The sequence below is a fragment of the Chryseobacterium populi genome, from assembly GCF_000282115.1.
GTDB lineage: Bacteria > Bacteroidota > Bacteroidia > Flavobacteriales > Weeksellaceae > Chryseobacterium > Chryseobacterium populi.
On sequence record NZ_AKJY01000044.1, the window covers coordinates 1 to 43,092 of the forward strand.

Consider the following 43,092-nt stretch of genomic DNA (forward strand, 5'->3'; position numbering starts at 1 on the left):
CCCCGGAAGAAATGTCCGGTCAAAAAATCCTTTCATAATGGCGGGCATACCAAGCCACCACAGCGGATGTATCCAGACCTGATGTTCGCTCCAACGTATATCTTCCAATGCCTTCACCAGATCCGGTTCAAGCTCCATCCGCTGTTGATAGCCATATTGTAGATTTGGGTTAAAATCCAATTCGCCGATGGCAATGTATCGTACCTGCGAACCGAAGTTCAGAGCTGAAGTTATATAAGAATGTGCAATAGCACTGTTAAAACTTTCTTTGTACGGATGTCCGTTGATGACAACTATCTTTCTCATTTCTATTGGTTTAAAATATGTTTGAATAATGTTACCTGTTGTTCATAAAAAGTATCTGATAGCCGACAAGAGAAAAAGTCAAAGGCATGTACTGCTCCCTGTATTTCCAATAGGTTGACCGGAATATCCTCTTCTTTTAATTTTTGAGCGTACAATTTTCCTTCATCTTTCAACGGATCAAGTTCAAATACCACAACAGTTACGCTTGGTAAATCCTTAAAATTATTTTCCAACAAGGGAACCACATATTTGAGAGGATTGGTTATTCTATTCTGTAAATAATACTTCCACATCCATTCTGCCGATGTTCGGGTCTGCATAGGAGCATCGGCTAATTCATCCATCGACGGAGTTGCCAAAAGGTGGCTTGTCGTAAGATAAAGCAAATACTGATGTCGAATTACGACTTCTTTTCTGTCTCTCGCTAAATGTGCAATAGATGCTGCAATCGTTGCTCCGGCACTGATGCCACCAATAAGGATGTTGTTTTTGTCTCCATTAATCTGATTGGCATTTTTGGATAACCACAAGAGTACGTTATAACCGTCTTCCATTCCAGCCGGAAATGGATTTTCGGGTGCCAATCGATAATCTACGGAAACAATCAGCATACCAATATCCAGAGCCAACTTGAAAAATATGAAATCGTATTGTTCAGGTGTACCGAATATAAATGCCCCTCCGTGAAAATACAACAATACGGGTAAGTCTTGTTTACCTTTCGGTCGATATGTTCTCAGCCTGATGTTTCTTGACTTTTCAGTAGAGGAAATATGGATATTTCTCACATCAAGCCGTTTGGGAATGGCAAGAGGCTCTTCTTTTAGTGATAAATCCATTTCTTCTCTTCTCTTCTCTTCTGATCTGGATAGGATCATGTACCAATAAGGTATTGTAATCGATCTTATTGAAATTACTTTGGGACAGTACCCTATACAGTTCGCTATCTATTTTATGTTCTATGCCCATACATTTTATTATATAGTGTTCCCAAATGGATGGTCAATGATATAAAACCATGTGCCATCTTGCCGCTGGCGTACTACTTCCGAGGAAGAACCGTTTATAGAAATAGGCTTGCCATCTTTATTGACAGTATCTATATACCAACCAGCCCGCAACAATGCGATATTTTCAAACCTTATGGCAAACTGATTGACGGATGTCATCTTGCTATCCAATCCCAATAGATTGATGTGATCTGTCCGGACTTCTTTTTCACCGGTAAGGGATCGCCCTTCGATGGTCACGGTTATCGCTCCCCGTTCAAACAGATTTGCAATCCGTTCTATGTTGCCGCTGTTGTAGGCTGCCGCAAAACAGGCATTCATTTCTTCGGGAACAGTTGGTCGTGTTTTTTTCATATTCTTATCGTTTTATTTAATCCTTGTCTCCCAAACTAATCCTCAACCTGTTCAATGCATTCATTAACGAAATGCTTGCCGTTAGATCTACGATCTGCTTGTCGTCAAACAATGGCATTAGATCCGCTAAAATCAGATCCGTATCCTCTTTCAACAAGGTCAATGTCTCTGCCCAACGGAGTACGGCGAATTGTTCTCTCGTGAACGATTGTGAATGTCTGTATCCCGGAATTTTGTCAATGAGACGCTGGTCGATACCCATCTCACGGAGTTCATCGGCATGAAAGCTACAGCAGTAGGCACAACCATTTAGCTGTGATGTTTTTAGTTCTGCCAAAGCGATAAGTCCGGTATCTATTCCTGATTGACGGATACTTGCATGAGCCTTGTATAACAAACCTATGTTCTTCTTGGAAAGTTCTTTATAATCCATTTTCTTCTATAATTGAATGACTACTTTACCGACTGTATGTCCCGTTTCAATCTGCATGTGTGCTTTTGCCATTTCGTCAAATCCGAATACATGGGATATGTGGGGTTTCAGCACGCCTTTTGCCAATAGGGATGCGATATGTTGCATATCCTGTCCGCAGGAATAAACCGACATGAAATAACAGGCATGTAGCTGTTTTTCACGTGCTTTTAACTCATCTTCCTCTGTATGTCCCGAGGGCAATGTGACAATGGTTCCAAAAGGTTTAAGCACCTGCACGGATTTCTGGAAATTGGCACCTCCGATGGTTTCCAATACAAAATCAATATCCTGCAACACCTCCTCAAAACGTACGTTCCTGTAATCGATAAACTCGTCCGATCCCAATCCCAACACAAAATCCTTATTTGGGCCTGACGAAGTAGCGATCACAAATGCACCGATATGTTTGGCGACCTGTACGGCAAAATGCCCAACACCTCCCGATGCTGCATGGACAAGTACTTTGTCCGTAGATCTTAACTTGCCGTAGCTATCGAAAGCCTGCCAAGCAGTCAATGCTGCCAAGGTACTTGCGGCAGCTTCCAAGTGACTGATGTTTTTGGGTTTCTGGGCGAGATGCCGGGCAGGGACTGCGACGTACTCGGCATAGGCTCTGCCATGCCCGACAAAATTGACCATGCCGAATACTTCGTCCCCGATATTAAATTGGGTAACCTCATTTCCTATTTCCGTTACTTCGCCCGAAATATCCCAGCCCAATATCAAGGGATCGTATTTTGCCAGATCCTCTGCCAGTGGAGCCTGTCGGCTTCGGACTTTGACATCAACAGGATTGATGCTGATTGCCTTTACTTTGACCAGTACCTCATGTGCTGTTATTGTAGGTTTTTCAATGTCTTTGTAGACAAGGTTTTCGACACCTCCGAAATTTTCCAATACGATTGCTTTCATCTGTTCTTGATTGATCTATGCAAAAATAGACCGATAAAAAACTAAAAAACAGGTACATTTCAAGTCTATTTGGGTATCTTTGTCATTATGGCGAGAGAGAATATGCACAAATCATTGGAAGTTTATTACGAAAAGGTAGATAGTTGTCCTTTACGTGACCGCCAATTCAATTTTTTTGAATTTGTGTATGTATTGTCCGGTCAGGGATATCATTCGATCAATGGTAATTGTCTTCCTTTTAAATCCGGTGATCTTTTCCTGATTACACCAAAGGACAGTCACACATTCGATCTTGAAAACACATGCGAGTTTATAGTCATCCGTTTTGCTCCGTGCTATGTCAAGAGTTATAGCTGGCAAAGTATTGATCACATCGAATGCCTGTTATACTATGCTTCACATCTTTCAGGTTCGATTTTGGTCAATCCTGATGATAGACAGATGGTCGCTTCCATTATGGATGGAATACGGCGTACCCTTGACCACGATAATATATACAGTGAAGATTTGGTACGTCATTTTGTCAATGCCATTATCGTCATCGCTGCCAGAAATATTTCGGTCATAAAACCAGAAAACCTTTCTCCTAATGCCGATGTACGTATCCTGAACATTCTGGATTACATACAGGAAAATATCCGCCAACCCGATCGATTGAAAATTGCAGAAATAGCCGAAGAATTTGGATTGTCCCCCACATATCTTGGTAGCTATTTTCGAAAGCAATGCAATGAACCGATCCAACAGTACATTTCTTCTTATAGGATCCGGCAGATCGAGCATCGACTGCGTTTCAGTGACAAAAGGGTGCATGAGATAGCGGACGAATTTGGATTTGCCGATGAGAGCCATATCAACAAGTTTTTCAAACGCCATAAGGGAATGAGTTTAAAGAAATATAGGCAAATTTATCTCTTGCCTAATTCACTTGTATCATAGCTTCCTTTGTTTCTTTTTCATTCGGTTTGTAAACTGTTCTTCCTCGTAGTCTTCGCCCTGTGCTTGGAGCAATAGGCTGGATAATCCCAAATCAGAACTTTGCGAATGTTCCTTAGTGATAAACTCAAAAAGGTCTTTAGTCGGTTGGTGGCCTATGGTGTTCATATTAGAAACAGGGTTGTCTTGCATTTTCAATTCGGGTTTGTTTCCATTGTTCCACTAATCATTAAACCGATTTGCAGACAGGTTTCTGTCTAATTGTGAAGCGTTCCAGACACTTCGGCTTTCGTGGTCGATGAACATGATACCATAAATCCGTCCGCTCTCGTTCCTGCGGACAACCGCATTGATACCCTGCTCTTTGAGCTGCTTTTTAAATTCCGTTTCGCTGTTTGTGATGTGTATAGCCAATTCAACGGTATTTGTCTTCAAGAACGCTCCGTTCGGATATAGGAAAGAGGGAGAGCGGAAAGAACGTAGATTGGTCATTGAGGAAAGCTAAGATAGTACACTTATCTATGAAGCCTATTTAAGGGGACATCTCTCTATCCGATAAAACAACAGGCTCAAGAGTTAGGCTTCTCGACAAAAGGTAATATGGCTATCGAAAAAGTGTTTAAAAATCCGATCTATGCAGGATTAAGCCTATAAGGATTATGCAGGCGGATTGTTTGACGGCATATACGAAGCCATCGTTGACAAAACCACTTGGATAATGGTACAGGAGAAAATGAAACGCCCGAAAAAACAAGAACGGTTATAGACGATGAAATCCCGTTGCGTGGGGTATTGAAATGCCATTGTGGAAATCCACTGTCTGGTGCACCGCCAAGGGCAAATCGGGCAAGTATTATTACAAGTGCAGGCACTCCAAGCACAATAATATAAGTGCGATAAAAGCCCATAACCAATTTTTGGAAGCCTGTGAGCTGATGTGCCTGCCTGAATGCAGGGGTAAGAAAGATTAGGACGGTAACGAAAAGTTCGCTCGATTCGGAAATGGAAAACAACCGTAAAAAGGCTGTTGAAAAGAGAAGCCGATTACAGGAGGTCGAGGAAAAGCTATTTTCGGTTGAGGAAAAATGGATAAAGAACGAAATCAACAAGGATACCTTATTCAATATATAATAATGAGATACTGAATCCCAAAGGAGCGATTGAAAGGTTAGGAAACAACAAGAGCAAGGCATTTGGTATATTGGAAGACAACCTTAACCTTTTGACAGATATGCGACACGTATATACTACTTCCGACACCCTGCAAAAGAGGGAATTTGTAAATATGGTGTTCGACAGCAATCTGTACTATGAAAATGGTATTTATTGAACACCTACAATGCTCGGCTTGGCGTCGCATAACCATTTGAAAATGAAAGAAAAAGGATTGCTGATATACGAAAAAAAGAGGGTCTTCATCATGAAGACCCTCTCAGCAGAGAGGAAGGGATTCGAACCCTCGATACAGTTACCCGTATACTACCTTTCCAGGGTAGCTCCTTCAACCACTCGGACACCTCTCTATTTGAGATTGCAAAAATAAGGTATTTTATTGAATTACCAAACAATTAAAGCAATTAGTCTGTAATTTCTCCACAAAGACTCTTTGTAAAGTTATCGGCAAAGCTTTCCGGGTATTTCGGGTTGTTGATTAAATGCATAGCTTTTGTGATAGCACTCTCCGCTGTAATATCTTTTCCGCTGATAGCCCCGATTTTTGAGAAAATATTACTGTTTTCATATTTCCCGAATGAGATGCCCCCCGAAATACACTGACTCACCACTACAATCTCAGTTCCGTTATTTCTGATCTCCTGAAGAGTTTGCTGTGTTTTTTCAGTACTAAAAATGGTTCCGGAACCGAAAACCTGAAGGATCAGCACTTTCATTTTCGGGATTTCTTTAAAATGGCTTAAATGCATTCCCGGAAAGATTCTCCAGAATAAAATATCTTCGGAAACATAATCATCCACATGAAACTCCACCTTAGGATCACAGCGGTACAGATTATCCTTAATAATATTCAGATGAACACCGGATTGGCCAAGCATAGGGTAATTCGGACTGGAATAGGCATCAAAATACTCCGCAGAATATTTAAGCGTTCTGTTTCCCCTTAATAATTTATATTCGAAATAAATGGCCACTTCCTGAATTACTGCTTCATCATTTTCATACAGACTTGCATAATATAAGCTGGTCAGAAGGTTCTCTTTGGCATCCGTTCTTAAATCACCGATCGGAAGCTGCGAACCGGTTAAAATAACAGGTTTTCTCAATCCTTTGAGCATGAAACTTAAAGCCGAAGCGGTATAAGACATGGTGTCTGTACCGTGAAGCACCAGGAAGCCGTCATATGCGTTGTAATTCTTATGAATATAGTTAGCAATGATTTTCCATTCTTCAGGTCCCATATCGGAAGAATCCAGTGGTTTTGAGAAAGGATGTACGAATACCTCACATTCCATCAATTTCATTTCGGGCATTTTCTCAAAAATATTTCCAAAATCAAATGCGCGAAGGCTTCCGGTTTCATAATCTTTTTCCATTCCGATGGTTCCACCGGTATATATAAGCAGGACTTTTCGTTTCATGTAATACTTTTTAATAAAGAATCTGAGCCTGTTTGGTTCATAGCTTCAAAATTACGTTAATTTGCAAAGATTTGAAAATGAATGAAAGATTTAGCACAAACTTTTGAGTATTTAAAACAGTTTTTAACGGAAGAACGATTAAAGAAAATTGAACACTTCTCTCCGGAAAGTTCAGATTTTATTCTTCCGGTGATGGAAGATGTATATCAGTTCAGAAATGCTGCGGCGATTGTAAGATCGGTAGAAGCGTGTGGATTTCATAAAGTGGTTGCTCTGGAAGAAGAAAACGTATTCAATCCCAATCTTACCGTTACAAAAGGGGCAGAAACCTGGGTAGAGGTAGAAAAAATGCCGAAAAATATTTCATCACTACAGAAAATTAAAAACCAGGGCTATAAGATCCTGGCAGTTTCTCCCGAAAAAAATGCAGTGATGCTTCCCGATTATCAGATCACGGAACCCATTGCTTTGGTGTTTGGAACTGAGCTGGAAGGAGTTTCAGAGGAAGTGATTGATTTTGCCGATGAAACCTTAGCAATACCAATGTATGGATTCACAAAAAGCTTTAACGTATCTGTAGCGGCAGGAATCTGTATGTATGAATTAAAACAGAAATTGCTCAGATCAGATATTGATTATAAACTGAATGCAGAAAAGCTGATAAAAATGAAGATTCGCTGGGCAGTCAATTCTATGAGAAGCGGACAACAGATCTTTGAAAAATATATCCGGGATAACGGAATCGATTTTTAAGTCAGATAATTCCATGCAGCAACAAATATTCCTGCTGTTTCTGTTCTTAGTCTTTGATTTCCAAGAGAGACTGCTCTTATTTTAAGATCTGTTAAGTATTGAATTTCTTTATCGGAAAAATCACCTTCCGGACCAATAAGAAAAGTATAGGAACCTGTCTTAGAAATATTTTTCAATTCAATTCTTTCCAGGTTTTCATTGCAATGGGCCACGAAAGTGTTTTTTATTTCGGTATTCTTCAGAAAATCGGAAAACTTTACAACGTCATTAATAATCGGGAAATGAAATCTTAAGCTTTGTTTTGAAGCTGCAATAGACTGTTTTCTGATTTTATCAGTATTGATGTTTTTACGTTCCGTTTTTTCAGTCAGTACAAATGTAATTTCAGAAATACCCATTTCAACAGCTTTTTCTACGAAAAACTCAATTCTGTCAATATTTTTTGTCGGTGCAATCGCAATATGAAGTTTAGGCTCAAAATCCGGAAAATCTGTTTTAATGGCCGAAACATCGATACCGGCTTTTTTACCTTCAATCATCAGCGTTCCGGATGCAAGACTCCCTTTCCCGTCTGTAACATGAATTTCTTCTCCATCCTTCATCCTGAGGACTTTCAGAATATGCTGCTGCTCTTCATCATTAATGACTACTTTGTTATCTTCTATGTTGCCGTAAAATAATTTCATTCCTTGTTAACTCGTTAAATTGATGATTTGTAAAACCGTTGACTGCAGATAATAATCTATCTCCAGATTTTTCACTTCCGGAAAAGATCATATTACCAAATAACTTTCTTTGACCAACTTTCTTACATTTTGCTATACTTCGAATTTCTCAAAATAAAATTGATACATTTTCTATTATTTTGCGATTTTACAAATTTGCACTTCAGTAAAACCTACAAATCATACTTCGAAGTTGCACCTGTTCTTAGATCCGTAAATTCCCCTCTTTCAAATTTCAGTTGGGCAACCATGGCAATCATCGCAGCGTTGTCGGTTGTATATTCAAATTTTGGGATATAAATGTTCCATCCTGATTTTTTGTGATTATCTTCCATTGCTTTTCTCAATGCTGAATTGGCAGAAACTCCACCCGCGATGGCCACTTCTTTTATTTCTAAATCTTTTGCAGCTTTTTCAAGCTTGTTCATTAAAATCTCAATAATACATTTCTGAACCGATGCGCATAGATCTTTCAGGTTTTCCTTAATAAAATCAGGATTTTTTCTGACCTCTTTTTGAATGAAGTATAAAACAGATGTTTTTATTCCACTGAAAGAGTAATCATAATTTTCAAGTTTAGGCTTATTAAACCTGAAAGCATCGGGATTGCCTTCTTTGGCCAGTTTGTCGATAATAGGACCGGCAGGGTAATCCAGATCAAAGATCTTTCCTATTTTATCAAATGCCTCACCCGCAGCATCGTCAGTTGTTTTTCCGATAATTTCCATATCGAAATAATCCTTCACCAAAACGATCATTGTGTGGCCTCCGCTTACCGTAAGGCACAAAAAAGGAAATTTCGGCGGCATAGGATTTGCATCCTCAATAAAATGGGCTAAAATGTGGGCCTGAAGGTGGTTTACCTCAATTAAAGGAACGTCTAAACTCATTGCCAATGATTTAGCAAAAGAGGTTCCAACCAAGAGAGAACCTAAAAGTCCGGGTCCGCGTGTAAATCCTATAGCAGAAATTGCATTTTGTTGTATATTTGCTTTAGTCAGAGATTTTTCAACGACAGGGATAATGTTTTGCTGATGGGCCCGTGAAGCCAGTTCAGGAACAACACCTCCGTATTCTTTATGGATTGCTTGATTGGCAGCAATATTAGAAAGAATGGAATTCCCTTTGATGATGGCTGCTGATGTATCGTCACAAGACGATTCAATACCTAAAATTATAGACTCGCTCATAATAATGGCAAAGTTAGAGAATAATAACGAAAATGAGAATAAAAAATCTGTAGCTGACAACTTGGGAGATCAGGTACGAAAAACTGTTGAGAATGTTGAAGATAATGTAAAGGAAACGGTAAAAGAAGCGTCCGAACTGGCTTCAGATGCGATTCACCATCCGGTAGAAACAGCTCAGGAGTTTGGAAAGCAGGCAGCTAAAGATATCGCAAGCTATTCATGGTGGGCAAAACTTTTATTAATTCTTTTTTGGCTTGGAGTTTCTCTGATTGTTGCAGTGATTATTATCATTAACCTTCCTGTCACCAAACAATGGGCGGCAGATCAGGCATTACAAATCGTCAACAGAGACTTTAAAGCAGAAATGTCTACTGAAAGCGTAGAAGTGGATTTTTTCGGGGACGTCACCATAAAAGGCTTAAAAATTAAAGATTATAAAGGCTATGATTTTATTAAAGCCAGGGAATTTATTGCTAATTCTGACTGGTTTTCTTTAGCAACTAATATTGGGAAGAATAATTCTTTAAGTTTTAATTCCCTGACACTTAAAAATGCCGATATAAAAGTAATTACTTATAAAGGAGATAGTATTTCCAATTTTATCCGTTTCACAAAACTATTTGACAGTGGGAAAAAAAGAGATCCCAGTAAGCCGCCGTTTCAGTTAAATTCCAGATTGCAGATTTTTGATTCCAGAGTTTCTATTGTCAATCTGAATTCGCCGGGTGAAGCCGGAAAGTGGCTTACAGCAACTCATTTCAACCTGAAAGCGCCTAATGTGAAAGTGAATGGTGCCAATATCTCTGCACTCATAAACAATTTATCCTTTGTCACAAAAAGATGGGGAAAATCTCATATTGTAGACACTTTCTCCACAGAATTATCTATGACAGATGATTTCCTTTCTCTTAAAGATCTGACATTGAATACAGACCACAGCCTTTTGCAGGGAAATATAAAATTTAATCTTAATAAAGGTTCATGGGCAGATTTTGCCGATAAGGTAAGATGGGATATGAATCTTAATCAGGGAAGTCAGCTTAATGGATATGATATCAGCTATTTTGTAACTAACTGGGACAATTTCGAACCATTTAATGTGGCTGGAAAAATGACAGGTCCATTGAATAATTTCTATCTGGAAAACTTCCTTATCAGGAATCCGAGTGTGAATATTGCCACTCAGACCATGAAGGTTAAAAATATCCTTAAAGGCAATTTTCAGATTGAAACCAGTAACCTTGCAGCCGATTTTACTTATAAGGACCTGAAAGCAATGATGCCTTCATTTATTTCAACAAAGATGAAGAATTTTGCGGATGATTTCGGAAGGCTGAAATATAATGGGGCAGCGAGTGTAAATCCTAAGCAGGTGTATGTGCCCAATGGAAACTTAATTACCGGGATCGGACAGGCAAAAATTACCAAGTTTTTTCTTACAGATTACAGTACGGCTTTACCAAAATATTCAGGATATGCTGAAGTTACGGACCTGAATGCCTCTGTGATCACAAAAAATAAATCGGTAGGTTTAATCTCTGGTAAATTTGATATTAACGGGCAGAGTTTCGATGTCAACACCATGCGCCTGACCACAAAGTCCCAGGTTTCAAAGATTGAGATCATGAATAAAGAAATCAATAACCTTTATCTGGATGGCTTGCTTGATCATAAAAAGTATAATGGAACCATTACTGTAAATGATGAGCAGGCAAAAGCTACAATAAAAGGACTGATTGATTTCAGCACTTCAAGAATTGCAATGGATGTAAACGCCGATGTCAGTTATCTGAATATGAACTATTTTACTGATAAGCCCGGCAATCAGATTGTAAGTGGGCAGGTAGTCGGTAAAATGTCGATGTCATCCATTAATGATCTTATTCTTGATGTAGAGGCAAATAATGTAAATTTTGCTACGGCAACTCAAAAATATATTATTCCGAATGCTAAAGTGAAAACCTTTATAGAAGGAGGCAGCCGTGTCATCGATGTCAGTGCCCCGGGAGCTGTTAACGGAAAAATTTCAGGAAAATATAACCTGGCAGATTTAGCCGGAATGGTAGAAAACGGATTAGGAAAAATCTTAGTAGGCCCACCGCCGAGAAAGCTATACAGGGGGCAGGGTTTTGCTATGAATTTTGATGTTCAGCAAGGTCTGGTAAGTTACTTTATGCCGGATTTAAAGCTGCCTCAGGGAGCTGTGGTAGAAGGGCAGTATGATGGAAATTCAAACAATCTTATTCTGAATCTTGATGCGGCGTCTTTAAAATATGTAATGACAAAAGAAGTCGAAATTACAGAAGCCGATAAAGCCCTTGCAGAAGCCAATCCTGCCTATAAAATCAACCAGAGGGATAATATTACCCGCGATAGTGCTATGGTAGATAGCGTATTGGTCAGAATAAATACGGCTAACCTTAATGAGCAGCTTTATGCAAAAGTAAAAAGGGTAGAATATAATAAAAATGTGATCAAAGATCTGACCCTTAGCGGGAGAAATGAAAATAACAGTATCCTTCATCTTGCGACTGCTTTCAAACACGGAAGCCCTGAAGACGAACTGGATGATAAGCTGAAAGAATATGCAATTAATGTCAACCAGTCGACTAATGCAGCTGGGGATTATGTATTCAGGTTTGAACCGACGGAAGTCAAATTTAATGAGGTAACCTGGGCGATAGATACAAGCCCGGAACTTGACCATTCCATTACTTACAGAAAAAAGACCAGTGATTTTGAAATCAGGAACCTGAGGGTTTTTTCGGATAACAGCGAGCTGTTTATCAAAGAATCTACCTTTAAATCTGCTAAAGATTTCTATGTAGATGCGGATATTAAAGATTTTGCGATTGAAAAGCTCCTGGAAATGCAGTCCGGAGGGAATTCTATGGATCTCAAAGGTCTTGCCAACGGAAGTGTTAAGATCAGGATGGATAAGAGTACATTGCAGCCATTGATCGATTTGACCATTGATGATATTAAGATGAATGGCAATGATATGGGGGATGTTACCATCTCAGCAACCAACGGATTTTCATTGAATGTTTACGATATAGATGTAAAAGTAACTTCGGCAGGAATAATAGGCAATAATAATTTACATTTAACGGGCACCGTTAATAATAACACGGCTTCACCTACCATAGATCTTGTTGCGGAAATGCGTGAATTTGATCTTGCATTTGCCCAGCAGTTTGTACAGTCTATATTCGGGAACTTAAGAGGAAAAGCTACCGGAGACCTTAAAATAAATGGTAAACTGAGCGATCTGGACTACAGCGGGGATATTGCCCTGAAAGAATTCGGGTTAAAACTTTTGTTTACGGGAGTAGATTATTCATTTGATGACACGGTGATCCCTTTATCCAAGGGATTGGCGATTCTCAATAACATCGGAGTTCATGACGGAAGGTCCAACTCAAAAGGAACAATTTCCGGGGCGATACAGTTTGAAACCCTTTCTTCAATGGGAGTCAACCTCGTAATGAGAGCAGATAATCTATTGGTACTGAATACGACGCAGAAAGATTTTGATCTATTCTGGGGAAGGGTTTACGGGCAGGGTGATCTATATGTTGATGGGCCTGTATCGGGTTTAAGTCTTTCAACGCCTAATATGAAAGCGTTGAATGGAAGTACATTCACCTTTAATTCAAGCTCCACATCCAATGTTGAAGAATTTAAGATGCTGAGATTCCTGAAAGAAGGAAAAGACGGTTTAATTACGCTTGAAGAGAAGAAAAAAACCGGAGCCAACATGAATATTGATTTTGACCTTGATGTAGATAAAGGAACTACTGTAAATGTTCTGGTAGGTGATGACGTAGGAAATATTACGGTAAAAGGAACTGCAGATGATTTAAGGTTCCAGATGAGCAGGCAGGGGAATATTGCAATGAATGGGACCTACAAAGTGGATAACGGAACATTTGTATCCAAAGCCATTCTTAATAAAACCTTCCAGATTGAGAGAGGAAGCAGTATCCGCTGGGATGGTGACGCGATGAAGCCGGCATTAAATATTACGGCTAACTATGTGAGAATGGTCTCCAATGCCGGGGAATATCTGAATATGGGAAACATACAGCCTATCAGTATACTTTTACAGGCGAATATCACTCAATCTCTTGTAGACCCCAAGATAGATCTTGATGTGTCTGCTTTAGAAGTTTCAAGCCAGGTGAAGGAGACTTTAGCGGCAAAAATGAGTCAGGATGGGGAGAAAGTTTTACAATTTGGTTCCATATTATTGTTAAATAGTTTTAACGTTTCAAACTCAGGAGGAGTAGATGTAAATGTGGCCGGTGTTGCAGAGTCTTCCGGTTATAATATGCTGTTAAAACAATTAGGATCTGTTTTAAATACGATGAGTAATGAATTCCAGATTGACCTTAATTATGTGAAAGGAGATCAGAACTCAAATACGGGTGACAGGGCAAATGCAGGAGTTACCTTTGCTCTTTCCCCAAGAATAAAAGTGAAGACAGGATTGGGGATTCCTTTGACCAAAACGGAGAGTACAGAAGCTAATTATCTTTCGGGTGAGGGCTCAATAGAATATGATATTTCTAAAAAGAATGACGGAAGTCTGGTTTTAAGGGGGTATTCAAAACCTACCAATATCGGGATGGGAATTACAGGAGCCGGAACAAACGGTTCTGCGAATCAGGCCTATGGAGGGGGAATTGTGTGGAGCAAAAGCTTTAATTCTCTATTTAAAAGAAAGAAAAAAGATAAAAAACAGACTGAAGCTAAAACGGAAATAAAAACAGATTCTGTAAAATCAGACGGTAAATAATTTGAATATTTTAATGATTTTTATCATATGTGTTAATTATTGTTAATATTTAATATAATTTTCTTTGTTAAATTATTTTTTATAAATTTGCAAAAAATACATTGATTTTTTAAGAAAATTGTAATTTAACTAATATGAACTATCAACTTGACGAAATAGACAAGAAAATTCTTGACTTCTTAGTAGAAAACACAAGAATGCCTTTTACTGAAATTGCAAAACAGATGGATGTTTCTGCAGGGACAATTCACGTAAGAGTGAAAAAAATGGAGGATGCTGGTATTATCTTGGGATCTTCCCTTAATATCGATTATGGTAAATTAGATTATCATTTTACAGCTTTCATAGGAATTCTTTTAACCAAATCAAACCGTACACAGGAGGTTTTAAAAGAGTTATCAACTATTCCTAATGTAATCGAAGCGAGTGTAATCTCAGGAAAATATAATATTTTCTGTAAGGTGAGAGCTAAGAATACTGAAGATGCTAAGAGAATTATCTACCAGATAGATGACATTCAGGATGTGATGAGAACAGAAAGTATGATTTCTATGGAGGAGTACTTAAGCGATAAAAACAGACTGATTAACGCTATTTCTGTTTAATCAAATTTTAAACGAATAAATATAGAAGAACTTATGAAATTATTCATAAGTTCTTTATTTTTGTACCTATGGAAGAATACAGTTACTTTGACGAAAGTCCTAAAAAAGGATGGGGTTTTATTCTGGCATTTGCCTCTTTAATGCTGTTTACAATAATGGGCCTGGGAATAGATGTAGATGAATACTTACAGCATGAATATCTTAATATCCCAAGATGGTATTTTTATGTAATTTTCTCAATAGATCTGCTGATGATGATCAGTCTTGTACTGATGTTCTTTTACAGAAAGCCAGGGATCTTTGCCTTCCCGGTATTACTGGTGCTGCATTTTTTTATGCACAATTATTACCTGTCTACATTTTTATATACGGATGTGACCAACCTTTTCCTTTTTACAGGATTTGGAATGCTTGCAATCATCCCAAAATGGAAATTTTTTAAATAATATAAGCAGAGGCTGTCTCAAAAGGTAAATTAATGCTCTGAGAATCTCCTAAATAACAAAAGTTGTCAGACAGGAGTCTGAGAGAGGGGGTACTTTTGAGACAGCCTCTTTTTTGATCACATGATATTTTCAGGATGAAATGGTTTTAAAAAAAATAAAATAGTTGGAATTTGTTTAATAATTACTCGGAAAAGTCATCTGCTATTTTTTCTGATGTTTTAAATTATACATTCCTAGCTCTTTTCTGCTTCTGCTGATTGATGCTGAATCTTTTATTTTACATTCCATAATAACGGATGGCTTTTTGCTTTAAAGGATTAATGCTCCATGCTTCCCATTCTGCTGTGTAAGGATTATATCCACATTTTAATGGTTTGGAAACATCAAGACCATCATCATTTTTATGGATCTGTTCTGTGTAAGCTCGACAATCTGTACATATATATCTAAATTCACAATCTTTACAAACTTCGATATGGTCTTTGGTAAGGTTCCAGTATTTTTTTAAATCATTCTGGAGGAATACTTTTTCTAGAGTTGTATTTTTGATGTTACCAAAACTTTGGGACATTGCTGGGCAATTTTTGATGTTACCGTCTTTGTCTATGCTTATTTTCTGATGAAGACAAGAGTTGTAATTTATAGCTTCTAAAACTTTTGGAAGATTAGTATTAAAATATTGCAGATCAACTTTCCCACAAGAAGAAATTTTTAAATTTTCATCAGTAAAATTTATGGTAAATCTATATTCCTCATCTACTTCAAATAAATATTCTTTGCAATTAAAAAATATTATACTGCTTATTCTTATGGTGTTCTCATTAAGAGTTTGGATGAAGGTTTTATCAACGTTTAAATGGTATTGTGAAAATATTTCTATACTTTCAACAACAGAATCTTTAAAGTAATTTTCTATCTCTAAAAAGTCATTAATGCTCAGGCAGTTGTGGTAATAAATTACAATATACTTTATTTGTAAATTTTCTACTGAATCTTTTATTTTGCTGATGACAGAAAGATCATTTAATTCAATAAAAATATTGGATAAGATATTGTAATTCTTGTATTCATACGATAAAGGAGGAAAGTTCTTATCCTGTTTATTTTGAGACAGAAAACCATATTCTTCTTTTAATAGGAGGTCTATGTATTCTTTAATTATTTCTTTAGAATCGGTATCATAGTTTTTGATTATGTCTTCTATCGGTTTAATTTTTAACTCATCAATTAAATCGTTAAGTTCCAAAGGATATAATTCCGATATATTTCTTTGTAAATCTGAGATCAGGATTCTGCTTGCGCCTTTCGTTATTAAAATATTACTGAATAAATTAAAATAAGTCATAGCATTCTTGTTAGAGGTTTTACAGAAATATTTTTGCCATAAAAATTAGTTTGATATTTTCCACATACAATTATATTATCTTTATAACTCATATGAGCGGTTTTTGGTAAGAATTCTAAATATTTGAATATTAAAGGTAATTTGTGCTGTTCTTTGTTTTTTTTCATATTATTGGTCTTTCTTTGTGAAAAATTGTTTATAAATAATCAGCTATTTCTTTTTCTAAATAATAGTTGCAGTCTGCTGATACATTCCCAAATTGACCTATGGGATTGATTTCTAAAAAATAAAATTGATCATCACTTTTCAGAAGGTCAATTGAACCACAATTTAAATCTAAATCACCCATAAGTCTATGGATTTTTTTTTCAATACTTTGTGGGAGATTATAACGAATATTTCTGTTAGGTTTTCTCAAATTATATCTTCTTAAATCTATTTTAGTTTTGTCATCATTTTGTGAAAAAATAGCCATAGACCAAAATTTTCCGTTAAGATAAAAACTTCTGATTTCAAAATCCTTTTCAATTTTTTCCTGGAAAAATGAAATAAAGAAATTTTCTTTCTCTTGTTTATCCACTATAGCCGTATACATAATACCATTAGAATTTTTGTTTAAAGATTCCAATAGTACATTTCCCGTAATGGATTTTGTAATTGTATTATTTAGAATTAATTCATCAGTATTATCAGCAAGAAAGTGAAAAGGTACATCAAGTCCTACTTTTTGAGCTTGTTCCAATACTAAAAGTTTATTGACATGGCTATTACTTTGTTTGTTAATATGTTTTTTTGATTCTAAGGTTTTGATTACATAATCTTCAAGCCAATGCTGTGCTTCATTCATATGGATGTTTATCGATTTGTTCCCATATTGTAAACGTTTAAATTTTATTCCTCCTCTTCTATACCATACACTCGTAATTTCATCTAAAAAGAATTGATTTCTATAGCTTTTCACGAAGACATTTTTTTTATCAACCTTAATCTCAAATACTTCATCTTCGTGTACACGGATAAATTTTTTTTTCATAACAAAAAGCCATTTTATGACTTCTGTCGTAGTTTTATCATTGTTGTTAGAAATTATCAATATCATTTTTTTAGAGAATTTTTTGTAGCTGATTTTTTATGAAAAACTTCTTTAATTACTCCATAGTGCCTTAAACTTGGAAGCCCAATACTTCTTCTGTTGCGATCAAGCTGTGTAGAATCTAATTTAAAACCGATCGATCTGTAAGCTCCATACACTATATCTTCTTTATGATTGGTAAAATTTAGATTATGCTTATCAATCATGACGGCATAAAAGTAGGGAGGACACTCCCCGGATTTTATATATTCCAATAATTTTGTTTTGAAGTAGGGATAATAGGTTGATTCCGACATATGGTCTATTAAGGACTGCATTGCCAAAAACTCTCCTTCATTCCAAAGTCCTATTTTTTGGAGGGAAGGGAAACCGTAATGATTAAAAGTCCAGATTAATAGCTCGGCATTCTTTTTTAAAATTAAATGATGTTTAATAGAGTCATCTGCTTTGGCTCCTCGGTCCTGGATCATTGCAACTGTAAAAGAATCAACTAGTTGCTTGTTTAGGCTTTTCTTCCATTGTACTATTTCTTTTTCCACTGTTACGCTATCAATGCCATATTTTTTGTAAAGTTTCAGATAATCCTTATATTGCTTGTTATAAGGAGCAATTAGAGGAAGGAGCTTATAAAGGCTTTGTTGTCCTCCGAAATTTTTATGATATTGATCGGACAAAATTATATAGTTAGCATATTCATTAATGCGTTCTTGGTTTTTGGGTTCATACCTTCTGAATAATCTTCTGTATTTCCTGATTGCTTTTTTGGGTTTGTTAGCCATGCGGTAGATACTGTCAATTTTATTCACTTTATTGTAATACGTAATATAATTGACCTCTTTGCTTTTACATGACCAAACAACTAAAAGGATCAAAATTGCAGATGAAAAGATGATATGAATGTTTTTTACTTGCATATGTGAATCAGTTTTTTTAAAAAAAGTCATTTCTTATTTTTTTATAATGTTTCAGACCGGGTAGTCCAATGCTTTTTCGGTTATGATCGATTTGAACAGTGTCTTTAGAATTGCTGAAACTAAATCCATAAACCGTATTTTTTTTATAAATATAGTTGTAGTTATCCACCATCATAGCATAACTTACAGGAGGGCATTCTCCGGTTTTTACATATTCTAATAATTTATCCTGTATCAATAAGCGGTTTTCAGATTCATTCATATGAGTAAGGAAGGTGTGCATCGGTAAGAAAGTGTTGTTATTGCCATACAAACCAATTTTTTGTAAGGAAGGAAATCCATAATTTTTGAAGGTCCAAAGCAAAAGCTTGGCATTTTTCTCAATATTTTTTTTTACAGCTACGGTATCTATAGGTTGAGTTCTTCCTTCCTGATCCCTGATCATTGCTATTGTAAAAGAATCAATAAGTTGTTTATTGAGCTTTTTTTTCCATTCTGCTATACCTTTTTTTACCATTAAACTGTCAATACCATATTTTTGATACAGTTTCAAATAATCCTTGTATGCCTTATTATAAGGAGCAATTAAAGGAAGTAAGGTATAGAGGCTTTTTTGTCCTCCGAATTTTTTTTGGTATTGATCAGATAATATGATATAGGTAGAATACTCTTCGATGCGTTCCTGGTTTTTGGGGTCATAGTTTTTGAACAGTTTTCTGTATTCCTTTATGGCTTTTAAAGGTTTGTTGGAGATTCGATAAATACTATCAATTTTGTTTACTTTGTTATAATAAGTAATGTAATTAGCCTCTTTACTTTTACATGAAGAAATAAAAAGTGAAAACATAAGGATAGAAATTCCGAACGAAAGAGTGATATTTACGGCTTTTATAGTCATATTTATATTATATTTATATCTTTAAAAGTAAAGAGGGCAATGCCCTCCTTATCTTATCCATTGCAACACCATCCTCTGCTGATCCAGTTTCCATTAGCATCATAATAATCTGTATCATGACTTCCATTCTCATTTACCAAATTAGATGGTATAGCTTTCCCACCACCATAGATAAGACCGCCATTGATTGATTTTAAATTTTCTCTTTTTAGCTTTTTGTTTTCTGAAGAAAAATTCTTCATTCCAGTTAATTTTTTCATTTTGTTAATTTTTTTGTATTTAAAAATTTTTTCTGTCATATAATCCCTGACATTGGGTTTTGTTGATTTGATAAGTGTCTGTACTGCGCACATACAAAAAATACTTTTCATATCAACGGTGTAAATCCAAAACTATAAATAAAATTCTAACAGTAGAGAATTAAATTTTGCATTTTTTTGGTATTTTTCTTGCAAAATAGGTACATATTTTGCATATTTGTGTAAAGCCAATTCACAATGATTCAAGAAAAATTAAAAGATCTCAGGAAACAAAAAGGCATATCTCAGGAAAAAATGGCAAAAATATTAGGCACGGATACCTCTAACTATTCACGAAAAGAACGTGGAGAGGTTAAAATTTTTGATGATGAATGGGAGAAACTGGCGAAAACACTGGAAGTTCCGTTAGAAGATATCAAGGGTGATGAAACAAAGTTTTCTTTCCAATATGAAAACTCTACCTTACATGATCAATCCGGAAGTAATATTCATTATTATAATGTACCGGATTTCTTTTTGGAAATTCAAAAAAAGTACATAGAAAAATTAGAAAAGGAAAATACTAAGCTTTTAGATGAAATTGCCGCTTTAAAATCTCAGAAATAACAAAGTCCTCAGAAATGAGGACTTTGTTATTTCTGAGATTTTAGTTTTAATTATGCTAAAATTCTCTTTACAGCTTCTTTCACAGCAGCAGCGTCGATTTTATACTTTTTCATCAGTTCTGCCGGTGTTGCAGATTCTCCAAAAGTATCATTTACCGCTACAAATTCTTGTCTTGTCGGTCTTTTTCTGGCTAACATTCCTGCTACAGACTCACCTAAACCTCCAAGATAGTTGTGCTCTTCAGCAGTAACGATCTTCCCGGTCTTTTCAACTGATTTTAAGATGATTTCCTCATCTAAAGGCTTAATTGTGTGGATGTTGATTACCTCACAAGAGATTCCTTCTTTTTCAAGCTCATCAGCAGCAACAAGAGATTCCCAAACCAGGTGGCCTGTTGCAACGATTGTTACATCAGTTCCTTCCTGCAGCATAATTCCTTTTCCGATCTCGAAAGGCATATCTTCAGGAATAAATACAGGTACAGTAGGTCTTCCGAATCTTAAATATACGGGGCCTTCATAATCTGCAATCGCAAGAGTAGCTGCTTTGGTCTGGTTATAATCACAAGGATTGATGACAGTCATTCCCGGAAGCATTTTCATCATCCCGATATCTTCAAGAACCTGGTGGGTTGCCCCATCCTCTCCTAAAGTAAGGCCTGCGTGAGAAGCACAGATTTTTACATTTTTCCCGGAATAAGCAATAGACTGACGAATCTGGTCATACACTCTTGATGTAGAAAAGTTGGCGAAAGTTCCTGTAAAAGGAATTTTTCCTGTAATGCTAAGGCCTGCAGCCAATCCCATCATATTAGCTTCTGCAATTCCTACCTGAAAAAATCTTTCCGGTGCTTTCTCAATGAACTTCTCCATTTTCAAAGAACCGATAAGGTCTGCACAAAGCGCTACTACATTAGGATTTTTGTCAGCAAGCTCAGCTAATCCTGCTCCGAATCCTGAACGCGTATCCTTTTTTTCTGTATATGTATATTTCATTTTTTACTTATTATTTTTATTGCTAACTACCTTTTATTCATTACTTATGATTAGTAATCAGCTGGAGCTTCTAAATATAATTGTTTGAAAGCCGTGTCTAATTGCTCATCGTTGGGAGCTTTTCCATGCCATGCGTGAGTACCGGTCATAAAATCTACCCCATAGCCCATTTCTGTATGAAGAATGATCACAACAGGTTTTCCTTTTCCTGTTTCGGTTTTAGCTTTTTCAAGGATTGCAATCACAGCTTCAAGATCGTTACCGTTTTTCTCTTCCAAAACAGTCCATCCGAAAGCTTCAAGTTTTGCATGAAGATTTCCCAGGCTCAATACATCATCCGTATCACCATCGATCTGGCGGCCGTTGTAGTCGATTGTTGAAATAATATTGTCAACCTTCTTTGCAGCAGCATACATCAAAGCTTCCCATACCTGGCCTTCCTGCAATTCACCATCTCCATGAAGAGTGTAAACAAGAGAGTTATCCCCATCTAATTTTTTACCTTCAGCAACACCAAGAGCAACAGACAATCCCTGACCAAGAGAACCTGAAGCAATTCTGATCCCCGGAAGTCCTTCGTGAGTAGTTGGGTGGCCTTGCAGTCTTGAATCTAATTTTCTGAAAGTTCTCAATTCATCCACCGGGAAAAAATCGAATCTGGCTAAAGTCGAATAATAAACCGGAGAAATGTGTCCGTTTGAAAGATAGAAATGATCTTCATTTTTACCTTCCATCGTGAAAGGAAGATGATAGTTCATTACTTTTCCGTAAAGGGCTGTGAAGTATTCAGTACACCCTAAACTTCCTCCGGGGTGACCGGAATTTACAGCATGAACCATTCTTAAAATGTCTCTTCTGATTTGCGTAGTAAGAGATTTTAACTCTTCGATACTTTTACTCATTATATAAGATTTATTTGCACGCGAATTTACAATTTTTTACTGGCTTACGGAAATGCAAAAATCCGGATCTAAAGCCCGGATTTTTAATTGTTTAAAATGATATGTTCTTTTAGCAGCCTTCATCCAGATATACTGTGATTTCGACAATGATGTTATTTACAAATTTAAATGACAGTGCCGTTCCTGCGTCATGATCATTGAGCGTAAAATATCCGGCATTTTTTAATTTTTCCCCTTTATCATCGAAGGCAGGGTTTACACTGAAGCTCGGATAATTTTTATAGGCAGTGATCAGGTCGTCTCTGGTACTTCCAATCCCAATCCCGCTTTTTGTTTTAAACTTCTTACTTGTCGTTGTGATGTTCATAATAGTTGGAACACTGGGTTTGGCTTCATTCACATAGCCTTCATAAAGATCGATGAGTATCAATTCTCCATTGTATTTAACTGAATTTTTGGTCTGGCCGTCGGTCATTTTGAGTTTTGTTCCTGCCAGTTTCTCCGCTTCAGTTTTTTCCATAAAAATCTTATAGAGGCCGACTCTCAAAGTTGAAACCTCAAAATCCTGAGCTGAAGTCATACTGAATGCGAATACGCATAATAAAAGTTGAATAATTTTTTTCATGGTTAATATTTTTTGAGGGTGTTGGTATAATTTTATCCTTTGTATCAATAGGGGCGGGCTTTAGCCCGCTCGCAATAAAATATAAATCAAATGGTTTTAGCTAAAATTATTTTTTCCTGATAAGCCATAATCCAAAGAATGTAAGCAGCCCGTTGATGATCAATAGCTCCAGCCCGATCTTGAAATCACCGGAAATAGTTGACTGGTATTTATCGATAAAATAAGAAATAATAGGTGCGGCAATACAAACGTAGGGTACCAGTCTATCTTCAACTTTATATTTTGTAAAAATCCCGAAAGCAAAAAGCCCTAAAAGTGGTCCGTAAGTGAATCCTGCCATTTTTAAGATCAATCCGATCATGGAATTATCATTAATGATTTTAAAAATAACAACCATAATCAGGAAAGAAAGAGCCACAACCAAATGGATGTTTTTTCTGAATTTTTCTTTCTTTTTGGGATCCCATGGTTTTTCCTTCATCCCAAAAATATCAATACATAATGATGAGGTAAGAGCTGTCATAGCACCATCTGCACTCGGAAACAAAGCTGAGATCAGAGCGATAATAAATATGATGGAAATGAAAGGAGGCATATGATTTAAAGCGACTTCAGGGAAAATCTTGTCTCCGAAAATATCTTTTCCGTTTAATAAAAATTCTTTTTTAGCCACTCCGTCATTAATAACTTCTGTAAAATGTGCACCCTGATTTTCTCCAAAAAGATAAAGTAACCCTCCCATATAAAGGAATAATGAGATTACACCTAATAAGATGAAACCCAACGTAACCATATTTTTCTGGGAATCTTTAAGCCTTGTCACCGAAAGGCTTTTCTGCATCATCTCCTGGTCGATTCCTGTCATGGTAATCGTAATAAATGCTCCTGCAAGGATTTGTTTTATGAAAAATCCGGGAGAATTAAAATCCATTTCAAATATTTTGGTGTAGCCTTTATTACTCATTGCCGTTAAGCTTTGGCCAACACTTAAATCTAAATGATTCAGCATATAAACCGTACAGATAATCAATCCTAAAAGCATGCATGATGTCTGCAAAGTATCAGTCCAGACGATGGTTTTCACTCCACCTTCATAGGTGTATAGGATAATCATGGCAAGGATAATTAAAGTAGTGACGATAAAAGGCACACCCAGGCTGTCTAATATAGTTACCTGAAGAATATTTACCACCAGATACAGCCTTGCTGTAGCTCCTACCAGTCTTGAAACAATAAAGATCCATGCTCCCGATTTATAGGAAAGCTGGCCCATTCTCTGCTGAAGGTAGCCATAAATAGAGGTTAGTTTCAAACGGTAATATAAAGGAAGTAAAACATAGGAAACCACAATATAGCCGATGAGATACCCTAAAGTAATCTGCAGATAAGCAAAACTGTCTTTCCCCACGGCACCGGGAACACTCACGAAGGTAACACCTGAAAGGGATGTCCCGATCATTCCGAAAGCAACCAGCATCCAATTACTCTTACGGTTTCCGATAAAGAAACTTTCATTATCACTCCCTTTTCCTGTTTTATAAGCCACCCAAAGAAGCAGTGCGAAATAGACGATAATGATAGACAGTAATATAATTGGAGACATATTTTTGCAATTAAAATTTTACAAATATAGTTTTTTTATGGTCTGGTAAAAAAAGAAAAAACCTTTCAGGATATTTACTCTGAAAGGTTTATAATTGATTTTGTGTATTACTTATACCAGGACATCCTGAAGGTCTTCATTTTTCTGGAAAGTAGCTTTTGCAAAAGGGCAGAGGGCAATTACTTTTTTGCCTTCCTTTCTTGCAAAATCTACTGCAGCTAAAACCATTTCTTTACCAACACCTTGGCCGTTATAATCTTCTCCCACTTCAGTATGGTCAATAATGAATCTCTCATCTCCTGCCCAGGTATAGGTCATGAGCCCTGCGCGGTTTCCGTCTATGAAAGCCTCAAAACTTCCGTGTTTTTCGTCGTTGTTTTGTTTTACTTCTATCATACTATGAAAATTTGGTTTGAATTTCTATGTCGTGAGTTAATATCTTGTGTACCGGGCATGCATCTGCAATCAGATGAAGCCTTTTCATCTGATCCGGGTCAAGGTTGTTCCCTTCAAAGCTGATGTTTCTTTTAAAAACAGCAAGTTGGGTAAGCGGATAATTCTCCAGTTCCACTTCCACATTTATTTTTTCCACATCCCATTCTTTTCTGTCGATATACATTTTCAGAGTAGCAGCAGTACAGCTTGCTAAAGAGGTGGCTAAAATCTCAAAAGGATTGAAGCCTTTATTTTGTCCGCCCTTATCGATTGGCTCATCTGTAATAAGCTGGTTTTCTCCGGCCGTTACTTCAGTATAATATTTTTCTTTTCCTAAAATCGCTTTTACGGTTACTGCCATTACTTTTTTGTGTTGAATTTATAACTTAATGCTCCGGAAGGGCATAGGTCTATTTGATTTTTAAGTTCCTGGGGAGTTGCATTTTCTACTTTTATCCATGGTCTTTCTTTCGGGTGATAAACTTTTGGAAGAGTTTTTGCACAAATAGCCGAATGGATGCATTTCTGGGGTTGCCATACAACGGTGATCTCCCCGTTGATATATTCATGTGTTTCCATATTAATCTTCTTTTAATAATTTTTCAATTCTTTTGTCAGGAATCAGCCATATTAAAGCAACGATATAATAAAAACCTATGGCAATATAAGGATAAAAAAATGAAGTGGCGATCCCGGAAATATAAAATATAATTGAGATATATTCTTTAGATTTAGAATGTATGGCTTCTTTTAACCTCGAATTTTCACCTTCGGATTTTAAAATAAGATTCTCCAGAATAGTGTAGGCAATAGCGCACATGATCAATCCGATACCGTAAGCTGCCACGGGATTTTTTGAAAAACGGGTTGCCCCGATCCACTCTGTTGCTACCGGCATCAGTGAAAGCCAGAATAACAGATGAAGATTGGCCCAGAGAATACTTCCGTTAACCTTTTTTACAGCCTGAAACAAATGATGATGATTGTTCCAGTAGATTCCTACATAAATAAAGCTGAAAATATAAGCTAAAAATTTGGGAACAAGAGGTTTAAGGCTGGCCCAGTTACCACCTTCCGGCACCTTCAATTCAAGTACCATGATCGTGATAATAATCGCCAGAACTCCGTCACTGAAAGCCTCTAATCTTCCTTTTACCATCAGTTTTTAAATTGATTTTTAAAATTTTCCGTTTTATCTTTTAATTCTTTAAGCATATCGGGGTTGATCACACCGCTTTCCAGATCAAAATTTTCGTAAAACTTCGGTAAGGAAAACGTGTCTTTAATTTCGGCCCCGAATTGCGGAAAAAATGTCTTTGCTGTATTCATCACATTTCCGCCACCATAACCTCCGGGAGAAGTGCTCATCAGAAACATGGGTCTGTTCTGAAAAACTTTTACGTTGATCCGTGAGGCCCAGTCGAAAACATTTTTAAAAGTGGCACTGTAAGATCTGTTATGTTCTGCAAGAGAACAGATGATCCCATCACAGTCTTCAATCACTTTCAAAAACTGATGAGCTTCCTCAGGAAATCCTTTTTTTTCAAGATCTACAGAGAAGACAGGCATGGAAAAATCATTGAGGTCAATCAGGTTGATTTCTTCATCCTGAAAGCCTTTTAAAACAAATTTCACAAGTTCCCTGTTAATAGAAGTGGAAGATGTGCTCCCTGCAAATGCTAATATTTTCATTCTTTAATTCTTACTTTCTGTTCAGAATTGCCTTTGGAAGTGGAACGTATTCATTCTCATCGCCGGGTACCAGAGGAAAAGCATCATGATTCTGATCATTCCAGTTGACTTTAGCCTGGTCGAGTAATTCTTTGTCTGAATTTACAAAATTCCAGAATATAAAACGTTCCTCATCGAAAGGTTCACCACCGAAAAGATAAACCGTTCCGTTTTCACTCATCTCAAATTCGCAAAGCTTTGTGTCTTTGGCAATTAAAAGCTGTTTTGAGCCATAGGTATTTCCTTCGGTGTGTACAGTTCCGTCCAGAACATACATTGCCGCTTCGCCATACAGATCTTTTCCGATGCTTATTTTTTGAGGTGTTTTGGTTTTAATCTCGATAAAGAATAATTTACTGTGTACAGGAACCGGAGATTTTCTGCCGAATGCTTCTCCTGCAATTAATTTATATTGAATTTCATCTTCTTCCCACACCGGAATTTCATCTGCTTCAATATGGTGAAAAGTAGGTTCGCTCTGTTCCAGATGTTTTGGAAGTCCTACCCAGATCTGAAATCCATGAAGCTTTTTATCCGTATGCCGCAAATATTCGGGAGTTCTCTCCGAATGTACCACACCTTTTCCGGCTGTCATCCAGTTTACAGCTTCTGGTTTTATTTCTAAAGCACTCCCTATGCTGTCACGATGGAAAATAGATCCCTCAAGAAGATAAGTTAAGGTAGAAAGCCCGATATGCGGATGTGGCGGAACATCAAGGTTCTGATAATCTTTCAGCTCCGAAGGCCCCATATGATCTATAAAAACGAATGGCCCCACTGCTCTTTTTTCACGGAAGGGTAAAAGTCTACCCACCAGGAAATTTCCTATATCTGCTGCTTTCTCTTCAATGATAAGTCCTATATTTGACATGATTGCTGTTTATTTAGTATAGCTAATTTAGTTAATATTTTCAATGTTGATCGTATTTTTATGCCATTATAGCTGGGCATAACCTTCAAATCTTTCATCTACAATACGTTTCCATTCCGGATGTTTTTTAATGTAGGCAAAAACGTAAGGGCAAAAAGGAAGTAGTTTTTTGTTATTTTTCTCAATGTACTGTAATGTTTTTTCAACAACAGCGGCGGCAGCACCTGTTCCGGCTAATTCAGGCTCTGCTTCCGTATGTATCAGCGCGATCTGATGCCCCATTTCACGATAATCGATAAAAGCAAAATGCCCGTTGACTTCTATTTCAAATCTTTTTCCTGTTTTTACTAAAGGTATATTTTCAAATTCCGGTTTCATAATTCTTATTTTTTAGTTAAATACAAGGGCACAAAATAGATAGAATGTTATTTTTAAAAGCAATAAAATGAAAATTTTTGCGTCTTTGCGTTTAACTGGTTTATTATTAAGTTAAAGTTAAGGAAAAGTAATAATTAAATACTCTTCCTGAGTTTAAGATTAGTTTAATTTATCAGCCTTAATCTTCCAGATACCCGAATTTTCCGGTATTGTAATCTTCAAAAGCCTGCATGATCTCCTCCCTTGTATTCATTACAAAAGGGCCGTGCGGATAAATAGGTTCATTAATAGGCTCACCACTGATAATTAATACAATAGAATCTTCTGAAGTTTCAATGGTGAAAGTCTCACCTTCATTTTCAAATAAAGCAAAATGGTTGGCAGGTATGTTTTGTTCACCGTTTATTATAATGCTTCCTTCAATCACTAAAGCTGCAGTATTGAAACAGGCAGGGAAATGAAATTCAGCTTTTCCACCTGCTTTTAGTTTTGCATTCATCATATTTACCGGAGTAAAAGTGAAGGCAGGCCCTTTGTTTCCCTGATATTCACCTGCAATAATTTCAACAAATCCATTGTCTCCCAGATCTACCTTTTTCATTTCTGAATTTTTAATAGCCTGGTATTTAGGTTTGCTCATTTTATCTTTAGCAGGAAGATTCACCCATAGTTGGACCATCTGGAAAATTCCACCGTTCTTTGACCACTCTGTTTCATGATATTCTTTGTGAAGAACACCTCTGGCAGCCGTCATCCATTGTACGTCTCCTTCACCGATAATGCCACCTCCGCCCGCGCTGTCATGATGCTCGACTTTTCCCTGATAAGCTATGGTTACGGTTTCAAAACCTCTGTGTGGATGTACCCCTACGCCCCTTGAGACTTCTGATCCGTTAAAATGAAATTTGGCATTATAATCAAGCATAATAAAGGGATCCATCCTCTTCATGTCCAGCCTATTGACACTTGGAATAAAATTATGAACTCTAAAGCCGTCACCCACAAAGTGCGCAGGCTTTGGAGATACTACGATTTCTACTTTTTTAGTTGTCATAATGATGATGATTTTATAAAAGCAAAATTACCATTGTTAAATATCAATTGCATTGATCTGTGGTAAGTAGTTGGGGTGATACTGTGGAAGATGGAATGGTTAAAGAGCTATTGTTTTTACGTCTTTCGGTTCAAAATAATTATTCCTTCGATTTCATATTTTTCCCGTCCGAAATATGAAGCCTTCTGAAAACCAGTCCGGACAGAATGGTAAGAAGTCCTACGGTAAGAAATGTATAACGAAAAGCATTATGAATTTCGCCCTTAATAAGATCAGTATTTTCAAAAATTTTTAAAACAATTAAGCCGAAAGCAATTCCGAAACCAATAGCAAGCTGCTGGTTTACGGATAATAATGAGTTTCCGCTGCTCGCCTGGAAATTCCGTAAGTCTGCAATGGAAATTGTATTCATTGAAGTGAACTGAATGGAGTTGAAAAATCCCAGAACAGCAATAATAGGAACAAACCAATATAAAGAGGTGTGGATATCCGGAATGGCAAGAAGGCAAATCAAAGTGCCAATAATGAAGGTATTCACCATCAGGGTCTGGCGGTAACCGTATCGATCTAAAATTTTAATGACATATGATTTCCCGAACATTGCTGTTAAAGCCATTGGGGCAATGATCCAACCGGAAGTTACCGCTGATTGTTTGTAGGCGATCTGGATCATTAATGGCAATAATAGTGGAACGGAGCTTATCCCTAATCTTGTGGCAAGATTTCCTACAATGCCCACCCGGAATGTTCTTACCTGGAGAAGATTTAGTGGAAAAATAGGATTGGTATCTCTTTTTGCATGCCTGTAGTAATAATACATAAAAAGGAACCCTAAAATAAAGACGACCAAAACAGGGGTTGTATTCTGAAGATCACCAAAAAGCTCCAGGGAAATAGAGAGCAGGAGAGAAGCTGCTGCAAAGATCAGGAAGCCTTTTAAATCAAAATCTAAAACATCGGATTTGTAATTGGGCATGTACTTTAATCCTAAAACAACCCCTATGATCCCAAACGGGATATTAATTAAAAATATCCAGTGCCAGGAAAGATAATCTACCATATAGCCACCAACCAGAGGCCCTAAAACAGGTCCTATCAATGCCGGAATAATGGCAAAATTCATGGCTTTCAACAGTTCGTTTTTATCGAAAGTTTTAATCAAAGCCAGTTTTCCAACCGGGGTCATTAAACTTCCGCCGACTCCCTGAATGACCCGTGAAATGACTAAATGGGTAAGGTTTTGTGAAATGGCACAAAAAAATGATCCTAAACTGAAAAGTACCAATGAAAAAATAAAAACTTTCTTTGTTCCAAACCTGTCCGCCAGAAATCCGCTTGCAGGCATAAAAACTGCGAGGGTAAGAACGTAGCTGATAATGGCATTCTGCATATTGAGTGGCGATTCTTTCAAGTCCTTTGCAATGGAAGGCAGTGAAGTATTCAGAATTGTTGAATCAAGCATCTGCATGAAAATTGCGGTGGCAAGAATCAGAGGCAGGATTTTTTTTATAGTGGTTGGTGATGAATTTATTTCAGACATTTTGTATCAGCTGGACCTTTAAAATCAATCTAAAGGAATAATATATCTATAAAATTAAAAAAGTCCTGTGAAATTTCACAGGACTTTTTCATTTATTTTCTAGGTTTTTCTACTCCCTTCCATTCATCACCGGCTTTTCTGTACTGGCTCAGAACGAAAGTTTTAAAATCTTTTGTTTTGTATTCAATATTATCAGTGTTTTGCTCAAAAGGCATAATGTAATAATAATCTACATCGGTTTTGTCTGTTTTGTTTCCTTTTTTCACTGAAGGAACATATTTTGAAAATTTATAGCTTGGAAGGTATTGTTTCAGCCTGGCATAGAATGCTTTGTTTTCTTTTTCCTCAGGAATGATGTCAACAATATTAAAATCATCTTTTTTCTTATCGATCCAAAGATAATAGGTTTTCTCTTCCATGGTCTTCTTATTGAGAGAATTGAAAGCAAATAATTCTTTCGGAACCAGTTCTTTAATTTTTTCAGGATCTACTTTTGTAAAATATTCACCCTGAGAAGGATCAACGTAGGTTTCAAGGTTGTACATCAGTACAGCATTGTTCTCAAAATTTTTATTTTTAAAATACTGGTTTAAGGATAACTCAGCTGTTTCTCTCAGTTCTTTTCCTCTTTCATCCAGTTTTTTTGTCGGGTTCTGAGGATTTACTTTTTTTACAAACTCATACAAGACAACCGGTTTTACATCCTTAAGGTGCGGATATGCTTTTAATTGTTCAGCTTTTGCCAGCCAGTAATATTGTTGGTAGTAGTCTTCTTTTTCCTTATCCTTTACGCTTTTATAAGTTAAAGCCAGTTTTTTGGAGTTAAGATATCTGCCGAATTTACCTTGACCAAAAGCAAAATTTATAGATAATAAAGCAAAAAAGATAGTAATGTTTCTTCTCATTTTTATAAAATTGATTTTTTCGTTTTCCAAATATAATTATTTATTAGATAATATTTTTGATTGTCAGTTAAATTATGTGATATTATTGTGTTTAATTCAAAAGAAAATCCTGTATTGCTACAGGATTGATAAATTTTAGTTTTAAACGACGGGTTTTAAGGCTTAGAACCAGGATTAAATATGCTGATTTTTAAGGTCTGTAGCCTCATCCTAAATTGTGATTCCCGATTCTTTTTTTTCATAAGACGTCTGATGTACTTTTACTGCTCTTCCGCTTGGGTCATTCATCTTTTTAAATGCTTCATCCCATTCCAGGGCAATAGGAGTGGAACAGGCCACTGAAGGTACAGAAGGTACGGTTGCTGCAGCAGTTTCGCTTGGGAAATGCTCTTCAAAAATAGTTCTGTATCTGTATTCCTCTTTATTTTGTGGTGTGTTCAGCGGAAATCTGAATTTTGCATTCACCATCATTTCTGCGGTTACTTCTTTTTCTGCGACATCTTTCAAAGTGTCAATCCATGAATACCCGACTCCGTCTGAGAACTGTTCTTTTTGTCTCCATGCGATAGATTCCGGAAGAAGATCTTCAAAAGCTTTTCTTAATACCCATTTTTCAATTCTTCCTTCCGAAACATTGATCATTTTATCCTGCGGATTGATCGTCATTGCAATATCCATAAATTCTTTATCCAGAAAAGGAACGCGGCCTTCAATTCCCCAGCTCATTAATGCTTTGTTGGCTCTTAAACAGTCATAAAGATGAAGTTTCCCAAGTTTTCTTACCGTCTCATCATGGAATTCTTTAGCGTTGGGAGCCTTATGAAAATATAAATAACCACCGAAAAGCTCATCAGAACCTTCACCTGAAAGCACCATTTTTATTCCCATAGATTTAATGACCCTTGCTAAAAGATACATCGGAGTGGAAGCCCTGATGGTAGTAACATCATACGTTTCAAGATGATAAATTACATCACGGATGGCATCCAGACCTTCCTGAACTGTAAAATTGACTTCATGATGAACAGAGCCGATATGATCAGCTGCTTTTCTGGCCGCTTCCAGATCCGGAGATCCCACGAGGCCTACTGCAAAACTGTGTAGCCTTGGATACCACGCTTCCTGTGTATCTCCGCTTTCTATTCTCTGTCTTGCAAATTTTGCAGTGATGGCGGAAATCACAGAAGAGTCTAATCCTCCGGAAAGCAATACACCATAAGGAACATCACTCATCAATTGTCTGTGAACGGCATCTTCAAGGCCTTTTCTGAGTTTTGAAATGTCGGTTTCGTTATCTTTTACATGATCAAAATTCTCCCACTCCCTTGTGTACCATCGTTGAAGCTTGCTTCCGTCTTTACTGTAAAGAAAATGTCCTGGTAAAAATGTTTCTATGGTTTTGCAGATTCCTTCCAGTGCTTTTAGTTCAGAAGCGACATAATAGTTTCCGTGTTTATCCCAACCCTGATAAAGAGGACATATTCCGATATGATCACGGGCAATTAAATAAATATCATTCTCAGTATCATAAAGGGCAAAGGCGAAAATACCATTCAGTTTTTCAACGAAATTTTTCCCATACTTTCTGTATAGGGGCAAAATAACTTCACAGTCAGACTCTGTCAGAAATTCATAGTCCGGAAATTCTTCCTTAAGTTCTCTGTGATTATATATTTCTCCGTTTACGGCCAGAACGATCTTACCATCTTTGGTAAATAAAGGTTGTTTTCCTGAAGTAGGATCTACAATGGCAAGCCTTTCATGGGAAAAAACCACTTTTTCATTCTGAAAGACACCACTCCAATCCGGGCCACGGTGACGGATTTTTTTTGACATTTCTAAAACCTGAGGTCTTAATATTCCGGTTTTTTGTTTGGCATCAAACAAACATACGATTCCACACATTTTTTATCATTTTATTTGAAACAAAAATAGAATTGTGATTTAAAAGTAACAATAAAAATTATCTAAAAATTAAAAATTTTAATCAATTAATTAATTTTAAAGAAAAATATTAATTAATTTTACTGAAATGTATGATTTTGGTTGATTTTTTTCGTTTCAAAAATAAGACAACAGCACATACGAAATAATTATGACTTATTTCTTAATCTATGGTAATTAATTCTAGAAATTTTAGCGTTTACTTTGTGGCTCGAAATAATTTTTTTTCATCATTTGTGTTTTTACCTTCTTGTAATATTAGTTTGCAAGAAGGTTTTGTTTTATTCAGACCCCAGCAAAACACCTGACACATTCCATGCACTGAAGCTTGTACCTTCCGGGGCACCCTGAGGAATTTTTATCTGAATCGTATGTTTTCCGGCTTTTAAATCACCAAGAGAAATGAAATCCGGATTGGTAACTGTTCCGGGACACCAATTTGACCTGCTTAAATCAGATGAAGATAATCCGTCGGGGAAATTTCCTGAAGCCGGGTTGTATAAGCGGTAAGAGCCGCAGTCAGACCTCCACGGCACAAAAGAAAAAGACAATTTTCCGTCTAAGAAAACGGAATTGGCTTTGGGCATGAATTCATCACCGTTTTCCCAACCGCCGTGTCCGGTGGTAGTATATCTTAATTGTGCATTTTTCAAATCTTTTTTCAATGTAAATTCTACTAAAAGTCCTTTGTCATTGTTAAACATTGTTGCATAATCCTGACCGGCCATTTCCATGATATTTAATGTATTGAATAAAGGAATTACCGTATTGTTTTTATAAACGGTCTGATCACTTTTATGGATAGTGATCTCCAGGCTTACTTTATGGCCGCCTTTATCATAATTGCCAATAAATGTCCCAACCCAAAGCTCTTTTTCAGACAGGGCCGGTTTTAATTCTGTAATATCCTGACGGTAAGGACTGATTGTTTGCCAGTCTTTTCCCTTGAATTGGATGTGATTGAATTTTTGAATACCAAAAGCGGTAAAAAAGCGCATCATCTCTATGGCGGGGTTATAATTGTCTGTAGAAATGACACCATAATATTGTTTCCCGTTTCCATTTTCATAGACAGGGAATGTTTTGACTCCCTTTTCCAATCCATCAAAAAAAGATTGTGCTTTTTCCTGTGGAATTACAAATACGGTTCCGGTTCTGTCATAAGCGTCACCATTGGATTGTTGCCTTAATTCAACAAAAATATTTTCACCTTCGCTTATTTTAGGAAACTTAATTTTTTTAAGTATAATTGTTCCGTTGGCAAATCTTTTTATTTTTTCATCAGATTTTGATTCATCGGAAAAATTGATGGTTTCATTTTCAAAAACTTTCAGGGTGGTAAATCTGCTTTTCCATAGTAAATCCCTGTAGCCTAAAAGATCAGTAGTATTTACTGAGCCTTTTATGATATTTTCGATGTCGGTCTTCTTTACTTTTTTAATGGAGCTTGCTGTTGTCGCAGAATTTTTATTTCGCTCAATTTCAAGAACCAGCCCTAGGTTTTGTCCCAGGCTGGAAGGGCCGCCCTTTATTTTTAAATCATTGGTATACCAGACCTCGATGGTGTTGGAATTGATTTTAGTAACCGCTTTTTTACAGTTGTAACCTAATATTTTTTTTGTTTCATTAGTCGATTCGAAATTCTGCTTACCTACAGATTCTGTATCGGAAGTGGAAATAATTTCTCCGGGCTTTAAAAATCCGTAGGAAATAATAGTGTTAGATGGCTTTTCTATTTTGGTGATTTCAAACGGATAATCGTTTTTTTGCTCCCTGATTTTATTATTAAGAATAAAATTTTCTTTTTCATTGACCCAGACGAGAGCAGGAGATTGGTCTGTAAGGGTTTTTCCGTTGGAAGAACTGGTATATTGGATTTCGTATATCTGAGCGTATCCCAGATAAGATAAGAAAATAAGAAAAATGAATACCATTCTTTTGTACATAATAATGAAGTTTCCGCAAAGATAATTTTTAGCAGATGACCAATACAGTCTTTATCAGACTTTTAGCTTTCGTGTGAATAGGTAGATATCATTCATGTATATGTTACATTCAGTTATGTATTTTAATATGCTTAGCATATTTAATATTTTATTCTTAAAATCTGGTTAAAATAATAAAAAAAACTACTCTAAAAATAGAGTAGCTAGTATATTTTATATTTTTGAAGCCGCCTATGAGAGTCTTTCGATCAGGGCCATATAGAATCCGTCATAGCCTTGACTTGGCATTACTTTTTCATCTTTTATCATTTTGAAATCAGGGTTGTTCTTAAGGAATTCTTCAACCTGTTCAATATTTTCAGAAGGCAGGATAGAACAGGTAGCGTAAACCATTTTTCCACCTTTCTTCAGCATTTTAGAATAATCCTGAAGAATCTGCTGCTGCTCTTTTTTGATCCGGTCAATAAAATCCTGATCGATTTTCCATTTGCTGTCCGGGTTTCTTTTTAAAACTCCTAAACCTGAACAAGGGGCATCAATTAAAAGTCTGTCAGCTTTTTCATGAAGACGTTTAATCACTTTATTGTCAGAAATCATGCGGGTTTCAATGTTGTGTGCTCCGGCTCTTTTGGCACGGCGTTTCAGCTCGGCTAATTTCCATTCAAAAATATCCAGAGCAATAATTTGTCCTTTATTACCCATCAAAGCTGCTAAGTGAAGCGTTTTTCCACCGGCACCGGCACAGGCATCCACTACTCTCTGGCCTTCTTTTACGTCAAGGAAATAACCGATTTTTTGTGAAGATGCATCCTGTACTTCAAATAGCCCCTCTTTGAATGCAGTGGTAAGAAAAACGTTTTTCTTTTCTTCCAGCTGTATGGCATCAGGATAATTTTTTATAGGATAAGAAACTACATTCTCATCAGATAGGTCCGAAATAAGTTCTTTAGTCGTTGTCTTTAAAGAGTTTGCTCTTAAAACAGTCGGAGCCTGCTCGTTTAAAGCATTCATTTCTTTTTCCCAGTTGGCACCTAATTCTTTTTCCAGGGTTTCAGCCAGCCATTCGGGAATAGAAAATTCTATAGCTTTTGTAGGAACTTTATTTTTTTTAAGTTTTGTGATAATATCAGCGATTTTTATTCCTTCGAACTCTTCAAATCTTTTATAATTTGTTTCACTCCAAAGTAAATAAGCGATAATCAGCTTATAAATATTGTTAGGTTTTACGCCTTCACCCATATAATATTCCAGACGCCTTTTCCAACGGATGATATTGTAGAAAATTTCAGAAACAACGGCCCTGTCCTGGCTTCCCCATTTTCTGTTAGCTTTTAAAAGTCTTTCGATTACTTTATCGGCATATTTATTTTTCTCGAAAAATGTCTCTTGTAAGGCATCGTGAATTCCGATCGCTAAGTTTCTGTGAATAAGTTCCATAATTTGCTTCTGCTATTTCAATCTGCAAAAATACGAATTATAGTTGAGAGTTGATAGCTGGGAATTGGGGCTGATAGATTTGATTTATACTTTTTAAATCTTTCAATTCTTTAATCTTTTAATTTTAAAATTTATCTTTGCAAAAAATTAAAAATATGAGTGATACTGTACTTTGTCCGAAATGTAGCTCTGAATTTACTTATCCGAGCGATAATATGATGGTATGTTCCCAGTGTTTCTATGAATGGAATCCTGAAGAGGTATCGGCAGAAACCGGAAATACAGGAGCAATCCTTGATTCCAACGGGAATGAATTACACGATGGAGATTCTGTGGTGGTGATTAAAGATCTTCCTGTAAAAGGCGCACCAAAACCGGTAAAAGCGGGAACGAAAGTGAAAAACATCCGTCTGAGACCTGACAGCGATCATAATATTGATTGTAAAATAGATGGATTTGGGGCAATGGCTTTGAAATCTGAATTTGTTAAAAAGGCCTAAACGCTTTCAGTGATTAGTTTTAAGCTAGATATTACAGATCTGTAACGCTTAGCTTAAAGCTGATTACCCATAAAAAAAGGAAAAGATTGGACAGTGTAATCTTTCAAAGACTTGATTGCAGTAGAATGCTAATGTCCGTCTAAAGGCAGAAAGAGAATTAACCAAAAATTTCCTTATGCTGTGGAAAAACAAATGTAAGAAAAAGATTTATAAAAATTAGTTTCCTTGTTTATAATTTTATCCACAAATTGATAATAAGTGTGAGTAAATGTGTTGATTACGTTAAGCCGGGAGTTATGAAATCATGAAAAGGCAAAGAGCAGAAAGGCTTATTTTGCTAAAAAAACTTAGCGGTTTTGCAGTTTTACAATTTTACCTTTTAAACACTATTCAAAAGATATTTTAATAGGATTCTCCAGCTTTTTATGGGTGTAAATAATGAGATCTTTCTCTTTTACTCTTACTTTATTCCAGTAGTGATTTCCTGCAAATCTACTTTCTGTAAGTTCGGCATCAATACCCGTTTCAGAAATTCTGATTTCTTCCGGATAATATGAAAACCGTGATATCCGAAATACAGACATCTCAGCTTCACTGAAAATATTTACTTCACCGAAAAGTTTAGCTACATAAGGATTATAAGGATGTCTATAGGTTTCTTCCGGGCTATTATTCTGAATTAATCTTCCGTCCTGAAGAATAATGATTTGGTCCAGCCACGGCATGACATCCTGCAGCTCATGGGTTGAAATAATTAAAGATATATTGTGCTGACTGACATATCTGAAAAGTTTTTCACGAAGCTCTATTTTCCGCGGAAAATCCAGATTACTGAAAGGCTCATCTAAAATAAGAAGCTTCGGTAATACGGAAAGTGCCCTTGCAATGGCAACTCTCTGCTGCTGGCCACCGCTCAGATTTTTAGGGAAAACACTGGCATATTCTGCCAATCCTACAACCTCCAGAAGCTCTGTTACAGTTTCTTTTTTCTTAGCTAAATTAATGTTCGAGAGAAATTTCCCTACGTTATCAGCAACGGTAGAATAGGGCATCAGGTCAAAATTCTGGGCAACAAATTTCATTTCAGATTCACCGGGAACCAGATTTCCTTTCGGGCCCAGCAGTTGCTTTCCGTCGAAAATAATATCTCCGCTTTCCCAGTCTAAAAGTCCGTATATTAAATTCAGTAACGTAGACTTTCCGCAGCCGCTTTCTCCTGCCAGTGCAATGATTTTACCTTCTTCAAATTTAAGATTGAGGTTCTGAAACAGCGGGTTGTCTTTCGTATGTGAAAAGTATAAATTGTTTATTTCTAATAGCATATTACAAATGTAACATTTTTAGGAAAAAATATATTTTTTTATTATCTTAGCAGTTGTAATAAAAATATACCAAAAATGAGAAAAAAACTGTTTTCACTAGTTATTCCTGCACTTTTTGCGACTGCAGTGGTTGTTTCTTGTAAAAAAGATAAACCACTTACGAGCGAAAGTAATGAGGTTTCAACAACTAAGGACGGTAGCCAGTATACTCTGGATACTCTTAACAGTAAAGTGGAATGGAAAGGATATAAGGTATTCAAATCTGAAAGCACAAGCCACTTCGGAACAATTAAATTTGAAAGTGGTGACGTTACGGTAAAAGACGGAAAGCTTGAAAGCGGAAAATTTGTTGCTGATATGAATTCTTTAACATCAGTTGATTTAAAGGATGATGCTGATCAATTGGGAAAATTAAACGGTCATTTGAAAAGCGGAGACTTTTTCGAGGTTGAAAAATTTCCGACAGCTTCTTATGAAGTTACCAAAGTGACCCCTGCTGCCGGAGGTGATTATAATACATTGTTAGACGGTAATCTGACGATTAAAGGAATTACGAAGCCGGTTCAGTTTAAAGCCAATGTTTCTGTGAAAGATGGAGAAGTAAGCGTAGCTACAGAGCCGAAAGATATTATGAGAGAAGAGTTTGGGGTAAAGTTCCAGGCTCCTGCTGAAAACGGAGTCATTAAAGATGAGGTAACTCTTCAGATCAGCGTTAAAGCTTTAGAAAAAAAATAATTTTTTTATTTAAGTGAAATAAGTGATTGAAGTCTGCCTCCAAAGGGGGCAGATTTTTTTATCACAAATAAAGAAAGTTATTCAATTGAAAAACCGTATTTTTGCAAAACATTTGAAAGGGTAAAACAATGATAGAAAAGATCGAGGAACTACTGGTTGAGGTAAATAGCTTCAATACTACATCTAAAGAGGAAATAGAAAATTTCCGAATCAAGTATAACGGTAAGAAGGGAGTTTTAAATGATTTCTATGAAACATTAAAAGCTGTTCCCAACGACCAGAAGAAAGAATTCGGGTTGAAGATCAACTCTTTGAAGCAGGCGATTACCGTAAAATTGGAAGATTTGAAAAATGCTTCTGAATCTTCTATTATCTTGGAAAAAGAAGATCTTACAAAACCTGCCTTCCCGCTGGATTTAGGTTCGAGACATCCGATCAACCTGGTTAAAAACAGGATTATAGAAATTTTTAAATCTATAGGGTTTGCTGTAGCAGACGGTCCGGAAATTGAAGACGACTGGCACAACTTTACAGCCCTTAATCTTCCTGAATACCATCCGGCACGAGATATGCAGGATACTTTCTTTATTGAGCAAAATCCTGATATCCTTTTAAGAACCCATACTTCTTCCGTACAGATCCGTTATATGGAAGAAAATCAGCCGCCGATAAGAATTTTATCTCCGGGAAGAGTTTTCAGAAATGAAGCTGTTTCTTCACGCTCACACTGTATTTTCCATCAGATTGAAGGATTGTATATTGATGAAAATGTAAGCTTTGCTGATTTAAAGCAAACAATCCAGTTTTTCACAACAGAGCTTTTCGGAAAGTCTAAAATCAGAATGAGGCCTTCTTATTTCCCGTTCACCGAGCCAAGTGCGGAAATCGATGTATATTGGGGATTAAATTCAGAGACCGACTATAGAATTACGAAAGGAACAGGTTGGTTAGAAATCATGGGCTGCGGAATGGTAGACCCTGCCGTTTTGAAGAATGTGAACATTGATGCGGAAAAATATTCGGGATATGCTTTCGGAATGGGTATTGAAAGAATTGTAATGCTTCTTTACCAGATGAGCGATATCAGAATGTTCTTTGAAAACGATATCAGAACTTTAGAACAGTTTAAAACTTTATAATAACAGAAACCTCCGGAATTTCGGAGGTTTCCTGCTTTTAATTACTGACCATAGAAACAAAACGTAATTAAAAACTGATTCTGTTATTCAACAATGAGCATCTTAACTCATCTTAATGCTTTGAGAATTAACCATTACCTAAATTAAGCTGTTAAGTTCATTAAGATGGGACTTTATTCATGCATATTAATTTTTATGTTCCTTTTTTCTTTGTCCAGCTTTTTATACGATTGTAGTCTAAGAAATAAGTAAGCTTTAAAGAGAAATTATTTACCATTGGCTCATTGAAAAGCACATCATAATTATTTTTAACGTTCAGCCTTGAAGTCTCAAGATAATTTGATGTAGCGTTCCTGTATAATAAAGTCAGCTGGCTCCCGGGAGCGAACCACCAGGAAAACCTTAAATCTACATTCCAGGCGTTATAGGTCCCGTTTAGGTTTTTATTAAAATTATTGGTATCTGTGAGGCTTCCATCCTGATTCAGCGTATAAAACTGTTTGTAGGTGACATCAGAAAAATAATGACGGAAAGTTAGAGCTAAAGACATTTTTTCGTTGAAAGTATACTTTGATGTCAGTGCATTTTCATACGTATTTCTCTGTCTCCTCCCGATGAAAATATCCGTGTCATTCTTTCCTGCAAAACCGGTTTCATTGTTGCTGAAATCAGGATTGAAATTCCAACTTACATTGAATTTATCCGAAAAACGGTAACGAATGCCAAATTCTGTTAAAACCTGGTTTCTTCCTGTTTCGTTAAACGCATAATAATCTATTGTGAAATTATATTGCAGCTTCTTTCTGCTGTCACTTTCAAACCAGATCCAGGTATCGAAATAAGCCGGGATTTTCAGGTGTCTTCCAAAAGTCCGGGGTTCATAAATATCATTCTGTCCAAACGGGGTAGATTCAATTCCGCCGCCGTAGGTCCTGAAACTTTTGTCTGTAAAACTGTTGTTGTTATTAAATATAAGATTTGAATATAAAAATGGCTCAATCCTGTGAAAATAATTTACATTGAAATTCAGATAAATATTATTAAACTTCTCGGTTGGTTGTAAAATCCGGTACCCGTACCACGCATTATAATTGGCGAAATTTGTTTTGGTGGAGAATCCGAGATCATTGATATCCCAGTCTTTGGTCGTTGCATTGCCATTCAGTGAAAAGCGGTTTTTTCCTGCAATTTTATCGATACCGGCTTCTGCTCGGGTCCCGAATTTTGTTTCACCGTCTCTTACCCAGCTTCCTTTCAGGCTTCCGTAGGTTTTATAGATGTTTTTCTTATTGGTAAGGTCCCAAAGTAATCCTGTAGAATTGGCATCCCGAAAATTCCCGTCCCTCATCACATTGGTATTGACTAATGAGACAGAGGAGTTTCCGTTAAATCGCTGATCAAAAACCAACACATTATAATTGGTCCAGGGTTCTACTACTTCCTTTCTTATTTCACCTGTTTCGTGGTTCAGAATAGTGGCCTCCATCTTTTGGGTAACTCCATTGAAGAAGCCGATTCCCAATCCTTTTTTTGTTCTTCCTGAAATTTTAAAAGCATTGAACAGTTTTACTTTGGCAGGATATTCCACAACTTCTTCATTTTCCGAGACTGTTGGGTATCTAGATGGTTCTCCACCCACTCTCCGGGAGTAAAACATTCCGCCTTTGCTGAAAAGCTCTGTTCCCTCTGTAAAAAAGGTTCTTTGCTCCGAAAACTGTTGCTCAAAAGGAGATAAGTTTAAAATAGAATTATCAAAATTAGCCTGTCCGAAATCAGGTATTAAGGTCATATCGAATGTAAAAGCATCATTGATCCCATATTTTACGTCCATTCCGCCATTGAAACTGGAAGTGGTTTTTCCGTCAAAACTGTTGATATAAGTTGAGATATAAGGAGTAAATGATAACCGGGTAGGAGGATTGATGTTTTCCATCCCCTGTAAAACACCGTCAAAAAGCGTGTATGAATTTTTTTGGTTATCCACAAAATTCCAGTCATAAGAAGCTTTTATCCTTTGAATTCTCCGGAACATATTCATTCCCCATTCCTGAATACTGCTTTTGGGAAACCTCAGCTCTGAATACGGAATTTTCATTTCAACAGCCCAGCCCTTATCATTAATTTTTGCGGCGCTGTACCAGATACTGTTCCAGGTATCATCTTCGCCATCAGTTGTTAATTTAGCATCAAACTGCACACCGGCAGCAGTTACCACAAACTCCAGGCTCTGCTGTTTATCATTATATCCGTTCAGGGCCACACCGAAAAAATCATCATTATTAATTGCGTCCCTTTCTGTGAGTTCTTTTGCAATTTTCTTTGGAGTAGGATCATACATCTGTGCTCCAAAATAAACTCCGGTATCATCATATAAAATCCTGACTTCAGTCTTTATAGAGTCTTCCTGAGGTTTTCCATTATTGGGGGTTCTTTCAATAAAATTGGTTGCTACCGGAACATTCTGCCATTCGGCATCGTCCAGAATACCATCAATTTTTGGAGATGTCGCGGTTTTTGTAATGAGTATTTTTTTTCTTACAATATGATCGCCCTCCTTTTTCTGGGAATATATAAAACAGGAAAAGAATGATAATGCAATGAAAAATTTGGCCTTCATGTTCTTAGTGTTATATATTCATGACAACCCAAATATAAAGTTTATTACATGTGTCTGTGTAAAAAATGAAATATTTTCATGTTCTTATGTTGAAAAGTACAATAATTAGTCAAATAGTTGATGATTAGTTTTGGTTTTTTACTTAAATATTGCTTTTTTAATAAGAATCGGCGGCCCCTTTGGGGCCGCC

At 36.6% G+C, this 43,092-nt stretch carries 43 protein-coding genes and 1 tRNA gene; 9 read left to right on the forward strand and 35 right to left on the reverse strand.

Annotated elements, in window-relative coordinates; genetic code table 11:
* The 6 genes from PMI13_RS11750 to PMI13_RS11770 all read right to left on the reverse strand — a co-directional run.
* The coding region (locus PMI13_RS11750) for an NAD(P)H-dependent oxidoreductase (protein WP_007843917.1) at nucleotides 1-306 on the reverse strand (306 nt) is incomplete at its 3' end.
* A 2-nt stretch (nucleotides 307-308) separates the two neighbouring features.
* A complete protein-coding gene (locus PMI13_RS11755) occupies nucleotides 309-1,145 on the reverse strand; it encodes an alpha/beta hydrolase (RefSeq protein WP_238536306.1) in 837 nt (278 codons plus the stop codon).
* Nucleotides 1,096-1,275 carry a hypothetical protein gene (locus PMI13_RS21575; RefSeq protein WP_238536307.1) on the reverse strand — a complete coding sequence of 60 codons (180 nt, stop codon included), beginning with the start codon at nucleotides 1,273-1,275 and terminating at the stop codon, nucleotides 1,096-1,098. Before PMI13_RS21575 ends, PMI13_RS11755 begins: the two co-directional genes overlap by 50 nt.
* Nucleotides 1,276-1,283: 8 nt before the next feature.
* On the reverse strand, nucleotides 1,284-1,670 hold the full coding sequence (locus PMI13_RS11760; protein ID WP_007843919.1) for a YybH family protein: 387 nt from the start codon (nucleotides 1,668-1,670) through the stop codon (nucleotides 1,284-1,286).
* A 16-nt stretch (nucleotides 1,671-1,686) separates the two neighbouring features.
* A complete protein-coding gene (locus PMI13_RS11765) occupies nucleotides 1,687-2,067 on the reverse strand; it encodes a carboxymuconolactone decarboxylase family protein (protein WP_202948032.1) in 381 nt (126 codons plus the stop codon).
* A gap of 42 nt (nucleotides 2,068-2,109) precedes the next feature.
* Nucleotides 2,110-3,057 (reverse strand): NADP-dependent oxidoreductase, encoded by a 948-nt coding sequence (locus PMI13_RS11770; protein ID WP_007843924.1) that lies wholly within the window; start codon nucleotides 3,055-3,057, stop codon nucleotides 2,110-2,112.
* Between the two features lie 87 nt (nucleotides 3,058-3,144).
* Between PMI13_RS11770 and PMI13_RS11775 the strand changes: the two genes are divergently transcribed.
* Complete coding sequence (locus PMI13_RS11775; RefSeq protein WP_007843926.1) at nucleotides 3,145-3,996, forward strand: AraC family transcriptional regulator; 852 nt, start codon at nucleotides 3,145-3,147, stop codon at nucleotides 3,994-3,996.
* 219 nt (nucleotides 3,997-4,215) lie between these two features.
* On the opposite strand, the gene PMI13_RS21580 is transcribed toward PMI13_RS11775, so the two are convergent.
* The 3 genes from PMI13_RS21580 to PMI13_RS11795 form a co-directional block, all read right to left on the reverse strand.
* A complete protein-coding gene (locus tag PMI13_RS21580) occupies nucleotides 4,216-4,485 on the reverse strand; it encodes a hypothetical protein (protein WP_039889527.1) in 270 nt (89 codons plus the stop codon).
* Nucleotides 4,486-5,429: 944 nt separating this feature from the next.
* Nucleotides 5,430-5,516: transfer RNA gene (locus tag PMI13_RS11790), tRNA-Ser, on the reverse strand.
* Nucleotides 5,517-5,570: 54 nt separating this feature from the next.
* Nucleotides 5,571-6,587, reverse strand: a complete 1,017-nt coding sequence (locus PMI13_RS11795; RefSeq protein WP_007843935.1) for an asparaginase — start codon at nucleotides 6,585-6,587, stop codon at nucleotides 5,571-5,573.
* Between the two features lie 81 nt (nucleotides 6,588-6,668).
* Between PMI13_RS11795 and PMI13_RS11800 the strand changes: the two genes are divergently transcribed.
* Nucleotides 6,669-7,340 carry a TrmH family RNA methyltransferase gene (locus PMI13_RS11800; protein WP_007843937.1) on the forward strand — a complete coding sequence of 224 codons (672 nt, stop codon included), beginning with the start codon at nucleotides 6,669-6,671 and terminating at the stop codon, nucleotides 7,338-7,340.
* Here the strand turns inward: PMI13_RS11800 and PMI13_RS11805 are convergent.
* Both PMI13_RS11805 and tsaD read right to left on the reverse strand, forming a co-directional pair.
* Nucleotides 7,337-8,026: an RsmE family RNA methyltransferase gene (locus PMI13_RS11805; RefSeq protein ID WP_007843939.1), complete on the reverse strand. Its 690-nt coding sequence runs from the start codon at nucleotides 8,024-8,026 to the stop codon at nucleotides 7,337-7,339. The genes PMI13_RS11800 and PMI13_RS11805 overlap by 4 nt on opposite strands.
* Before the next feature lie 212 nt (nucleotides 8,027-8,238).
* The gene (gene tsaD / locus PMI13_RS11810; protein ID WP_007843941.1) at nucleotides 8,239-9,255 is read right to left on the reverse strand and encodes a tRNA (adenosine(37)-N6)-threonylcarbamoyltransferase complex transferase subunit TsaD; all 1,017 of its coding nucleotides are present in this window, start codon (nucleotides 9,253-9,255) and stop codon (nucleotides 8,239-8,241) included.
* A 4-nt stretch (nucleotides 9,256-9,259) separates the two neighbouring features.
* Between tsaD and PMI13_RS11815 the strand changes: the two genes are divergently transcribed.
* The 3 genes from PMI13_RS11815 (at nucleotide 9,260) to PMI13_RS11825 (ending at nucleotide 15,107) form a co-directional block, all read left to right on the forward strand.
* Nucleotides 9,260-14,056 (forward strand): translocation/assembly module TamB domain-containing protein, encoded by a 4,797-nt coding sequence (locus PMI13_RS11815; RefSeq protein ID WP_007843943.1) that lies wholly within the window; start codon nucleotides 9,260-9,262, stop codon nucleotides 14,054-14,056.
* 134 nt (nucleotides 14,057-14,190) lie between these two features.
* A complete protein-coding gene (locus PMI13_RS11820; protein ID WP_007843944.1) occupies nucleotides 14,191-14,661 on the forward strand; it encodes an Lrp/AsnC family transcriptional regulator in 471 nt (156 codons plus the stop codon).
* A gap of 68 nt (nucleotides 14,662-14,729) precedes the next feature.
* Nucleotides 14,730-15,107 (forward strand): hypothetical protein, encoded by a 378-nt coding sequence (locus PMI13_RS11825; RefSeq protein WP_007843946.1) that lies wholly within the window; start codon nucleotides 14,730-14,732, stop codon nucleotides 15,105-15,107.
* 277 nt (nucleotides 15,108-15,384) lie between these two features.
* Here PMI13_RS11825 and gwsS read toward each other — a convergent pair whose 3' ends face one another.
* From gwsS to PMI13_RS11850, 5 genes are all read right to left on the reverse strand, one after another.
* On the reverse strand, nucleotides 15,385-16,452 hold the full coding sequence (gene gwsS, locus PMI13_RS11830) for a grasp-with-spasm system SPASM domain peptide maturase (RefSeq protein WP_007843947.1): 1,068 nt from the start codon (nucleotides 16,450-16,452) through the stop codon (nucleotides 15,385-15,387).
* Nucleotides 16,453-16,648: 196 nt separating this feature from the next.
* Nucleotides 16,649-17,551, reverse strand: coding sequence for a grasp-with-spasm system ATP-grasp peptide maturase (gwsG, locus tag PMI13_RS11835; protein WP_007843950.1), 903 nt, complete (start codon nucleotides 17,549-17,551; stop codon nucleotides 16,649-16,651).
* The gene (locus tag PMI13_RS11840) at nucleotides 17,548-18,489 is read right to left on the reverse strand and encodes a hypothetical protein (RefSeq protein WP_238536308.1); all 942 of its coding nucleotides are present in this window, start codon (nucleotides 18,487-18,489) and stop codon (nucleotides 17,548-17,550) included. The genes gwsG and PMI13_RS11840 overlap by 4 nt, the downstream gene beginning before the upstream one ends.
* Nucleotides 18,476-19,357: a hypothetical protein gene (locus tag PMI13_RS11845; protein WP_007843952.1), complete on the reverse strand. Its 882-nt coding sequence runs from the start codon at nucleotides 19,355-19,357 to the stop codon at nucleotides 18,476-18,478. Before PMI13_RS11845 ends, PMI13_RS11840 begins: the two co-directional genes overlap by 14 nt.
* A gap of 53 nt (nucleotides 19,358-19,410) precedes the next feature.
* Nucleotides 19,411-19,617, reverse strand: coding sequence for a TIGR04139 family peptide modification target (locus PMI13_RS11850; protein WP_034669819.1), 207 nt, complete (start codon nucleotides 19,615-19,617; stop codon nucleotides 19,411-19,413).
* Between the two features lie 237 nt (nucleotides 19,618-19,854).
* Here PMI13_RS11850 and PMI13_RS11855 point away from each other — a divergent pair, with 237 nt between their 5' ends.
* Nucleotides 19,855-20,223, forward strand: coding sequence for a helix-turn-helix transcriptional regulator (locus tag PMI13_RS11855; RefSeq protein WP_007843955.1), 369 nt, complete (start codon nucleotides 19,855-19,857; stop codon nucleotides 20,221-20,223).
* A 50-nt stretch (nucleotides 20,224-20,273) separates the two neighbouring features.
* Here PMI13_RS11855 and PMI13_RS11860 read toward each other — a convergent pair whose 3' ends face one another.
* The 17 genes from PMI13_RS11860 to PMI13_RS11940 form a co-directional block, all read right to left on the reverse strand.
* Nucleotides 20,274-21,218 (reverse strand): transketolase family protein, encoded by a 945-nt coding sequence (locus PMI13_RS11860; RefSeq protein WP_007843957.1) that lies wholly within the window; start codon nucleotides 21,216-21,218, stop codon nucleotides 20,274-20,276.
* A gap of 50 nt (nucleotides 21,219-21,268) precedes the next feature.
* Nucleotides 21,269-22,120 carry a transketolase gene (locus PMI13_RS11865; protein ID WP_007843959.1) on the reverse strand — a complete coding sequence of 284 codons (852 nt, stop codon included), beginning with the start codon at nucleotides 22,118-22,120 and terminating at the stop codon, nucleotides 21,269-21,271.
* Between the two features lie 109 nt (nucleotides 22,121-22,229).
* Nucleotides 22,230-22,745 (reverse strand): hypothetical protein, encoded by a 516-nt coding sequence (locus PMI13_RS11870; RefSeq protein ID WP_007843961.1) that lies wholly within the window; start codon nucleotides 22,743-22,745, stop codon nucleotides 22,230-22,232.
* Between the two features lie 106 nt (nucleotides 22,746-22,851).
* Entirely contained in the window at nucleotides 22,852-24,348 is a 1,497-nt protein-coding gene (locus PMI13_RS11875; protein ID WP_007843963.1) for a sodium:solute symporter, read from the reverse strand.
* A gap of 111 nt (nucleotides 24,349-24,459) precedes the next feature.
* Complete coding sequence (locus tag PMI13_RS11880) at nucleotides 24,460-24,744, reverse strand: GNAT family N-acetyltransferase (RefSeq protein ID WP_007843970.1); 285 nt, start codon at nucleotides 24,742-24,744, stop codon at nucleotides 24,460-24,462.
* 1 nt (nucleotide 24,745) lies between these two features.
* Nucleotides 24,746-25,144, reverse strand: a complete 399-nt coding sequence (locus PMI13_RS11885; RefSeq protein ID WP_007843972.1) for an OsmC family protein — start codon at nucleotides 25,142-25,144, stop codon at nucleotides 24,746-24,748.
* Nucleotides 25,144-25,362: a (4Fe-4S)-binding protein gene (locus tag PMI13_RS11890; protein WP_007843973.1), complete on the reverse strand. Its 219-nt coding sequence runs from the start codon at nucleotides 25,360-25,362 to the stop codon at nucleotides 25,144-25,146. Before PMI13_RS11890 ends, PMI13_RS11885 begins: the two co-directional genes overlap by 1 nt.
* A 1-nt stretch (nucleotide 25,363) precedes the next feature.
* Nucleotides 25,364-25,942, reverse strand: a complete 579-nt coding sequence (locus PMI13_RS11895) for a TMEM175 family protein (protein WP_007843974.1) — start codon at nucleotides 25,940-25,942, stop codon at nucleotides 25,364-25,366.
* A complete protein-coding gene (locus tag PMI13_RS11900) occupies nucleotides 25,942-26,475 on the reverse strand; it encodes an NADPH-dependent FMN reductase (RefSeq protein ID WP_007843975.1) in 534 nt (177 codons plus the stop codon). Before PMI13_RS11900 ends, PMI13_RS11895 begins: the two co-directional genes overlap by 1 nt.
* Before the next feature lie 10 nt (nucleotides 26,476-26,485).
* Nucleotides 26,486-27,385 carry a pirin family protein gene (locus PMI13_RS11905; protein ID WP_007843976.1) on the reverse strand — a complete coding sequence of 300 codons (900 nt, stop codon included), beginning with the start codon at nucleotides 27,383-27,385 and terminating at the stop codon, nucleotides 26,486-26,488.
* Nucleotides 27,386-27,451: 66 nt separating this feature from the next.
* Nucleotides 27,452-27,763 carry a GNAT family N-acetyltransferase gene (locus tag PMI13_RS11910; RefSeq protein ID WP_007843977.1) on the reverse strand — a complete coding sequence of 104 codons (312 nt, stop codon included), beginning with the start codon at nucleotides 27,761-27,763 and terminating at the stop codon, nucleotides 27,452-27,454.
* A gap of 178 nt (nucleotides 27,764-27,941) precedes the next feature.
* Nucleotides 27,942-28,817 carry a pirin family protein gene (locus PMI13_RS11915; RefSeq protein ID WP_007843980.1) on the reverse strand — a complete coding sequence of 292 codons (876 nt, stop codon included), beginning with the start codon at nucleotides 28,815-28,817 and terminating at the stop codon, nucleotides 27,942-27,944.
* A 139-nt stretch (nucleotides 28,818-28,956) separates the two neighbouring features.
* Entirely contained in the window at nucleotides 28,957-30,357 is a 1,401-nt protein-coding gene (locus tag PMI13_RS11920) for an MFS transporter (RefSeq protein ID WP_007843981.1), read from the reverse strand.
* Between the two features lie 92 nt (nucleotides 30,358-30,449).
* Nucleotides 30,450-31,292 carry a hypothetical protein gene (locus PMI13_RS11925; protein ID WP_007843983.1) on the reverse strand — a complete coding sequence of 281 codons (843 nt, stop codon included), beginning with the start codon at nucleotides 31,290-31,292 and terminating at the stop codon, nucleotides 30,450-30,452.
* Nucleotides 31,293-31,472: 180 nt separating this feature from the next.
* Nucleotides 31,473-33,167: an asparagine synthase B gene (gene asnB / locus PMI13_RS11930; RefSeq protein WP_007843989.1), complete on the reverse strand. Its 1,695-nt coding sequence runs from the start codon at nucleotides 33,165-33,167 to the stop codon at nucleotides 31,473-31,475.
* A gap of 320 nt (nucleotides 33,168-33,487) precedes the next feature.
* Complete coding sequence (locus tag PMI13_RS11935; protein ID WP_007843990.1) at nucleotides 33,488-35,152, reverse strand: GLPGLI family protein; 1,665 nt, start codon at nucleotides 35,150-35,152, stop codon at nucleotides 33,488-33,490.
* A 231-nt stretch (nucleotides 35,153-35,383) separates the two neighbouring features.
* A complete protein-coding gene (locus PMI13_RS11940; protein WP_007843992.1) occupies nucleotides 35,384-36,589 on the reverse strand; it encodes an RsmB/NOP family class I SAM-dependent RNA methyltransferase in 1,206 nt (401 codons plus the stop codon).
* Between the two features lie 155 nt (nucleotides 36,590-36,744).
* Here PMI13_RS11940 and PMI13_RS11945 point away from each other — a divergent pair, with 155 nt between their 5' ends.
* Nucleotides 36,745-37,089, forward strand: a complete 345-nt coding sequence (locus tag PMI13_RS11945; RefSeq protein WP_034669795.1) for a zinc ribbon domain-containing protein YjdM — start codon at nucleotides 36,745-36,747, stop codon at nucleotides 37,087-37,089.
* 386 nt (nucleotides 37,090-37,475) lie between these two features.
* On the opposite strand, the gene PMI13_RS11950 is transcribed toward PMI13_RS11945, so the two are convergent.
* Nucleotides 37,476-38,411, reverse strand: a complete 936-nt coding sequence (locus PMI13_RS11950; RefSeq protein WP_007843998.1) for a sulfate/molybdate ABC transporter ATP-binding protein — start codon at nucleotides 38,409-38,411, stop codon at nucleotides 37,476-37,478.
* Nucleotides 38,412-38,486: 75 nt separating this feature from the next.
* On the opposite strand from PMI13_RS11950, the gene PMI13_RS11955 reads away from it, so the two are divergent.
* Nucleotides 38,487-39,146, forward strand: a complete 660-nt coding sequence (locus PMI13_RS11955) for a YceI family protein (RefSeq protein ID WP_007844000.1) — start codon at nucleotides 38,487-38,489, stop codon at nucleotides 39,144-39,146.
* Nucleotides 39,147-39,274: 128 nt separating this feature from the next.
* On the forward strand, nucleotides 39,275-40,285 hold the full coding sequence (gene pheS / locus PMI13_RS11960; RefSeq protein ID WP_007844002.1) for a phenylalanine--tRNA ligase subunit alpha: 1,011 nt from the start codon (nucleotides 39,275-39,277) through the stop codon (nucleotides 40,283-40,285).
* Nucleotides 40,286-40,478: 193 nt separating this feature from the next.
* Here the strand turns inward: pheS and PMI13_RS11965 are convergent, their stop codons facing one another.
* Nucleotides 40,479-42,902 (reverse strand): DUF5916 domain-containing protein, encoded by a 2,424-nt coding sequence (locus tag PMI13_RS11965; protein ID WP_007844004.1) that lies wholly within the window; start codon nucleotides 42,900-42,902, stop codon nucleotides 40,479-40,481.
* Between the last annotated feature and the right edge of the window lie 190 nt (nucleotides 42,903-43,092).

Excerpts from the sequence above, each read along its gene's own strand:
- PMI13_RS11755 (WP_238536306.1), bottom strand. The coding sequence starts at position 1,145 with ATGGATTTATCACTAAAAGAAGAGCCTCTTGCCATTCCCAAACGGCTT.
- PMI13_RS21575 (WP_238536307.1), bottom strand. The coding sequence starts at position 1,275 with ATGGGCATAGAACATAAAATAGATAGCGAACTGTATAGGGTACTGTCC.
- PMI13_RS11760 (WP_007843919.1), bottom strand. The coding sequence starts at position 1,670 with ATGAAAAAAACACGACCAACTGTTCCCGAAGAAATGAATGCCTGTTTT.
- PMI13_RS11770 (WP_007843924.1), bottom strand. The coding sequence starts at position 3,057 with ATGAAAGCAATCGTATTGGAAAATTTCGGAGGTGTCGAAAACCTTGTC.
- PMI13_RS11775 (WP_007843926.1), top strand. The coding sequence starts at position 3,145 with ATGGCGAGAGAGAATATGCACAAATCATTGGAAGTTTATTACGAAAAG.
- PMI13_RS21580 (WP_039889527.1), bottom strand. The coding sequence starts at position 4,485 with ATGACCAATCTACGTTCTTTCCGCTCTCCCTCTTTCCTATATCCGAAC.
- PMI13_RS11795 (WP_007843935.1), bottom strand. The coding sequence starts at position 6,587 with ATGAAACGAAAAGTCCTGCTTATATATACCGGTGGAACCATCGGAATG.
- PMI13_RS11800 (WP_007843937.1), top strand. The coding sequence starts at position 6,669 with ATGAAAGATTTAGCACAAACTTTTGAGTATTTAAAACAGTTTTTAACG.
- PMI13_RS11805 (WP_007843939.1), bottom strand. The coding sequence starts at position 8,026 with ATGAAATTATTTTACGGCAACATAGAAGATAACAAAGTAGTCATTAAT.
- tsaD (WP_007843941.1), bottom strand. The coding sequence starts at position 9,255 with ATGAGCGAGTCTATAATTTTAGGTATTGAATCGTCTTGTGACGATACA.
- PMI13_RS11815 (WP_007843943.1), top strand. The coding sequence starts at position 9,260 with ATGGCAAAGTTAGAGAATAATAACGAAAATGAGAATAAAAAATCTGTA.
- PMI13_RS11820 (WP_007843944.1), top strand. The coding sequence starts at position 14,191 with ATGAACTATCAACTTGACGAAATAGACAAGAAAATTCTTGACTTCTTA.
- PMI13_RS11825 (WP_007843946.1), top strand. The coding sequence starts at position 14,730 with ATGGAAGAATACAGTTACTTTGACGAAAGTCCTAAAAAAGGATGGGGT.
- gwsS (WP_007843947.1), bottom strand. The coding sequence starts at position 16,452 with ATGACTTATTTTAATTTATTCAGTAATATTTTAATAACGAAAGGCGCA.
- gwsG (WP_007843950.1), bottom strand. The coding sequence starts at position 17,551 with ATGATATTGATAATTTCTAACAACAATGATAAAACTACGACAGAAGTC.
- PMI13_RS11840 (WP_238536308.1), bottom strand. The coding sequence starts at position 18,489 with ATGACTTTTTTTAAAAAAACTGATTCACATATGCAAGTAAAAAACATT.
- PMI13_RS11845 (WP_007843952.1), bottom strand. The coding sequence starts at position 19,357 with ATGACTATAAAAGCCGTAAATATCACTCTTTCGTTCGGAATTTCTATC.
- PMI13_RS11850 (WP_034669819.1), bottom strand. The coding sequence starts at position 19,617 with ATGAAAAAATTAACTGGAATGAAGAATTTTTCTTCAGAAAACAAAAAG.
- PMI13_RS11855 (WP_007843955.1), top strand. The coding sequence starts at position 19,855 with ATGATTCAAGAAAAATTAAAAGATCTCAGGAAACAAAAAGGCATATCT.
- PMI13_RS11860 (WP_007843957.1), bottom strand. The coding sequence starts at position 21,218 with ATGAAATATACATATACAGAAAAAAAGGATACGCGTTCAGGATTCGGA.
- PMI13_RS11865 (WP_007843959.1), bottom strand. The coding sequence starts at position 22,120 with ATGAGTAAAAGTATCGAAGAGTTAAAATCTCTTACTACGCAAATCAGA.
- PMI13_RS11870 (WP_007843961.1), bottom strand. The coding sequence starts at position 22,745 with ATGAAAAAAATTATTCAACTTTTATTATGCGTATTCGCATTCAGTATG.
- PMI13_RS11875 (WP_007843963.1), bottom strand. The coding sequence starts at position 24,348 with ATGTCTCCAATTATATTACTGTCTATCATTATCGTCTATTTCGCACTG.
- PMI13_RS11880 (WP_007843970.1), bottom strand. The coding sequence starts at position 24,744 with ATGATAGAAGTAAAACAAAACAACGACGAAAAACACGGAAGTTTTGAG.
- PMI13_RS11885 (WP_007843972.1), bottom strand. The coding sequence starts at position 25,144 with ATGGCAGTAACCGTAAAAGCGATTTTAGGAAAAGAAAAATATTATACT.
- PMI13_RS11890 (WP_007843973.1), bottom strand. The coding sequence starts at position 25,362 with ATGGAAACACATGAATATATCAACGGGGAGATCACCGTTGTATGGCAA.
- PMI13_RS11895 (WP_007843974.1), bottom strand. The coding sequence starts at position 25,942 with ATGGTAAAAGGAAGATTAGAGGCTTTCAGTGACGGAGTTCTGGCGATT.
- PMI13_RS11900 (WP_007843975.1), bottom strand. The coding sequence starts at position 26,475 with ATGAAAATATTAGCATTTGCAGGGAGCACATCTTCCACTTCTATTAAC.
- PMI13_RS11905 (WP_007843976.1), bottom strand. The coding sequence starts at position 27,385 with ATGTCAAATATAGGACTTATCATTGAAGAGAAAGCAGCAGATATAGGA.
- PMI13_RS11910 (WP_007843977.1), bottom strand. The coding sequence starts at position 27,763 with ATGAAACCGGAATTTGAAAATATACCTTTAGTAAAAACAGGAAAAAGA.
- PMI13_RS11915 (WP_007843980.1), bottom strand. The coding sequence starts at position 28,817 with ATGACAACTAAAAAAGTAGAAATCGTAGTATCTCCAAAGCCTGCGCAC.
- PMI13_RS11920 (WP_007843981.1), bottom strand. The coding sequence starts at position 30,357 with ATGTCTGAAATAAATTCATCACCAACCACTATAAAAAAAATCCTGCCT.
- asnB (WP_007843989.1), bottom strand. The coding sequence starts at position 33,167 with ATGTGTGGAATCGTATGTTTGTTTGATGCCAAACAAAAAACCGGAATA.
- PMI13_RS11935 (WP_007843990.1), bottom strand. The coding sequence starts at position 35,152 with ATGTACAAAAGAATGGTATTCATTTTTCTTATTTTCTTATCTTATCTG.
- PMI13_RS11940 (WP_007843992.1), bottom strand. The coding sequence starts at position 36,589 with ATGGAACTTATTCACAGAAACTTAGCGATCGGAATTCACGATGCCTTA.
- PMI13_RS11945 (WP_034669795.1), top strand. The coding sequence starts at position 36,745 with ATGAGTGATACTGTACTTTGTCCGAAATGTAGCTCTGAATTTACTTAT.
- PMI13_RS11950 (WP_007843998.1), bottom strand. The coding sequence starts at position 38,411 with ATGCTATTAGAAATAAACAATTTATACTTTTCACATACGAAAGACAAC.
- PMI13_RS11955 (WP_007844000.1), top strand. The coding sequence starts at position 38,487 with ATGAGAAAAAAACTGTTTTCACTAGTTATTCCTGCACTTTTTGCGACT.
- pheS (WP_007844002.1), top strand. The coding sequence starts at position 39,275 with ATGATAGAAAAGATCGAGGAACTACTGGTTGAGGTAAATAGCTTCAAT.
- PMI13_RS11965 (WP_007844004.1), bottom strand. The coding sequence starts at position 42,902 with ATGAAGGCCAAATTTTTCATTGCATTATCATTCTTTTCCTGTTTTATA.